Raw genomic sequence first — 57,225 nt, forward strand, 5'->3', positions numbered from 1 at the left:
TGACCAGCGAGGTTCCCTTGAACATGCCGATCACCTGGTTGCCGGTTGCCGGGATGATCGAGGGCATCGCCTGGGGGATGATGACCTTGCGCATCCTCATGCCGGCGCTCATCCCGAGCGAATCCGCTGCCTCGATCTGGCCCTTGCCGACGGCGGAGAACCCGCCCCGGATGATCTCGGCCATATAGGCGGCTTCGTTCAGGGTCAGGCCGACCAGGGCTGCCGTGATGGGCCCCATCAGGGCGTTTGTGTCGATCGCGGTGCCGATATCGGTGAACGGGATGCCGATGGACAGGTTCGGGTAGAGCGCGGAGATGTTGAACCAGAAGATCAACTGCACCAGCACCGGAGTGCCCCGGAAAAGGGTGATGTAGAGCCCTGCAGCGATGGAAATCGGCTTCACGTGAGAGGAGCGCATGATCGCCAGGCCCAGCCCCAGGAGCGTTCCCAGGGTCATGCTGGCCACCGTGAGGAAGATCGTGAGCATCAGCCCCCGGAGGATCGATTCATGCGTGAAGTACTGGGCAACCACGCCCCACTTGAAGTTGGGGTTAGTGAGGACGGAGGTGAGGATCCCGATGCCGAGGAGAATGCTGAGGATCCATCCCGCGTACTCGGAGCGGGTCCGAAGCCGAATCCGCGGCTTCAAGGCTGCATCAATGCTACTCATCGTTGCTTTGCTTCCTTTAGTAGCTGTGACCATGGTGGCCTCCCGCTAGTTCAGCTTGGCGTCGGTGATGGCTCCGGATTCCAGGCCCCAAGTCTCCAGGGACTTCTTGTATTCCGGGGTCTCAAGGACGGACTGGATCGCTGCCTGCATGGCCGGGGTCAGCGGGGAGTCCTTCTTCAGGCCGACGGCGGTCACATCGCTGTTGCCGACGTTGACCCGGCCGATGAGGGTGAAGGAGTCCGGCTGCTGCTTCTGGGCCCATCCGAGCGACGTGGTGTCGTAGAGTACGCCGTCGATCCGCTTGGAGTGCAGCTGGGTCAGTGCCTCCTGGACGTTGGGCAGGGTCACGGCGTTGATCGCCGGCTGGCCCTTGGAGGTGCAGGTCTGCTCGCTCAGGGCCGGAAGGCGCTTGAGCTGGCCGGTGGAGCCCTGGGTGACGGCGATGTTCTTCCCGCACAGGGTTTCAACGGTGAGGTTCAGAGGGTTCCCGGCGGCTGCTGCCACGGAGTTTCCAGCCTGGAAGTAGTCGATCATGTCCAGGACCTTGAGCCGCTCTTCGGTCTTGGACATGGTCGTGGCCGTGAAGTCGAACCGGCCGCCGTCCAGGCCCGGGACGATCGTGTCGAACTTCGTGTCCACGAACTTCAGCTTCAGGTCAAGCTTTTTGGCAATGAGCCGTGCCACGTCCGGGTTCAGGCCGATCGGGGTGGTGTTGTCCTCCGCGAGGAACGTCGTCGGCGGGTAGTGCAGGTCCATCGCGACCGTCAGTTCGCCCTTGTCCTTGTAGGACTGCGGCAAAAGTGCCACAGCAGCAGCATCCGGCTGGACGCCCTCCGAAATATCGGTGGTGTTGTTGGTCTTTGAGTCAGATCCCGGAGCGCTGGTGGCCGCGCCGCCACAGGCACTCAGGGCGAATACAACAGCGAGCCCTGCGGCTGCCGTCTGGATTTTGTTGATGGTCTTCATGGTGCTTCCCTTCGAATGGTTTCAGCTGAAGTCGCTCTGCTGAGATGGGGGGCAGGCTTTGGTGTTGCTCCGAGCGGGTTGTGATCAGGATCTCGTTCCGCATCTACAGCAATGCAACCGGTCAGATCGCAGATTGTCAACAATTGACGATAAATAAATCGAGTATTTTTTACTGGCGCCTTGTTGCGAAGGAATCGCACTAAGAAACTGTTGACAATCTACAATCATCGGATCTACAGTCGAGAAAGAGCGGGAATAGAGCCTTTTGGCGAACCCAGGAACCCGCTGGCGCAGACCACAGGAAGGCGGCAGGCCACACATCCGGGCCTCCCGTTCAAGACGCAACAGAACGGACGAATCATGGCAGCTACGAACAACCGGCCGAAGTACATCTCCTTTGATGTCTACGGCACGCTCATCAACTTCGACATCGATCCCACCACCCGCCGCCTGCTTGATGGCCGCATCTCAGAAGAGCAGTGGCCAACCTTCAAGAAGCAGTTCCGTGGATACCGGTTCGACGAGGTCCTTGGCGATTACAAGCCTTACGAGGCGATCCTTCAGGATTCCTTTGACCGCGTGTGCAAGCGCTGGGGCATTGGCCCGACCCCTGGTGCCGGCGCAGAATTCGCAGAAGCTGTACGCGGCTGGGTTGCGCACGAAGACGTGCCGGCTCCGCTAAAGCTCATGGGCGATAACTACCAGCTGGTGGCGCTGTCCAACGCGGACACCAGCTTCCTGGACATCAGCATCCCCAAGCTCGGGGCCGACTTCCACGCCGTGTTCACCGCCGAGCAGGCCCAGGCCTACAAGCCGCGCTACCAGGCCTTCGAATACATGCTGGACACCCTCAATGCCAAGCCGGAGGACTTCCTGCACGTCTCCTCACACACGCGGTATGACATGCACCCGATGCACGACATGGGCTTCCGGAACCTCTGGATGCTCGACCGTGGCTATGACCCCATTGGCGAGGGCTACGACCTCACCACTGCTAAGTCCCTGGACGAGATCAACAAGCACCTCGGTCTCTAAACCGATTTCGAGGCGAAAGGTCAAACCGTGAAACTCATTCCTTACTGGCTGGACACAGCCCAAGCATCCGGAGACTACCGGCAGACTCCGGTACCGGAAAATGTCGATGTGGCAATCATCGGCGCTGGATTTACGGGGCTGTCCGCGGCCCTGGAATTTGCCAAGCAAGGTGCCACCGTTGCCGTTTTCGAAACCCACACCGTGGGGTGGGGCGCATCCGGCCGCAACGGGGGAATGGCGACAACCGGGTTGGCTATCAGCTTCAGCACCGCGGTCAAGCGCTACGGCGCCACCCGTGCCGTGGAGATGTTCCAGGAATACAACGATGCCATCGACACCATCGAGAAGCTGGTGCATGACAATGGCATCGACTGTGATTACAACCGGTTTGGAAAGCTCTCGCTGGCCTTCCACAAGTCCCACTATGAGGGCTTCCTGAAGTCGCAGGAGAAGCTGGCCAACCTGGCGGACCATCACGTCACCGTGATCCCGAAGTCCGAGATCCACAGCGAAATCGGCACGGACTTCTACCAGGGCGCGATGGTTGACCCGCTGGGAGCGGGTCTGCACGTGGGCAAGTTCGTGCATGGCCTGGCTGGGGTCGCCGTTGCCGCCGGAGCGGATATCTGCGAGAACGCGGCAGTAACCGAGCTGAAAAAGGTCTCGGGCACCGTGCATGACGTGCACACCACCCGGGGCATCACCAGGGCCAAGCAGGTCCTGGTGGCCACCAGCGGTTACACCGGCAACATCACGCCATGGATGCAGCGCCGGGTCATTCCGGTGGGCAGCTTCATCATTGTCACTGACCCGCTGCCCGAAGACGTGGTCAACCGGATCCTGCCCAACCGCCGTCAGGCCTCGGACAGCAAGATGCTGACTTACTACTTCCGGATTACCCCGGACAACAGGCTTCTCTTCGGCGGCCGGGCCCGTTTTGCGCTGTCCAGCCCCGACTCGGACGTCAAGAGCGCCGAAATCCTGCGCAAGGCCATGCTCGAACTCTTCCCCTACCTCTCCAACGCCAAGGTGGACTACATCTGGGGTGGCCTGGTGGACCTTTCCATGGACCAGATGGTCCACGCCGGCGTCCACGACGGACTCTACTACTCCCTCTGCTACAGCGGACACGGTGTGCAGATGGCCGCCCACATGGGCAAGAGGATGGCCCACTACATGGCCGGGGACAAGTCCGCCAACGTTTGGGAAGACCTGAAGAATCCGCCCGTGCCGGGCCACTTCGGTCCACCTTGGTTCCTGCCCTTCATCGGTGCAGCGGCAAAAATCATCGACCGGGTCAAATAGGCAGGGTAAGGGTTCCTATGCTTTCATCAACGACCGCGCCTCAAGCGCGCCCAAAAACAGCTGAGGAAACAGGGTATGGCCGCGTCAACGTGGCCAACCTTCCTGGCGGTGCCTTTTTCGAAGGCCAGTGGCAAACCACTGATATGACCATGGAAACACGGGATCCCGAAGATGGCATCCTGCTTGGCCGGGTCTGCATTTCAACACCGCAGGACGTGCGGCGCGCGATCGCGCACATCTACCGCCACCTCCAGACTGACGAATGGCCGCTCCGTTCACGCCGCGTGGCGCTGGAGAATGCGGTGCAGCTTCTGGGCGAGCAGTCCGAGCGGTTCTCGAAGATCATTGCGGCGGAAAGCAGCAAGACGATCGTCGAGGCGGAGCGTGAGGTGCGGCGTTGCATGGAAACCCTCCGGCTTTCCGCCGCCGCTTCGACCGAGCTCACCGGGGAAACGCTGGGCTTTGATGACAGCTTGGCCGGGGGAAACAAGATCGGCTGGTACAGCCGAAAGCCGGTGGGGATCGTTGCGGCGATCACCCCTTTCAATGATCCGCTGAACCTGGTTGCACACAAACTGGGCCCGGCCCTCATTGGAGGCAACGGCGTCGTGCTTAAGCCATCGGGCCGCACCCCGCTGTCCGGGCTGGCACTGGTCGAGCTGCTGCTTGAAGCGGGTGTTCCGTCGGGCCGTATTGCGGCGATCGTTTCCGGTCCGGGCGTTTCTGAAGCGCTGGTGACGGATCCACAGGTGGATCTGATCTCCTTCACCGGTGGTCCCCGGACTGCGGACCGCATTGCCGCCGCCGCAGGCGCCAAGAAGATCATCTCGGAACTCGGCGGCAACAATGCCACGATTGTCTGCCCGGATGCTGACGCCGCCCACGCAGCCAAGGCGATTGTGGCCGGAGCGTTCGGCGTTGCAGGCCAGAACTGCTTGTCCGTGCAGCGCGTCTACGTACATATCTCGCTGTTCGAGCAGGTCCTCGAACTTGTCATCGACGGTACCAAGGCGCTCAGGACCGGGTCGAAGCTCGACCGGAACACCGACGTCGGTCCTCTTATTTCAGAGGATGAGGCCCGTCGGGTCGAGGAATGGGTGGAGGAGGCAAGGGCTGCCGGGGCCACCGTACAAACCGGAGGCAAACGAAGGAGCGCCTACTACGAACCCACGGTCCTGACCGATGTACCTTCGAAATGCCGGGTGATCCGGGAGGAAGTGTTCGGGCCAGTGGTCAGCATCATGCCGTTCATTGAAGCCCAGGACGCCATTTATGCAGCGAACAATTCCGAATTCGGTCTCCAGGCGGGCGTCTTCACCCAATCCATCGACCTTGCGATGGCCATCGCCGACCGGTTGCACGTCGGCGCCGTGGTCATCAATGAGACCAGCGACGTCCGTATTGATTCAATGCCGTTCGGCGGATTCAAGAAGTCAGGCGTAGGGCGCGAAGGCGTCAAGTACGCCGTCCTGGAGATGACTGAACCCAAGAGCACCATCATCAACCTCGGAGAGCCGGCCCGCCGGCAACAACCGGGCTGGCTGACAGAACGGACGCCATGAGCAGGCACAGCATCGCAGTAATTGCCGGTGATGGCATCGGGAATGAAGTTGTTCCCGCCGCCATCGAATGCCTCGAGCGGATCGCAGCGGTCCATTCCCTGAACCTGGAGTTTACGTACTTCGAGTGGGGATCTGACTACTACGGCCGCCACGGACGGATGATGCCCGTTGACGGACTCGAACAACTCGCCAAACATGACGCCATCTTCCTCGGCGCTGTCGGTTCACCGGACGTCTCCGATGCTGAGTCCCTCTGGGGGTTGCTCATCCCCATCCGCCGTGAATTCCAGCAGTACATCAACCTGCGTCCGGTCAAAACGCTCGACGGCGTCGCATCACCTCTTGCGGCCAAGCATCCGATCGACCTGCTCATCGTCCGGGAAAACAACGAAGGCGAGTATTCGGAGGTCGGCGGCCGGATGTACCGCGGGTTGCCGCACGAGAGCGCGGTGCAGGAGAGTGTGTTTACCCGGCTGGGAGTTTCGCGGGCAGCACATTTCGCATCGGTTTTGGCGGCATCCCGCCGTGGGCACCTGACGTCCGCCACCAAGAGCAACGGCATTGTCCACACCATGCCCTTCTGGGATGAGATCGTCGAGGAGACGGTGCGTGAATATCCCGGCGTGACCCTGACCAGCGAACTGGTGGATGCCCTGGCCGCGCACCTGGTCCTGAAGCCCTGGACCTTCGACGTCATTGTGGCGTCCAACCTCTTCGGCGACATCCTCTCGGACCTGGGCAGCTCGGTGACGGGCTCCATCGGCCTGGCTCCCAGCGCTAACCTGAACCCTGAGGGCAACTTCCCGTCCCTCTTCGAACCGGTCCACGGTTCCGCCCCGGACATCGCCGGCAAGGGCCTGGCAAACCCGGTAGGCCAGATCTGGTCCGGTGCAATGATGCTGGAGCACCTCGGCCACCCAGAAGCGGCAGCCCACCTCCAAGCCGCATTTGAGGCGGCGCTCCGGGACGGCTTCGGCACCCGGGACGTCGGCGGAACGTCGTCGACGTCGGAATTCACAGCCGCCGTCGTCACCTCCATCGATGCTCTGTCCGCCCACTACACGCTCAGCTCCGGCCGAGTGGCGGCGTCATGACAGGTGCTGCAGGAGGCGGGCGGCCTGTGGTCGCAGCGCTTTACCGGGAGGCGCTGCCGCCCCGGCTTTCCGAGATCGAGGAGCTGGCCGAAGTCAGGCTGACTAAGGCAGACGGCCTGGCGACGGCGATGGACGGCGCAGACGTTCTGTACCAGTGGCACTCCTTCTCGCCGGCATTGCGGGAGAACTGGGGTGCGGCCGCGTCGTTGAAGTGGATCCATGTGTCGGCGGCCGGTGTGAGCCAGTTGCTTTTTGACGAGCTGATCAGCAGTGACGTGACCTACACCAACTCACGCGGCGTCCTCAGCACGGCCATCGCTGAGTTTGCCCTCGGTTTCGTGCTGGACATGGCCAAGGACACGCAGCGTTCATATAGGCTGCAGCAGCAACAACGCTGGCAGCATCGCGTTACCCGCAAGATCCAGGGCCAACGCGCTCTGGTGGTGGGCACCGGATCCATCGGACGTGAAATCGGCAGACTCTTCCGCGCCGTCGGAATGAAAACGGACGGTGCCGGCCGGACAGCCCGTCCCGGGGATGCCGATTTTGGCCGGATCCATGCCTCCGGCGAATTGGCTGGGATCGTTCATGACTACGATTACGTCGTCCTCGCGGCCCCGTTGACGGCTGAAACCAAGGGACTGGTTGGCGTCGAAGTCCTTACGGCGATGAAGTCATCTGCCCGGCTGATCAACGTAGGACGCGGTGAACTGGTCGATACAGCCGCGCTCACTGAGGCGCTGACCTCGGGTTCCATTGCAGGTGCGGCCCTGGACGTGGTCCACCCGGAACCCCTGCCCGAAGGACACGCTCTCTGGGACATGGACAACGTCATCATTACCCCTCACATGAGCGGTGACACCGAAGACTACCTCGAGGACCTCGGCAAGCTTTTTGTGGAAAACCTGAAACTGTACTGCAACGGCAAACCGCTGCAAAACGTCGTTGATAAGTCCCTAGGATTCGTTTCGACTCCTGAGCCCTCGCTCACCCGATAAGGAATACCGCTATGACCACGTCAACGACGACGACACTCACCCAGATCAGCCACTTCATCAACGGTGCCGAGACTGTCGGCGAGGGCGGTCGCACGCAGCCGGTTTATAACCCGGCCACGGGTGCGGTGTCCGGGGAGTTGCGGCTGGCGACGGTCTGGTGGTTCCGCCCTAGCCGGGCGGACCTGGACGCCCGAACCCACCCACGCCTCCGGCGCCTCCTACAACTTCCCCTCCAACTAGTCCCCACCGTGGGCCCACGCAAGCCTCCGCGAGATTGAGGAAAGCATTGACCACAATTGCCAAGGCCTATGTGGCAACGTCAGCCACCGAGCCTCTTCAGCCAGGCATCATTGAACGGCGTGATCCCGGCGAGTCCGAAGTGCGGATCGCGATCAAATTCGTAGGGATCTGCCACTCCGATATCCACACGGCGAGGGGCGACTGGGCAGGGGTCAAGTATCCGGTGGTCGTTGGCCATGAGATTTCCGGTGTCGTCGAAGCAGTGGGAGCCAGGGTGAAGCGCTATGCGGTGGGCGACCGCGTAGGCGTGGGCTGTTTCGTGGACTCATGCCGCAAATGCGTCAACTGCCAGGCAGGGGAGGAACAGCATTGCCTCGCGGGATCGATCAGTACCTACAACTCGATCGGCCGGGACGGGCTGCCGACTGCAGGCGGCTACAGCACCAGCATCGTGGTGGATGAGAGCTACGTCCTGGGGATTCCTGTCGGCATTTCGCTTCAGGCGGCTGCGCCGCTGCTGTGCGCGGGCATCACCATGTACTCGCCGCTGCGCAGCTGGGGCGCCGGGCCGGGAAAGCGCGTGGCCATCATCGGCATGGGCGGGCTCGGGCACATGGGCGTCAAGATTGCTGCCGCCCTGGGCGCTGAGGTTACGGTGCTCAGCCAGTCACTGAAGAAGATGGAAGACGCGCTCAGCCTGGGAGCGGAGGGTTACTATGCCACGTCCGACCCCGCAACCTTCGAGGTCTTGAGGGGGCGGTTCGATCTGATCATCAATACGGTTTCGGCAGATATCGACGTCGATGAGTACCTTTCGCTGCTTGCCGTAGGCGGAACGATGGTCATGGTGGGGTTGCCCGCCAAGCCCCTCGGCTTACGTACCTGGTCCCTGGCCGGATTTCGACGCAACCTTGCCGGATCCAAAATGGGCGGCATCCGGCAGACCCAGGAAATGCTCGACTTCTGCGCCGCGCATGGACTGGGAGCGGAGGTCGAGGTCATCCGGGCGAGCGGGATCAACGACGCCTTTGACCGGGTCCTTGCAAGTGATGTCCGATACCGGTTTGTCATCGACGCCGGAACGTTCTGAAGGAAGGAAAACCATGAAAAATCGAACCTTGCTTGAATTGCGTGCCAACGGCAGCCGGGAGGCTTCCGTGACCGGTCATCACTGCCCGCAGACAGGCTGGTGGTCGGCGGACGAAGACTCCGGGCACAGATTCATTGCACGCGGAGACGTGATGCCCGCGCTGAATGGCCTGCCCACACGCTGGAGACTGTCCGACGAGGAAAACACCTCCGCATGACCTGGGACGCCTGACCTTTATGGGCCTCCCCATGCAGTGGTCTTCGATACCCAGCCGGTGGCGTTCTCGGTCCGCGAGCCACTCGCGGGCTTCAGCGCCAAACGCCGAAAGCCCCCGCAGGATCTGCGAGAGCTTTCGGTGAAAAGGTGCAGGACCTGCGCGAGCGTTCCTGGCGGCGGAAGGGCTAGACGCCCAGGGCTTCCTTCAGCGCAGCCACGTGGCCGTCGGCCTTCACCTGGTACTGCGCCAGGGTGACCTTGCCCTCGGGGTCCAGGACCACGGTGGAACGGACGATGCCTTCAGTGATCTCGCCGTTGACCAGCTTCTCGCCCCAGGCGCCGTAAGCCAAGGCAACAGCGTGGTCCTCGTCCGAGAGCAGCGGGAAGGTCAGGGCGAAATCGCCGGTGAAGCCGGCCAAGGCCTCTGGGGCGTCGGGGGAGATCCCGATGACCTCGTAGCCTTTGCCCTGAAGGGAGGCGAGGCTGTCTCGGAAGTCGCAGGCCTCGGTGGTGCAGCCGGGGGTGGCTGCTTTGGGGTAGAAGTAGACGATGACGTTCTTGCCACGGTAATCGGCGAGGGCAGTCTGGCGGCCCTTGGCGTCCTGGAGGGTGAAGTCAGGGGCCTGCGTACCGGGCTGAAGCTTGGTGGTCAGGGTGTGGCTCATGGCATTCCTTTGGCAGACTCTGTCAATTACAGGCAAACAACAAGTGAAGCGGCTTTCCCGCACAAGGAACAACTCCGGCGTCACATGCTGTATTCCGCTGGCCAGATCGATGACCGCCGTGTAGCGCCTAGACCGGCCGGGCCGACGCCGTCGTTGGCCCACCAAAAGCCTGCCCGGCGTGACAAGCGGGAGATGCCAGCGTTGGGCGCTTTCCTTGCAGGAAGTGAGAGAGCGTTGGGCTACAGCCCCAGCTCCTTGCGGAGCGCGGCGACGTGACCCTGCGCGTCCACATGGTAGCGGGCCAGCACCACAGCGCCCGCAGCATCAATAACCACGGTAGAGCGCAGCACACCCTCCGTAATTTCACCGTTGAGGACCTTCTCGCCCCAGGCGCCGTAGGCCAGTGCGACGGCGTGGTCCTGGTCCGAGATCAACGGGAAGTTCAGCGCGAAGTCCCCGGTGAATTTGGCCAGAGCTGCGGGGCCGTCCGGCGAAATGCCGATGACCTCGTAGCCGGAGCCCTGCAGTGAGGCAAGGTTGTCGCGGAAGTCGCAGGCCTCGGTGGTGCAACCTGGGGTCGCAGCCTTGGGGTAGAAGTAGACGATCACGTTTTTTCCGCGGTAGTCCGCAAGAGACACGGCCCGTCCGGCGGCATCTGGCAAGGTGAAGTCCGGGGCCGGGGCACCGGGCTGTAGCCGGCCGGTGAGGGCCGTACCGGGGTGTGCTGGATGGGTGACGGCCGTGGCGGCCTGGTCGATCATGGTCATGGTGCTCCTTGGATTGGTCTCAGATGGAGTATTCGGCCGGGCCCCGGACGGTGGCGCAAGCGCCGGGGACGAACTGGTACCCGCCGCCCCGGACCGTGGCCACTGCGTGCCGGGCGTTGCCCAGCTTCCGGCGCACGCGCCCCACATACACATCGATGGAGCGGGCCGACGCCCCGGGACTTTCAAACGATTCGAGGAAGTGCTGCAACTCCTCACGTCCAATGGCGCGGGAACAGTTCTCCACAAGGTAGCGGAGGACCTTGAATTCCACGCCCGTGAGGTTCACCGGACGGCCGTCCAGCAGTACCTGGTCCGTGGCGAGGTCAACAGCCACGCGGCTGACCGGTCCCACCGCAGGTGGAAGGCCAACCGCAGGAAGGCCAGCAGGGGCAGGGAAGGAGGCGCCGTCGTCGTCCGTGTGCGGGGAGTCCTCCGAGATGGACGACGACGGCGCGGGAGTGCCGCCGTCGGGTCCGGCCGGTGCCCCCTCCCCAGGGAGCGTTCCGGCCGGAGAAGTCCCGACGGCGGACGTGGCAGCCCCGGCGGCAGGCCAGTGGACTTCCGCCTCCGGAGCAAACTTCAGGGCACGCTCCAGCAGCAGCCGGGCGGCGCGGGCAAGGACGTCGGGGTCGATCGTCGTCCCCGGTTCAGGGCTGACCCAGACGGCCAGGCCCCTCGCAGCCAGCGCGGACTGGCCGCGCCCCGAGGGCTGATCGGCCTGGATGGCCGGCCGCCCACATATGCCCCGGGGGGAATGTACCTGGACAGCCATGGATGCGGGCCTCAGACCCCGCCGCGGCGGATCAGCTTGCCCGTGGGCGTCTGGCCGTCCACAACGGTCCCCCGGAGGAAGGTCCTGCGGACCACGCCGGAGAGCGCCTTGCCGTCGTACGGGGTGATGGGGTTCTTGTGCTTGAGCTTGGAGACGTCCACCACGAAGGCCTCGTCCGGGGCGAAGACGGCGAAGTCGGCGTCATACCCGAGGGCGAGCTGGCCCTTGTTGGAGAGGCGGGCCAGGGCGGCCGGCTTCTCGGCCATCCAGGACACCACCTGCTCCAGCGGGATGCCGCGGTGCCGAGCTTCTGTCCAGATCAGGGACAGCCCCAGCTGCAGCGACGAAACGCCGCCCCAGGCCACGGCGAAGTCCCCGTTTTCGAGGTCCTTCAGGTCAAGAGTGGAGGGGGAATGGTCCGAGACGATGCAGTCGATGGTGCCGTCCTGCAGGCCCTTCCAGAGCAGCTCGCGGTTGGACGCCTCGCGGATGGGCGGGCAGCACTTGTACGCGGTGGCTCCGTTGGGGATCTCCTCGGCCATCAGCGTCAGGTAGTGCGGGCAGGTCTCCACGGTGAGGTGGACGCCGTCGCGTTTTGCCGAAGCGATCATGGGCAGCGCGTCCGATGACGAGAGGTGCAGGATATGCGCGCGGGCGCCGGTCCAGCGGGCCCGTTCGATGACCTCGGCGATGGCCTTGTTCTCGGCGCCGCGCGGGCGGGAGGCCAGGAAGGTGGAGTACTGGTCGCCGCCGGGGTGGGGCGCGTGGTCGATCGCGTGGGAGTCTTCGGCGTGCACGATCATCAGCGAGTCGAAGGACTTGAGCTCGGCCATGTCCTCCTCCATCTCGTCGGCATCCAGGTGCGGGAATTCGTCCACGCCGGAGTGAAGCAGGAAGCACTTGAACCCGAACACGCCCTCGTCGTGCAGCGGGCGGAGGTCAGCCTTGTTGCCGGGGATGGCGCCGCCCCAGAACCCGACGTCCACGAACGCCTGGTCCTCCGCCACCTCGCGCTTGAGCTTGAGGCCGTCCACGTTGGTGGTGGGCGGGATGGAGTTCAGCGGCATGTCGATGATGGTGGTGACGCCGCCCGCAGCGGCTGCCCGGGTGGCGGACGCGAAGCCCTCCCACTCGGTGCGGCCGGGCTCGTTGACGTGGACGTGGGTGTCCACCAGGCCGGGGAGCAGGGTCTCGTCGTCGGCCAGTTCCACCACTTCGGCGCCCGCGAGGCCGTTGCCGAGCGGTTCGATCGCAACGATTTTGCCGCCGCGCACGCCCACCTCGCGGGGCGCGATGCCGGCGGTGGTCAGGATGCGCTGCCCACGGATGACCAGGTCAAAGCGTTCTTCAGACATTCAGGGGCTCCTTTGTGCCGATGCCATCCGCAGGGGCCGGGTTGGCCAGCTCCTCGAGGATGTTCTTTCCCAATTGTTCAAGCAGGGACCCTGCTTCAGCTATACATATATCTACCTTGGGTTCCAGGGCGGTCAGTGGGTAGACCTGCCGGAAACCGGAATCCTGCTGCTGGTCCGGAGAAAGCGTGGTGCGCCCGCAGACGGCCACCACCGGAATCCCGGCAGCGGCTGCGGCCCGGGCCACGCCCATGGGCGTCTTGCCCAGCAGGCTTTGTTCGTCCAGGCTGCCTTCGCCGGTGATCACCAGGTCTGCCCCCGCTATGCGGTGGGCCAGCTGGGTGAATTCAAGGACGACGTCGATGCCCGGCCGGCGCGAAGCCGCGAGGACCGCGATAGCCGCGTAGCCCACACCGCCGGCTGCCCCGGCGCCGGGTGCTTCCGCCGCGCGCTCGGCGCGGAATCCGATTTCCCTGGCCAGGACTTCGACAAACCTGGCCAGGGCGGTGTCGAGCAGTTCGACATCCTGGGGTGTGGCGCCCTTTTGCGGGCCGAAAACCGCCGCGGCGCCCTGCGGGCCCAGCAGGGGGTTGTCGACGTCGGACGCCAGCACAAAGCGTGTTTCCACCAGGCGCGGTTCAAACCCGGTGAAGTCGATGCGGTGCAGGTTGGCCAGCGCGGCACCGCCGGCGGGCAGTTCGTTGCCCGCGGCGTCCAGGAACCTGGCGCCGAGTCCCTGCAGGAGCCCGGCACCGCCGTCGGTATTCGCGCTGCCCCCGACGCCCAGCACGATTCTGCGGCAACCGGCGTCCAGCGCTGCGCGGATCAGCTGGCCGGTGCCCAGGCTGGTAGCCGTGGTGGCACTGGCTGAATCCGGCTGCCCGCCGCTTGCCACTTGCGGCACGAGGGCCAGGCCCGACGCCGCTGCCATTTCGATGACGGCCTCGTGGCCGCGGACGGCAAAGTCCGCCTCGACCGGCTGGCCGGTGGGGCCGCTGACCGTGGCACTCTGGCGGGTGAAGCCGGAGCCGACGGCGGCATCGAGAGTGCCTTCGCCGCCGTCGGCCACGGGAATCCGGAGGATATCCAGGTTATTGCCGGCGGCCGCCTGCAGGCCCCTTTCCAGGTACCTGCAGACGTCCGGGGCCGACAACGATCCCTTGAACTTGTCCGGCGCGATCACGATCCGCATGTTAGGCCTGCAGCGCCAGGATGGCGGTGGGGGCGTCCGCAGCGGACTCGGCCAGTTCCTCGAACTCGTTCACGGCGTTGATTTCCACGCCCATGGAGATGTTGGTGATCTTTTCCAGGATCACTTCCACCACCACGGGCACCTGGAACTCGCCCATGAGGGCCTTGGCCTTGTCGAACGCGGCAGCGAGATCGTTGGGGTCCTCCACCCGGACGGCCTTGCAGCCCAGGCCTTCGGCCACCTTGAGGTGGTCCACGCCGTACCCGCGTGCGTTTTCGGACAAGTCCGCGCTGTTGACGTTATCGAACGCCAGGGACACGTTCTGCTCCATGTTGAAACCGCGCTGCGACTGCCGGATCAGGCCCAGGTAGGAGTTGTTCACCACCACGTGGATGTACGGCAGGTTGAACTGCGCGCCTACAGCCAGTTCCTCGATCATGAACTGGAAGTCGTAGTCGCCGGACAGGGCAACCACGGTCTCGTCCGGCTTGCCGCGAACGACGCCGAGGGCAGCGGGGGCGGTCCAGCCCAGTGGACCTGCCTGGCCGGCGTTGATCCACTTGCGGGGTCCGAAAACGTGCAGCATCTGCGCGCCGGCGATCTGGGACAGGCCGATGGTGGACACGTAGATGGTGTCGCGGCCGAAGGACTTGTTCATCTCCTCGTACACCCGCTGCGGCTTGATGGGGATGGTTTCGAAGTGCGTCTTGCGGTGCAGGGACGCCTTGCGCTCGGCGCATTCGGCGACCCAGCTCGAGTAGTCCGGCAGGGAGTTAGCCGCGCGACGCTCGCGGGCGAGGTCGATCAGCCCGGACAGCGCCGCACCGGCGTCGGACGCGATGCCCAGGTCCGGCGAGAACACACGACCGATCTGGGTGGGCTCGATGTCGATGTGTACGAACTTGCGGCCTGCCGTGTAGGTGTCCAGGCCGCCGGTGTGGCGGTTGGCCCAGCGGTTGCCGATTCCGATCACGAAGTCGCTGCGCAGGTAGTTCTCGTTGCCGTAGCGGTGCGAGGTCTGCAGGCCCACCATGCCGGCCATCAGCGGGTGGTCATCGGCGATGGAGCCCCAGCCCATCAGGGTGGGAATCACAGGGACGTTCAGGATCTCGGCCAGTTCCACCAGCTGTGCCGACGCGCCGGCGTTGATGATGCCTCCGCCGGCCACGATCAGCGGGCGCTCGCCGGCTGTCAGCATGTCCAGGGCCTTTTCCAGCTGCTTGCGGCTCGCCTTGGGCTTTTCGATGGGCAGTGGCTCGTAGGTGTCGATGTCGAATTCGATCTCGGCCAGCTGCACGTCGATGGGCAGGTCCAGCAACACAGGGCCCGGACGGCCGGAACGCATCAGCTGGAAAGCCTTCTGGAAGGCACCGGGGACCTGGCCGGGCTCCAGGATGGTCATGGCCATCTTGGTGACGGGCTTGGCGATGGACTCGATGTCCACGGCCTGGAAGTCTTCCTTGTGCAGCTTGGCCACGGGGGCCTGGCCGGTGATGCAAAGCATGGGGATGGAGTCGGCCCAGGCGGCGTAAAGCCCGGTGATCATGTCGGTGCCGGCCGGGCCCGAGGTGCCGATACAGATGCCGATGTTGCCGTCCTTGGCCCGGGAGTACCCGTCGGCCATGTGGCTGGCGCCTTCGACGTGGCGGGCCAGGGTGTGGCGGATGCCGCCGTGGGCGCGCATCGCGGAATAGAAGGGGTTGATTGCCGCGCCTGGCAGGCCGAACGCCTCGATGGCGCCTTCCTTTTCCAGGATGGCAACCGCTGCATCAACGGTACGCATCTTGCTCATGGTGTGCTCCTTGGGAAACTTTGGGGCCTTTTGGGGCTGTTTTGGGGTGTGCTGGGGGAACCGCCGTCGTAATGTACGACGGCGGGTTCCCTGCTTATGTCTCTATTGGCGCCTTAGCGCCGGGGTGCTTACTCGCGGCCGCTGAGTTTGAGGACCTGCTTGAAGAGTCCTGAGTGGTCCAGTCCGCCGTCGCCCTGGTTGACGGTGGCGGCGACGAGTTGTGCGACGACGGCGCCGAGGGGGACGGCGACGTTGGCTTCGCGGGCGGCGGAGGTGACGATGCCGAGGTCCTTGTGGTGGAGGGCGAGGCGGAAGCCGGGGTCGAAGTTGCGGTCCAGCATCTTCTGGCCCTTCTGGTCCAGGACCTTGGAGCCGGCCAGGCCGCCGCCGAGGACCTTGAGGGCGGCGTCGGTGTCCACGCCGTAGGCCTCAAGGAAAGCGATGGCCTCGCCGAGGACTTCGATGTTGACGGCGACGATCAGCTGGTTGGCTGCCTTGACGGTCTGGCCTGAGCCGGAGGGGCCGACATGGACGATGGTTTTGCCGACCGCGTTGAGGACGTCCTGGGCTGCGTCGAAGTCACCCTTTTCCCCGCCGACCATGATGGAGAGTGCGGCGTCGATGGCGCCCTGTTCGCCGCCGGACACCGGGGCGTCCAGGGGGCGGAGGCCGGCTTCCCGGGCTTCGTCAGAGAGGCGCTTGGCGACGTCGGGGCGGATGCTGGACGCGTCAATCCACAACGTGCCCTGCTTCGCGTTGGCGAAGACGCCGTCCGGGCCGCTGACTACACCCTCGACATCCGGGGAGTCCGGCACCATGGTGATGACGACGTCGGCGTCCTTCACTGCGTCCGCGATGCTGGTGGCGCCCTTGCCGCCTTCGGAGACGAGTTTGTCGATCTTGTCCTGGCTGCGGTTGAAGCCCGTGACCGTGTGCCCGGCCTTGGTCAGGTTGATGGCCATGGGAAGGCCCATGATTCCGAGTCCGATGACTGCAACGTTGCTCATGATGGTTCTCTTTTCTGAAGTCTTTTGTGATAGGGGCAGCCGGACCCAACTAGGTCGCAATAGATGTCGTTTTGAGGGCTCAAAAGAGCATCTGCTGCTACTCAGTTGGGAGGGGGCTACTGGCTGACGCGCTGGCGGATGGCCCAGGCGAAGGCAGTTTCCTGCGGTTCCTTGTATTCGAGGCCGATGTAGCCCTCGTAGCCGAGTTCGCGGCTGCGTGCGATCCATTCCCCGAGGGGAAGCTCACCGGTTCCGGGAGCCCCACGGCCAGGGTTGTCGGCGATCTGGATGTGGCCGAAGTCCTTGGCATGGTTTTCGATGACGGCGGCGACGTCGTCCCCGTTGACCGCCAGGTGGTAGAAGTCGGCGAGGAGCTTGACGTTGTCGACGCCGGATTCCGCCTTGACGCGGTCGATGACCTTGAGTGCGTCTGCGGCGGTGAGGAGCGGATACTTGGGTGCGCCGCTGACCGGTTCGAGGAGGACGGTGCCGCCGATGCGCGCGACGCCGGCAGCCGCCGTCGCAAGGTTTTCGGCACCGATGGCGTCCTGCTTCTCAGCCGATTCCCCGTCCACGCGGTTGCCGTAGAGGGCGTTGAAGGCCTTGCAGCCGAGGCGCTCGCCGATGCCCGCAACAACGTCGATGTTGTCCTGGAATTCGGTGGAGCGTGCGGGCCAGGAGACCAGGCCACGGTCACCGCCGGGCATGTTCCCGGCGTTGAAATTCAGGCCGGTGAGCTGAACGCCGGCGTCCTTGATGGCGTTCTCAAATTCGGTGACCTGGGCGTCGGTGGGGACGGAGGTTTCGAAGGGCCACCAGAACTCGACGGCGTCAAAACCGGCTGCCTTCGCGGCTGCGGGGCGCTCGAGCAACGGCAGCTCCGTCAGGAGGATGGAGCAGTTCACTGTGTACGTCATCGTGGGTCCTTCCGGGGAGGGCGTTGATCTATCTTCCCGCCGCTTCACTCTTAGCTTAGTTTCCGCTTTGTGGAATTTAGATTCTGCTTTATGAAAAGTTTAGGGAAGGTCGGGGTGGGAGTCAAGGGGGCCGTTGGTTTATAGGGAAGGTCCGAGGCGGCGTGGACGTTTGCCTCATCTGAAAGCTGGCAATGTTCCCTGTCGTGGGGCATCCCTGCGGGAGGGAACTGACGACGGGCGAGCTGAAGCTGTCACGGTGGTCGCAGGAGGTGGAATCGTCATCGTCAGCGGCGGCAAGTTCGTTCCGTCAGCGGCGCGGCGCGGTGTCCGGGCAAGAGGCGTTCCCCTCGTGCCGGATATGATCACCCTTTTAGCTAACGAGGCAGTCTGAAGGTCTGGAAATCGTCTCGGCGACGATTCAAGACGAATCAGCTGGAGCCCCGCCTTCCAGCTGATCTTTCTGATCCTCATAGCCGCGAGCCATCGTTTTCCCGCGACAGCCCGTTAAACGAAGAGACGCCAGGGTCAGGCAAGAATGCAAAATCTGTTCCTGGCATGAACCACCTAACAGGATGCTGTGGACCACTCATTTTGGCCTCAGGCACCACCTAGCTGGTAGGGATCCGTCTATGCTCGGGGTGGGCTGGATGCGCGGGAGCTGCGTCCGGCGGTCATTAGGAGGGGGATGGGCTGTGGCTACGAATGGTGACGCTTTGGCGTGGTGGTCTCAAGGGCGCGCCGGGAGATCACTGCTTGCGAAGATAGCGGGCCTCGAGCCACACCGGTTTAGGTTTGCGTTGCTGGATGGTACCGCCGGCAGCACGCTCATACGGCATGTCCACGAAGCGGCGGATCGATGGATGAAGGGGGCCAGCTCAGTACGTGACGCAACCATTTTCGCTACTGCCTCGGAGTTCGTTAATAGCTATGCACACGGCTTGGACAGCGAGTGGCGGGTGTTTGACGAAATACTTAGGGCTGCTCAGGACTCCCTGACCGGGATTGCACGTGACATTTCTGAGCGGCCAGGCCTTGTGTGGTGGACGGATTCTGTCTCATTCCATCACCAGTTCGCGTATCTTAGGGACGGTTTTCCAGGGGCGCACACGACAGAGGAGGCTATGGAATTTGCGGCGGGGGCTGATCTTGACGGGTCGACGTGGTGGGTGTCTCCGGCTGGTGCCTTGGTTAGCAGCCGTGGACCAATGTTTGGTGCTCCTTGCGTTATCGCCGCAGCGCCGGACGATCACTGGATGAAGGACGAGCAGGACTCATTGTGGTCTGTTAAGGTCTCGGAAGGGGCAAGGATCTTCGATGTCCATACACGGGAGGATTGGTCAAGGCTCGTGGCCACGTACCCCCGAATAGGCGAAGGATTCTTAACGTTTGACTGGGGGCCTCCGCCCAATCCTGGGGCGCACTTGCTGCTTCCTGACTGGCGTCGAGTTGCTCAAGATTGGGATGCGGTGCATGTGTCTTTTGGTGGTTACCTTTCGGCATCCTATGAGTCCATTCCCATCGATGAGTCGCATTACGCCGTACTGGCAGGATGGCACCCTGATGCTACGTGTTGGCTGACGGCGCAGGCTCGAGCCACCCAGGAAGTTCATTAGTGACCTTCTGGCTGGACCCAAGTAGCGCCGGCCAGAAGGTCTGCGCTAATGACTAGTTCCGCAAGCCAAAGTTGCTTCGTCGTACGCGGAAGCGATATAGGTTCTGCCAGCGTAGATGACCGTTCCGCGTGTCACCATCCGGAATGTCGTGTTGCGGTCATCGGCGCAGGCCACGGCAGCATTTTTCTGTTCGAGTTTGGATTGACCGTAGTTCACGGCATTGAATGGACCTCCAACTCTTTGCGGGCCCCACCAGACATGTTTGTAGATCGTCGTCGAGTGGTTGATGCTGCTCACCCCCATGGTGCAGGTTGTCTTTGGATGGCCACCCACACCGCCCGAGGTCCTCTTGTAAACAGGTCCTGTATCCAGAGTGCATCGGCCTGGGCCCACAGGCGACGTCACGGAACCCATGGTCAATAGGCCACCGCGGGTGTCGAGCAACTCGTAACTTGCCGATCCGCGGTGCTCATGCGTGAGGCTTGCATCCTTATTGCTGATATCGGGGTATTGAGGGACCTGAGCCGCCTGGGCACCAATAGTTGAACTACCAAAGAGCAGCGCACCAATGCATATAAGTGTTGCACTAGCACGAATACAATCTCTCAAACTTGTGAATCGCATGTCATCCCCTTTTGGAATAGTGTCCGCGACAGGACGTTAACCCCAAGGATGTTCAGTTGAGTGTTTGATGGGATGAAATTGGGTGGCCGATTCTCGAAATTAGGTGGCAAATGGGGAGTCTCCCAGAGATGAGCCCGTGGACTGAGGACAGGCCTGTTTAGGCATCCCGCCGCCATAGCCTGCATATCCACGTTTCGCTTCTTCACGTCGAAAGCGAGGGACTGAATTTCGGACTCTCTGTCACGAAGTTGAAGCGCTTGATCGCCATCGTCGAGCGTCAGGAATCCGGCTGGACGGGACCTGCAGGTATTGGCATTCCGCAGGCAAGGCTATTTGCCGCTGGCGAGCGCACTGTGGAACGGAACGGGACTGGTTCGATGCGCATCTGATCAGCGCCGCAGTGGACATTCATGCCGAGGACCCCGGGGTTTCGTCCACCAGTTCCATTGCGACCAACCCAGGGAGCAAATCTCCGGTTACGAAGGAGATCGCGCCAAGGTTCCGCCCAGTGCCTTCAACGGGAAGCCCGGAAGCATCGAGGAAGCGGAAGCCCAGAGCGCTGACTGCCCTTCCGCCGTCAGTGCTGGCGCTCCCGCCGAGCACCAGCACCGTCCGTGCGCGACGCCAACGGAAGTACAAAGTTAACAGCCTCGCAACCCCTTATGGGAGGCTTCGCGCTTCTGTCTGAGGTTGGTCTCGCCAGTAGATGGCTCGTTGGTCACTTAGATTTGCCAAATGTTGTACCTATTTCGCAGAATTCAGCACCTAGGCACCATTTCCCGACCTTAGTCTTCCTGCACGGTTCCCATTTAGCGGAGCCACAGAAGACTGGGGGATTGATGGAAATGCGTGTCTTGATTGCTCGGAAGGGCTTGGCTGCAACATCGGCCCTGGCCATTGCCATCGTGGGCCTAGCGGCGACGTCACCAGCGGCGAATGCGTCGGCCACTCAGGATCAAAACCCTTTGGAGCAAGTACTAGCGTCCAGACCCTTCGAGAGCGCACAGAGCCAATCGTCACCTCAAGCGCTGCCTGAAACCAAAGCGCAAATGATCGAATTCGGGGATGGCGGTTCGATGAGTATCGTCGCAGCCGGCGGTCTGCGACTAACGGTCCAGCCGGCGTCGAACCCAAAACGGAAGGCAGTCAAGCAGTGGAAGGGTAATGTCGAGGCCGCAACGGTGACCGTGGATAGGGGGCACGCCTACGTTTTTGCCCGGCGCGGTGATGAATCAGGAGCCGGTTTCGTCGTGATCAACAATGAAACTGCACCACGATCCTTCGGCTTTGACCTAACACTTAATGGCCAACCTGCGGAAGTCGTCGTTGCAAGCGACGGATCGGCTGTGGTCATGGACGGCAGCGGGCAGGTCGTCAACCATATTGCTGCCCCTTGGGCCCGTGATGCCGCCGGACAGCCGGTTCCTACCAAATACACATCCTCAGGGAACCGCCTCATCCAGCACATTGATGTCGGACCGGCGACCGTGTTTCCCGTGGTTGCCGATCCTCAATTTAGCTGGGTTGGGATATTCCCTGTCGTGGAATTCAATAAGGCCGAGACTGCACATTCACGGGTAGCATCCGGCGTTCTCTATGTGTGCGGATACCTGGCTTCTGGATCGCCGGTTGGCTTGAGTGCCTGCGCAGCGTCTGCTGTGCAAATCGCGATTCAAGCGACAATTGCTCACGGCAGAGGCGAATGCATTCGGCTCGCGCCCGCTCCGATCGGCGCTATGGCCTTCCGCTACACCGGTGGCTATTGCCGGTGACGGCGACCATCAGAGAGGAGTGGCATGCTCTATTACCTAGATGAGCTGATCACGGCAACGAATGCGACCCAGCGCCGACGCTGGTTCAACATCGCCAGTGCATTGCTCGTAGTCGTCTTAATTGGTGCACTCGCCAGAGCGGGTGTGTCGAGCTGGGTTATCGGTGCGGCACTTTGCGTAGATCTCGTCGTACATGTGATTTTCGTCGTTCACTGGGCCCGCAAAGACGCTTTGGCAGCGTACAAGCAAAGCGAACGCGAACCCTAATTATCCCTATCGCCCAAGCGGCAGTTGTTAACTCGCCGGCAACTGCCGCTTGGTTCCGGCCACGAAGGAAGGTCCCGGTCGTGATCTATACACCACCTATCCGCACTACGATCGCAGCGCTTGTGCTCGCTTGTATCGCGGGCAGCATCGTCGTTGGGCTCCTTCACGAACCGAAAACTCCACTGCTTGCGTGGACATCTTTGGCCGTCGGGGCAGTTGTCATGTTCGCAGTGCTCGCCACAAAGCGGAATCCGAAGCGTGACGCAGTTCTTTTCCTGGTCTGCGGGCTCAGTAGCGGCGTGTTCATGGGTGACTCGACCGTTGGCTTCCCCGGCTCGCTTCCGATGTGGCTCTGGACGATCGGGACGATGGGGATCGGCGTGATGGCTCTCATAGTGGACGCCGAGTCGTCTCAAAGCAAATCCGTCAATCGTCTTTAGGCGTCAGAAATGGGAAGTCTCAGAGCGGCTTACAAATTCACGGGGGTTCGCCTGCTGGCAGTCACGGGATGGCCGGTATCCATTCGCACACTCATGGTCCTAGGCGTAAGCACCGGCGTCGTTTTAGTCTTCGCAGTTCTGGCCGGATCGCTGTTTGTGATGCGGCTGCTGCGGGAAGCATTGTCCGTCGACAGTGGCGAGGGAACTTACGCGAGCAGCGGTGCCCGGATTACAGTTGTCGCGCTGGCCCTCGTCGTCTGTCTGTACCTCTCCGTTGGTGCTCTGGCACGTGAAGCACTCAGCAGCCGGAGATTTGCCGTTCGGTTCAATCCAAACGGGGAGCTCTACCGGGCGACGGATGTTGCGATGCACCACGTGTTCCTGGCCGAGGCAGGTCCGCGGGCTGTCCTCTTGTTTGGTTTGTCAGGCGCCGTCTGTACGGCGGCCTGGGTTGTTGTGCACGAGGAGGGTGGAGGCGGCGGGCCACTGGCTCTGGCCCTCTTGGTTGCTCCTTTCGCCTTAGCCGCGGCCTGGCTTGCCTTGAGTTCCAGGCTAGCCGCAACTGACCCGCGCACATCGAGTCAGGCCGCAGGGTCCGCCGTCTTCGTTGGAGCCTGTCTCCTTGCCGCGCTTCTTTGAGTCTTGCTTGCCCGAGGGTTGCTTGCGCTGAAGCGAGCAGGACCCGGGGTTGACCTACGCCCCAATGCAACCGGCGCTGAGGGGTACTGGATCGCGACGGCGATGGGAATCGCCGTCGTCGTGTTCTCCTTCCTCACAATCCGGAACGTTGGATCGATCAGAGGCATTCGTTCCCGGTGGCAGCACGGGTGCCCAGGCCCGTCAAAGAGTACTCGTCGAAGACGGCAACGCCAGTCCCCATGCTCTGGAGAGCCCTGATGGTGAACCTTGTCAGGGATAAGTCATTTGCTCTGTTCCGTGGAATAGGGATCTGCCTCCTTCTGTCTGCTGCCACCGCCATCGGCGTCCGTTTGGGCGGCGTCGGGCCGGATTTCCTTCGGGAGGTCCCCGGAATTCAGAACGCGGGAGCCTGCATAGTTTTCATGGTGAGCGTTGTCGGGTCCGAACTCTTGTCCAAGGCAAACAATCCGGTCGGCCTTCTCCCCCAACTGAGGTATGGATGGGAATCCGGATTCGGAGTCCGATCCCTTGTGTGGGCCGTGATCATGACTCAGTCACTGCTGCTGGTGCTGCTTGGGGCACCGCCAATTGCAGGTATTGTCTGGGCTGCGACTGGCGTCCTGCCGCTTGCGGCGCTCTTGATTCCGTGGGCAATTGCAACCGGGAACATCATTGGAAACGCCTACAGCAAGGTCAAAGTCAGACAGGCCGACGGCTCCATGGAAATGTCCCTGGCGGCAGCGTTCATTTCCCTGATGCTTGCCGTCCCTGTACTCGGACTCTGTCTCCTCGGCGGCGTCCCCGCAGCCATTGCCGCCGTCGTCTATACAGCTCTTCTAACTGGAGGTGCGAAGATTTGCCTGCAACGCAGAATTCTTTCCCAACGATAATCTTTGATCGCGTGATTGCGGGCTATACGGCCGAGCGCCCTGTGTACGAAAACGTCTCCTTCACATTCACTGGGCCTGCCTTGATCCACTTACACGGCAAGAACGGATCCGGAAAATCGACATTCGTAGAACTGGCCAGCGGCTATCTGTCTCCGTGGTTCGGAACAGTCCTGGTCAACGGCACGAGCGCCAATGACCCTGAAGGCAGGAACCGGCGGAGGGTTTGTCGATCTGCAGCAGCACTGTTCGCCCAGATGACTGCTCGGGATCACCTCGTCTTCGCCTGTATTGCCCGAGATATGGATCCTGGCCTCGAGATACTGCGGGCGATCCAACTGGGGATTGAACCGTGGCTCGACGAGAACGCAGGGAACCTGTCCACAGGAAATGCGCGCAAGCTCTGGTACATCATGAACACCGTCGGCCAGTTCGATTGCGTGGTCCTGGACGAACCGTTCAACGGGACTGATGCGGAAGGAGTGGCCTACATGGTTGAGGAGATCAGACGCTGGGCTGAATCCAAGCTGGTGGTCATCGTGACGCATTCACTTCAGGACCAGCTCCCGGAAGCGGTCACAGTCCGGCTGGAAGATCTCAAGTCCCAGGCAGTTAGCGGCATGCGAGGCGGAAGCCTTGACGCGGCCGCCGACAGCGGTGCTGCCGCAAGGAGGGCGGCAGCACCGCCGTCGTAATTTCCCATTGACTTCAGGTGCCGTAGGGATACCTTTAGAGATACACCAGCAGGGTCTGCTGGCTGAGTATGCGTCGGGGCTAGAAAGCGCATGCGATTACTAGGTCTCCGCAACTTCACCGCATGTCGGTATCCGAACCCATCGCCTGGTTCGCCGCCAGGCCTCACCATCTGATCTCTAGGCAGTGTCCTCATGACCGCAAATTTCATCAGAGCTTTGGCAGTAAAGTCCTTTGATATTCCAGACAGGAAGCGGTGCCCGGACAAGGCGGAGTTCGACCTTGTCACCGTTGATGACTACTCCGTGGCCCGGCTGATCCTAGCGCCAGGCTGGCGCTGGTCCGAGTCCGCCAAGCCCGCGGAGATGACTGAATTCTGCGAGCACAACCACCTCGGCTATTGCGTCTCCGGCTCGCTCCAGATTGAAACGGCCGACGGCGTGCGCTCCACAATCCACGCAAACGACACCTATGCGCTCCCTCCCGGGCACGATGAGTGGGTGGTGGGCGATGAGCCGTTCGTTGCCATCGAATTCCTGGGCGCCGCGTCCTTCGGGCGGCCCCGCAGCCACGGGATGCACGCGCTGATCTAAGGCTGCTCCCTAATCCAGGCACCGGGACCTGCAGCATGCCTGCGGGGCGGTTGCGCTGCCAGCGCCATCACACTTAGGCTCATAGGTGCACATACGTGCACCTATGCACAGAAGGTGACGATGCTCTCGGTCCTCAGCAACGCAACCTACCGGAGGCTCTTTCTAGCCCAGGTCGTGGCCCTTGTGGGCACCGGCGTGTTGACGGTGGCGCTCGGCCTGCTCGCGTTTGACCTTGCGGGCAGCAACGCAGGGGCCGTGATGGGCACTGCCCTGCTCATCAAGATGCTGGCCTATGTGGGGCTTGCCCCGGTGATCAATGCCATGGTGGCGCGGCTGCCCAAGAAGCCTGTCTTGGTCGGCGCGGACCTGGTTCGGGCGGCGATGGCCCTGTGTTTGCCATTTATCACCGAGGCCTGGCAGATCTACGTGGTTGTTTTCCTGCTGCAGTCCGCCTCGGCGGCCTTCACGCCGGCCTTCCAGTCGCTGATTCCGAGCGTGCTAAGGGATGAGCGGGACTACACCCGCGCGCTCTCCCTGTCCCGGCTGGCATATGACATGGAAGCCCTGGTCAGTCCTGCCGCAGCCGCGTTGCTGCTGACCCTTATCAGCTACAACAACCTCTTCCTGGGCACAGTGGCCGGGTTCCTGTTCTCCGCCGCAATGGTGATGATCACCACCCTGCCCCGGGCCGACGTCGTCAAGGGGCTCACCATGTCTGTGTGGCACCGGACAACCCTGGGCACCAGGCTGTTTTGGGCCAACCGGCGCCTGCGCTCGCTGTTGGCGCTGAACGTGGTGGTTGCGGCACCTACGGCGTTGGTCCTGGTCAATACCGTGGTCTACGTCCGCGATGTGCTGCACCGGCCCGACGCGGACCTGGCCTTGGCGCTGGCCTGTTTCGGCATCGGCTCCATGGTGGTGGCACTGTCTGCGCCACGCCTGCTTGAGCGGGCGGGGGACCGGCGTGTCATGCTGACCGGTGCAGCCGTCATTCCTATCGCGCTGGCAGGCGCCACCGTGGCCATCTTGCGGGCGTCTCCTGAAGCGGGATGGTGGTGGTTGTTGGGGCTCTGGTTCCTGCTGGGCGCGGGGAACTCCGCCATCCTCACGCCGTCGTCCCGACTGCTTCGCGAGGCGTCGACCGAGGAGACCCGCCCCTATGTCTTCACGGCGCAGTTCTCCCTCTCGCACGCCTGTTACATCGTCGCCTACCCCCTGTCCGGGTGGGTTGGGGCGGCTGCCGGGCTGGGCTGGGCTGCATTCGCACTGACAATCCTTGCGATACTAGGCAGTGCAGGAGCTTTCCTGTCCTGGCCCCGCCACAGCCGTTACGGGAGAGGCCAGCCCGAGACCGAGGAGCAATCCGTTGAGCAGTCAGCCAAGCAGCGCGCTTCGGGCGCCCGCTGAGGAACCCTCGTTTGTCCACGCGGTCGCGCCGGGGATGGACCTGCTGGAAACCGCCGCAGGAACACTGAGGATGCTCGCCGAACCCACCAGGCTGCACCTGCTCTGGCAACTTGCCCAAGGACCGAAGACAGTCACCGAACTGACTGTGGAGGTAAACGCGCCCCGCACCGTAGTCAGCCAGCACTTGGCCAAACTCCGCCTCAGTGGGCTGGTGGACACGCGCAAGGACGGCCGGCACGTCATCTACTCCCTCCACGACGGGCACCTGATCCGGCTGATCCAGGAAACCATCAACCATGCAGACCATCGGGTCACCGGCGAACCCGTCCATGAGTAGCAGGTCTAGCAGCTGAGAGCCGCGGCCTCCTTGCCCACGATCCGGGCCAGGCGGGCCACCACTTCGGCCGGCGGGCAGTTCGCGTCGAGCTGCACGAAGCCCGGATATTCAGGCATGGAACGGTAGGCGGTACGCAAGCCCTCCAGATCCTCCAAGGTCTCCGCGTCGGTGCCGCGGGCCACGATGCGCTGGTGCGCCAACGCCGGCTCCACGTCCAGGTACACCACTGCATCGGGTGCGGGCAGAACGGACAGGAGCCACGGGAGCAGCCGGCCCCGGGGCAAACCCTTGGCAGTACGCAGGGCCAGTTGGCAGTGGAGGTGGCGGTCCATGATCACCAGGCCATCGAACCGGCTTGCCTTGGCGTGGGAGATCAAAACGTTGACCAATCGAAGGGTGGTTTCCGCGGCGTCGGCAAGGCGGTGCGGCCACTGGATGCCCAGCCGCTGGGCCAGTAAGGACATGCTTCGCCGGCCGGCGTGGTTGCTGAGCAGCAAGGCATTCCTGCCTTCGGCCTGGACCGAGGACACCAAGGCGCGGGCGGCCGTGGATTTTCCCGAGCCGTCGATTCCGGTTAAGACAATAAGCACGTGGCCTCCTTTCGCCAATGGTTTAACGGTAGGGACGGTGTGATCATCCCGCCATGCGGCGGAGGTCACAATAAGCTGAAACCCGATGCTTGCCTGCAGGGGCATGCCAGTGACAACAGGAGTGTGCCTCCAGATGCCCATTGTTCAGCTTGCCGCCATCGCCGCGTGCGCAATTCTGGCCGCTCTGGCCATCTTCCAGGCGGCCCTTATTGCCGGAGCGCCGCTGGGGAGGTTTGCCTGGGGCGGCCAGCACAACGTGCTCCCCACCAAGCTCCGGATCGGCAGCGCCACCTCCATTGTCCTCTACGTCCTTATCGCCTACGTGGCTCTGGCCAAGGCCGGCCTGGCCGCACCGCTGGTCAGCGAGGGCTTCACGGATGTCACCTGCTGGGTCCTGACAGGCTACTTCGCACTGGGCATCGTGCTGAACGGGATCTCCCGCAGCAAACCGGAGCGCCTGGTCATGACACCAACCGTCGTGGTCCTCACGGCCCTCTACTTGATCCTGTCCCTGAACTGAGCAAACGGCCAACTTTTCCATTTTGCGGTTAAACATTTCCGTACTACGGATTTATCCTGCGCGAAACACTGTATCCCTAGCGTTGCGTATGACCGAAGCGGCCTCCTGCCGCTCCTACGTTGATAGGCGACGCCATGATTCCTCCCTCCGCCCCTGCGGCCTCAGCATCCGGCGCTCCGGCGCCTGCAGTTCCGGCCCGGACGAAGAAGCCGTTCTACACTTCCCTCTTTTTCCAGATCCTCATCGCCGTGTGCCTGGGAATCGGTATAGGACACTTCTGGCCTGACATAGGGTCAGGCCTGCGTCCGCTGGGCGACGGCTTCATTCAGCTCATCAAAATGATCATCGCCCCCTTGATTTTCCTGGTGATTGTCACCGGCATCTCGGCGGTGGGCGACGTCAAAGCAGTGGGCAGGGTGGGGGTGAAGGCCCTGGTCTACTTCACGGCAGCAACCCTGTTCGCCTTGGTGTTTGGCCTGGTGGTCGGCAACATCGTCCAGCCGGGCGCAGGACTCAACATCGACCCCAGTGCGCTGTCCCAGGATGCCCTTAACGCCAAGACAGGCACCGCGCCGCCCAAGGACGCCGGCCAGTTCCTCCTCGGCGTCATCCCCACCAGCGTCGTGGGAGCCTTCGCCAACAACAGCCTGCTGCAGGTGCTTTGCTTCTCGGTCTTCTTCGGAGCCGCAATCGTGGTGGTTGGCCGTGAGCGGTGCATGCCGGTGATCAGCCTGCTGGAGACGGTCCTGGAACTTTTCTTCAAGATCATGGCCTGGGTCATGCGTGTGGCGCCCATCGGTGCGTTCGGGGCCATGGCCTTCATCATCGGCCAGTACGGCCTGGGTTCGCTGAGCACTTACGCGCTCCTGATCGCCGCTTGCTACGGCGCCGCCATCGTCTTCATCGGACTCCTGTTCGTGGTGGCCTGGGTGTATCCGCGCGTCCCACTCTGGCAGTTCATCAAGTATTCCCGTGAGGAGTTCCTGCTGGCGCTCGGCACCGCGTCCACGGAATCGGTGCTGCCCCGCATCATGACCAAGCTGACCAACGCCGGCTGCTCCCGCGCCACCACGGGCCTGGTGGTTCCCACGGGCTACTCCTTCAACCTCGACGGCGCCGCCCTCTACTTGTCCATCTCCCTGCTCTTCCTTGCCCAGGCTTTCGGGCACAACCTGGACCTTGGCCAGCAGTTGGCCGCACTGGGCATCCTGATGCTCACCTCCAAAGGCATGGCCGGCGTCCCGGGTTCCGCGTTCCTGGCGCTCTCCGCCACCGCCGGTGCCCTGGGCATCTTCCCGGTGGCCGGCGTTGCGCTGCTGCTCGGCGCCGACCGGCTCATGGATTCCATGCGTGTTTCCGTAAATCTCCTGGGCAACTGCGTGGCCACGTTCGTGGTGGCCAAATGGGAGGGCCAGTTCGACCGCGAAGCCATGCTCCGCGCCTTCCGTGGCGAGTTGCCTGATGGGGAGCCTGCCGAAAGTCCAGCACGGGAAAGCACGACGGCGGACGTTCCGACGGCGGGCATGGAAGCTGGCAGCGAAGCGCCGGCCCTTCCCACCACGGCCGCCGGGGTCCGCTAGGAGCCTGCGTTCAACGGACGCTGTTCAGCGAGCTCGTGTTCAGCGGGCGCGCGGAGGAAGAACCCGACGGTTGCCGCTGTTGCGAGGCAGAGGCCGGCGTTGATTCCGATTGCCGGCAGCACCGCAGCCAGCACCTGCTCCGGTCCGGCGTCACCGGACTGGAGCAGGGTCGCCGCGATGATGCTGCTCATGACGGGAATTCCCATGGTGATTCCGATTTGCTGGCTCATGGTGGTCAGTCCGGTAGCGAGGCCCTGTTCGGTGTTGGGGAGCCCCGTGGTGGCAGTGACCATGAATCCGACAATCGCTGCGAGGTTCGCGACGCCGCCGACGAACGTTGCGATCAGCACGATGGTCAGGGAGGCCTGGTCTGTGTTGAGGAAGAGCAGCGATCCAGTGGCGGCGGCCTGCACTGTGAGGCCGCTGATGATGGTCTTCTTGGTGCCGAGTTTGCCGATCAGGTGAGGGGCGATGATCCCGCCTGCCACGGTGCCGGCGCCGAGGACGGCGAAGGCGAGTCCAGCCCCGAGCGGCGTGTAGCCAAGGACCTGCTGGAGGTAGAGGGTCAGCACGAACACCAGGGACGTTTCGGTGGCAAAGGCCAGGATCCCGGCGATGTTGCCCCAGGCAATGTTGTTCCTCCCAAGGATGGTCACAGGCACGAGCGCGTGGGCCGTGTTCTTCTCGATAAGGAAGAACACCACGAAAAGGAGCAGGCCCGCTGCCAGCGGCGCCCAGGCGAGCGGTTCGGCCCAGCCCTTTTCACCGGCAGTGGTCAGCCCGAAGACCAGCAAAAGCAGGGCGAGAGTGACCGTGAAAGCGCCCGGGACATCGAGCCTGGTGTTGTTCCCGCGGGAGGACTCGGTGAGGAACTTCGGAGCGAGGACCAGAACGAAGATGGCGATGGGAATGTTGATGAAGAACGCCCAGCGCCAGGACAACAGATCGGTCAGCAGCCCGCCCAGGACGGCGCCGGCGGTGAACCCCGCGGCCATCAGCGAGCCGTTCAGGCCGAGTGCTTTGTCCCGCAGCGGACCCTCCGGAAAGGAGGTGGTGAGAAGCGACAACGCAGCCGGGGTCACCGCGGCGGTGGCCAGGCCCTGGGCGGCGCGGGCGGCGAGCAGCAGCCCGGGGTCGGTGGCGAGCCCACCTGCCAGTGAACCGATCCCGAGAAGCGCCATGCCGGTGATGAACAGCCGTTTGCGGCCAAACAGGTCAGCGACCCGGCCGAAGAACAAGGTAAACCCAGCCGCGCACAGGGCGAAGGACGTCGCTATCCACTGCAGGTGTTCCAGGGAGAACCCTACGTCCGCGCCGATCCGCGGCAGCGCGACGTTCAGGATGGAGAAGTCCACCGCGAGGGTGAAACTTGCCGTCAACAGCAGCACCATGATCAGCCGCTGCCGTCCGGTCATCCGGAGGGAACTTTGCTGAAGTGCCACGGTTGCCGGCTCTGGGGGTGTGGTTTGCGGCAGGCGTGTTCTCTGGTGTGCTGTCATGGCGGAAGGATCCAATCACTAAACTGCAGGGGCGGGTTTTCCTCTCAACCCTGCCGACGCCGGACAGGAACAGCCACGCCGTGTTGTGGGTAGCACTGCCAGTGCTACCCACGTTCGGGAATGTTCGTGAATACTCACAGGTATGAACCAACCGGCAGCCATGGGCAACTTCCTCCGCAAACGACGCGCTGCCCTGACCCCGGCGGACGTCGGGCTGATGGACTACGGCACCCGCCGCGTACCCGGGCTGCGACGGGAGGAAGTGGCTATGCTCGCCGGCATGAGCGTGACCTACTACGCCAGGCTGGAACAGGGCCAGCATCTCAACGCCTCTGACGCCGTCGTCGATTCCCTCGCCCGGGCCCTGGCCCTGACCGAGGTCGAACGAAAACACCTCGCCGACCTCTCCGGTCACAAACGCCGCACACCGAAAGCCTCCCGGAACCGTCCTGACCAGGTCCGGCCAGGAACGAAGCGCCTGGTCGATTCCATGGGGCCGGTTCCGGCTGTTGTGTTGGGCAAACGCACCGAAGTCCTCGCCTGGAACCAGGCCGGACACAGGCTGGTTGCTTCCCATCTGGACTTCTACGCCCCGGGCATACCGTCCGAACGGCCGAACCTGACGCGGATGCTTTTCCTCGACGAGGCCACCCGCAGCCTCTATCCGCAGTGGCGGGCGGAGGCCAGCCGCGCAGTCGCTTCCTTGCGGCTGCTTTCCGGACGGTTCGCTGACGACGCCGGGCTCGCCGCCCTCGTTGGGGAGCTGACCCTCAAGAGCCCGGATTTCGCGACAATGTGGGCTGAACACCCGGTGGAGAACTGCATGTCAGGGCATAAGACACTCAACCACCCGCAACTCGGCGCCCTGGAGTTGGGATTCGAGGTCCTGACGATGCCGGATGATTCCGGCCACCGCATCCTCACCTACACCGCCGAACCAGGCAGCCAGGCTGCGGCAGCACTCGACAGGCTGCAGCGTCCCTCCCTGACCCTTGCCCGGGAAGGAGGCGAACTTGGCCAGGCAGTCTGAGACAGGCACAAAGGTAAATCGACGCCCAGTCGCCGTCGACACATGAACCCGGGACGGCGAGGTCCAACGAGTGCTCCGGTAACGCCCTTTAGAGGGCTCAAAACGGCGTTATCGGAGCAATCGATGGCTTCGCTAGGCTGGAGTGGCCCACCAGCCCTACCCAGGAGTCCTTCGTGATCACCCGCGCCGATGTGGACCAGGCCGCTGCCCGGATCAAAGGCCTCACCCGACTGACACCCGTCCTCGAAGCGGACCCTGGCACCTTTCCGGGCCCGGTCTGGTTCAAATGCGAGTTCATGCAGCACACCGGCACCTTCAAGGCCCGCGGCGCGCTCAACAGGATCCTCGCCAGCAAGGAGCGAGGGGAACTGCACCCGGACGTGGGGGTGGTGGTGGCCTCCGGCGGGAATGCCGGGCTCGCCAACGCGTATGCCGCAGCCCAACTCGGTGTCCCGGCAACCGTCTTTGTGCCGGAGTCGGCGCCCGCGGTCAAGGTCCGGAAGCTCAAGGCCATCGGCGCCACCGTGATCCAGGGCGGCGCCGAATATGCCGTGGCCTACGAGGCCGCCGTCGCCCATGCCGCACAAACCGCGGCGGTGTACTGCCACGCCTACGACCAGCCTGAGATCGCTGCCGGCGCCGGCACTGTGGGGTCCGAACTGCTGGACCAACTGGGCAGTGTGGATACCGTGCTGGTGGCAGTGGGCGGCGGCGGGCTGATGGCCGGAATCGCGGCAGCCGTTGAAGGCCGCGCCAAGGTGGTGGCCGTCGAGCCGGAAACCGCCCCCACGCTTCATGCGGCGCTCGCAGCCGGGCATCCCGTGGACGTGGCGGTGTCCGGCGTCGCCGCCGACTCCCTGGGAGCCCGCAGCATCGGCGGCATTGGGTTTGCCGTAGCCGTCAGGACCGGCGTCGAAAGCGTCCTGGTGTCCGACGCCGATATAGTCGCCGCCCGCAGCCGGCTCTGGGATGAGTACCGCCTCGTGGTGGAACACGGTGCGGCGGCAGCATTCGCCGCGCTGCACGCCAGTGCCTATGTTCCCGCGGCTGGGGAGCGCGTTGCGGTGATCCTCTGCGGCGCCAACACCGATCCGGCCACCCTGTAGGCGGACCACCCAGGGTGGCCCGGCGCCGGGCCTAGTGACGCGGTTCGAGGACGAGCCTAAGCCCGGGCACCCGCGCCGTCAGGCCACCTGCAGCTCGCTCATTGTCAGCGGACCGGCCAGGACAATCCGCACGGCCTCTAGGCCGGCGCCGTCCAACGCACCGCTGGCCAGCACCAGTGCCAGTTCGCCGTCGAACCCGGGATCAACGGTTGCCTCCGCGGAATCCGTCCACGTGCCGCCGCGCCCAGGCAACTGAACGGCCACCCTTCCGGGACCGGAGGCCGTGAGCCGCAGCGCCACGCACTCAGGCGTGTTGCCTTGCCAGCCGCGGTAGACCGCCGTCGCACTTTCCTGCGGTGAGCAAGGCGCGACGGCGGTGCCAGCCAGCGGCGTCTCCGGCACCAGCGCGAGGTTGGAACATTCGTCAAAAAGCTCGGCGCGGATCCAGGCACCGCGCTGGTGCGGACCGCTTCCCTCACCACTCACGGACAGCTCGACACCCAGAGGCAGGCAGTTGGCCGACGGACCGACCATCAGTTCGTACGTCCCCGGCTCCACCAGCATCCGGCAGGCCGTGACGCTGAACGTGGCCAGCCGCTCCAGTGGCACCGGAATCCGCACGGTCCGGCGCTCGCCGGGTGCCAGCTCGACCCGGCAGTACGCCACCAGGAGTCGCCGCGGGAACTCGAAACGGTGCCCCGGGGAGGCGGCGTAGACCTGCACGAGCTCGTGCGCGGTCCGCGTGCCGGTGTTGCGCACCACCACGTCGATACCGCCGTCCGATAGCAAGCCCGACAGCCCGTCGCCCGCCAGCACAGCGGATTCGTAGCTGACCGGGCTGTAGCTGAGGCCATGGCCCAGCGCGTACAGCGGCTCGGCGGTGCTGTACAGGTACGTGCTGTGGGAGGAGATGAGGTCGTAGTCCAGGATGCCTGGCAGGTCCTCGTCGCGCTGCCACCAGGTCTGGGCCAGCCGTCCGGTGGGCTCAAAGTCACCGCTGAGGATGTCCGCCAGGCCATTGCCCAGTTCCTGGCCGCCGTGCGAGGTCCACACAACGGCAAGAGTGTCAGCCAGCGGTCCCAGCGCGTAGGGGTAGGAGGAGACGATCACCAGGACGGTCCGGGGGTTCGCTTCCCGGACCAGCCGGATGAGTTCCTGCTCGGGCTCTGGCAGTGCCAGCGTGGCCCTGTCGATGGTTTCCCGGCCGCCCAGGTGCGGATCATTCCCTACTACTACGACGGCGACATCGGCCGCGGCGGCAGCCTCCCGGGCGGCCTGTTGGCCGGAGCGGACGGTCCGCAGGGCGAAGCGGTCCGCTGCTTCTTCGGTCCCGGCGGACAGGGCTGCGCTTCCGGTGTGCGCCTCAATCCGGACCCATTTGCCGGTGCCGATGTGCTGGATGGACACCGTCCCGTCCACTCCCGGGTGCAGCCGGAACGTTTCCTGCACCACCCAGCCGCCCACCCTGGCCGCTGATGCGCTCAGGTAGTAGCCGTCGGCGGTTACGAACTTGTCAGTGACGGGGGACTGCAGGGTGCATTCGCCGTCGCCCCAGTCCTTGAGCTGGAACGCTTCGTCCGGCCCTGGCGCGGCAGCACCGGCAGTGAGGGAGGTTTTGGGGTTGCCGGCGCCGAGGTAGGTGCCGGTCCGGACGCACCGGAGGGAGACCAAATCTACGCCCGCTTCCGCCACAACGCCGCCGTACCGCGCGGACAGGCCTTCGAAGATGCTGACCTCATCCTGCAGGGTGCCGCTGTACCAGTCGCTGAGTACCGTGGAACCCAGGGCGCCAATCACGGCAACCTTTCCGGGATTCGGGCCAAGCGGAAGCAGGGGATCCGCCGTGCCGGCAGCGGGTGCGTTCCGGAGCAATACCACCGACTTCCGGGCCGCTTCCCGGGCCAGCGCCACGTGGGCCGGATCACCCACGAGTTCAGGGCCGAGGGCGCCATATGGGCCGCCGTCGGGTTCGAATTCGCCGGTCCGTTCCCGCAGGGTGAGGAGTCGGAGGACGGCGCGGTCGATGTCCGCCTCGGTGATCAGCCCGCGGTCCAGAGCTTGGTGCAGGTGCCTGAGGGAAGGCTCCGGGTTGTCGCTATCCTCGGTGAAGTTGTCCACCCCGGCGCGGAGGGCAGCCGCGTAGGCGGACGGGCCGTCGTCGAAATACTTCTCCGCCGTGTACAGCGAGGACGGGGCACCTGCGTCTGTGACGATGGCGATGTCCTCGCCGTTCCGCCACTGCCGCAGCTCGCCGGCCACCAGGTCCGAGACGTGGGCGGGCCGGCCGTTGACCAGGTTGTACGACAGCATGACGGCGCCGGCCACGCCGTCTTCGATGGGGCCGCGGTAGGCCGGAAGCTCGTATTCGTGCAGCACCCTCGCCCGCAGTTGACTGCTGGAAACGTTCCGGTCTGCCTCGTTGTTGTAGGCCAGGAAATGCTTCAGCGTGGGCACCGTCAGCCAGAAGCGTTCATGATCGCCTTTCAGTCCAGCGCAGTACGCTCCGGCCAGTGCAGCGGTGAGGTGCGGATCCTCGGAGAAGCCTTCCTCGTTGCGGCCCCAGAGCGGGTGGCGCAGCGGGTTCACTACCGGAGCCCAGACGTTGGTGCTCACAGTGGCGTCCACCGCCTTCTTGCCCCGGACCTCGCGCGCGACCGCGGTGCCCACCCGGCGGATCAGGTCCTCATCCCAGCTGGCAGCCAGGCCCACAGGCTGCGGAAACACCGTGGCGGGGCCCAGCCACGCAACTCCGTGTGCCGCCTCGGCTCCGGTGTGGAACCGGGCCAGGCCCAGGGATTCGACGGCGGGCGCGTGCTGGTGGAGCATGGCGATCTTCTGGTCACGGGAGAGCGAGTCCAGAAGACTTTGCGCCTTGGTGATGGCTGCGGTGGAGGCTGAAGCGGCAGGGGGCACGGTGGGTCCAATCGGCGGTGACTGTACGACGGGTTGTTTAAACGCTTCTACAAATGCATCGACATCCAGTGTGGCATCGCGCCCTGTGACATGCAACACGTTTGAGTCTTGCGGGTGAAATCGGGATGCTCTACGCTGATCGTTAATCGAAGCGATTCGACAAACTTCGAAATCATCGATGCAATATCCACCACAAAGGAGTGCTGATTATGCTTGGTCACCATGCGGATCCGACACGAAGCCGCCGTCCCCAGAAAACAGGTTCCACCCTCCTCGCCGAGGCCGGCTCCACCGGCGTCAACCGCCGTTCCTTCCTGGGCATCCTCAGCGGTGCCGTGTTCCTGGCCGCTGCGCCCGCGGCACTGACGGCTTGCGGAACCGGGGCGGCGGCTCCGCAGGCAACCACTTCCGGCGGCCTCGCCGAAACCGTGGCCAAACTGGTCCCGTCCTACATCCCGGTGGACCTGGTCAAGCCGGACATCCCGTCGGTCAACGGTTCGACGCCCGGCTTCACGTCCATTCCGAAGTCCCTGGTCAAATCAGTGGCCAGCACGCCCGGCTCCGGCGGGACCTACACCGCCATGGCCCCGGCATGGTGGGCGGTCCCGCCCGCTTTGCCGGATAACACCTACTACAAGGCCGTCAATGAAAAGCTGGGCGCCACCATCAATTTCCAGGTCAACGACGGCAACGCCTACGCCGACAAGGTCCAGACGGTCCTCGCTTCGCCGAAGGATGTACCGGACTGGATGGTGATCCCCGCATGGAACATGCCGCCACGCTTCGGCCAGGCCGCCACCAGCATTTTCACCGACCTCTCGCCGTTCCTGGCCGGCGACAAGGTCAAGAAGTACCCCAACCTGGCCAACATCCCCACGGCGGCCTGGAAGATGGGCTGCTTCGAAGGCGGACTGTATGGACTGCCCTACCCGGGCGCCCTGATCTCCGACGCCATCTTCTACCGGGCGGACCTCTTCGAGGAACTCGGCGTCGAACCGCCCACGTCCGCTGACGAATACCGCAGCGTCGCGAAGGAACTCACGGACGCTTCCAAGAACCGCTGGGGTTCCGAGGACATCTGGACGGGTGCGCAGATCATGCACGGAGTGGTCCCCAAGTGGAAAAAGGTGGACGGCAAGCTCCAGAACAAGTTCGAAACCGACGAATACCGCGCCGCCCTGGAATGGACCGCCAAGCTGTTCGCCGACGGCTCCGTCCACCCGGACGCAGTTGCCGGAAACTCGCAGCAGGCCAAGCAGCGCTTCGAATCCGGCGCCACCCTGATGACCTCGGACGGCATGGGCGGCTGGCACGAGGCGCTGGCACGCGTCCTGCCGTCCAACCCCAAGTTCAACATGCAGCCCATGGACTACTTCGCCCCGGACGGCGGCAAACCCACCCTGTTCCGGGCCCAGCCCGCGGCGATCTTCAGCTTCATCAAGAAGACGGACCCGGCCAAGGTCGAGGAGATGCTGGCGCTGGCCAACTTCATTGCCGCACCGTTCGGCACCGAGGAGAACGTCCTCATCAATAGCGGAGTCGAAGGCGTGCACTACACCCGCGACTCACAGGGTATTCCGCAGGCCACCGCCAAGGGGACCCAGGAAGTGACCAGCACCTACGCCTTCCTGGTCAACGCTCCGATCGTGAACTCCATGGTCCAGTACCCCGGCCTGGTCCAGTCACAGTCCGAGTGGGAAGCCCGCCAGGCACCGAACGTCCAGGAGGACATCTTCTTCGGTATGCAGATCCAGGAACCGGCCAAGTTCGGCTCCCTCGGCAAGCCGTTCGAGGACCTGGCGAAGGACATCATCCGCGGCCGCAAGGGCATGCCCGACCTGGACAGCGCCATCGCCACCTGGAAGAGCAAGGGCGGCGACGAGCTACGCGACTTCTACGCCGGATTCCTGGCATAGGGGTGGCGGCGAACATGAGCACCGGTACAGAGAGCAGGGCCGCCGCCCTGACGCCTGCAAGGCCCGACGCCGGCACCTCCTCCCGGCTCGCGGCGCCGGCGACGCGTCCGACGTCGACACCCAGCACCCCGCCGGACGGCGGGCAGGGTAGCGGGCCGGGGGACGCGACCCTCCGCCCCCGCGCCAGCCTGAAGGTACGGTTCAACCGGGACCGTTCCCTGGTGTTCATGGCCTTGCCGGCCGTGATCCTGCTGGGCGTCTTCGCCTACCTGCCCATGCTGGGCAACGTGGTGGCTTTCCAGGACTATTCGCCGTTCGTTGGCATCCCGGACAGCCCCTGGGTGGGCATGGAGAACTTCAGCCGGGTGATGGCCGATCCGGAGTTCTGGCTCGCCGTCAAGAACACGCTGGTGATCACCGCATTCCAGCTGGTTTTCTTCTTCCCCATTCCCATCGCCTTGGCCATGCTGCTGAACTCCCTGGTCAACCCCCGGTTGCGGGCGGCCATCCAGGCTGTGGTGTACCTGCCGCACTTCTTTTCCTGGGTGCTGGTGGTCTCCGTCTTCCAGCAGATCTTCGGCGGCGCGGGGCTGCTCAACCAGTCGCTGCGCGCCAACGGCTGGCAGGCCATGGACGTGATGACCAACCCGGACACGTTCCTGTTCCTCATCACCTCCCAGGCGATCTGGAAGGACGCCGGCTGGGGCATCATCGTGTTCCTGGCGGCCCTCAGCGCGATCGATCCCGCCCAGTATGAGGCGGCGGCCGTGGACGGTGCCAACCGCTGGAAGCGTATGTGGCATGTGACCCTCCCGGGGCTGCGGAGCGTCATTGTGCTGCTGCTGATCCTGCGGCTGGGCGACTCACTGACCGTGGGCTTCGAGCAGATGATCCTGCAGCGTGACGCCGTGGGTGCGGACGCCTCCGAGGTCCTGGACACGTTCGTCTACTACACGGGCGTGCAGAACGGTGACTGGAGCTACGCGGCGGCGGCCGGACTGATCAAGGGCCTGGTCAGCCTGGCCCTGATCCTGGCAGCAAACAAGGTGGCCCACATATTCGGCGAAAGCGGTGTGTATTCCAAATGAGCGTAACCACAACCAAACCACTTGCCTCCTCAAAATCGCTGCGGCTCCGGCCGGAACGGCCGGCCTGGGACGAAGAGCCGGGACGCCTGGCGAAAGCCGTCAAGGCCGTGGTGCTCGCCGCCGTCGTCCTTGCTGTCCTGGGGCCGTTGTACACCATCGTGCTGACCAGCATCTCCTCGCAGGCCACCATCACACGCGCCGGCGGCCTGGTCCTGATTCCCGGCGAAATCACCCTCGCCGCCTACCAGCAGATCCTCAGCGGCGGCGTGGTCACCCGGGCCGTGCTGGTGTCCGTGGGCGTGACCGCCACCGGCACCCTGCTGAGCATGGTGGTGTCCGTGCTCTGTGCTTATGGCCTGTCCCGGCCGGGCTCCTTCGCGCACACCCCCATACTCTTCACCCTGCTGGTCACCATGTTCTTCAGCGCCGGCATCATCCCGGCCTACCTGCTGGTGTCCAGCCTGGGCCTGATCAACACCTACTGGGCGCTGATCCTGCCCAGCTGCATCTCCGTATTCAACATCATCATCCTGCGCGGGTTCTTCATGGGGATCGACAGGGGCATCCTGGACAGCGCCCGGATCGACGGGGCCAGTGAATGGCGCACGCTGACCCAGATCGTCCTGCCCATGTCCAAGGCCGTCACCGCCGTCATCGCCCTGTTCTACGGCGTGGGCTATTGGAACGCGTTCTTCAACGCCGTCCTCTACATCAACGACAGCGCCATGAACCCGCTCCAGGTGGTGCTGCGCTCCTACGTGCTGCAGGGCGTCTCGGTGCCAGGCCAGATCGACGTCGGCGACGGCGCCGCGGCTTCCCCCGCCCTGCAGATGGCCGTGATCGTCCTGGCCATGGTCCCCATCCTGCTGGTGTACCCGTTTGTGCAGAAGCACTTCACCAAGGGCGTGATGATCGGCGCGGTGAAGGGATGACCGGCGTGTGGCTACCCGGCCTGAGGGGAGCCGGTTTGCTGTTACACGGCCTTAGCGGTTGTCTCGCCTTCCGTCAGGGTGGGCGCAATGAGCCGCAGCTCGGCCGGTTTGTCCAGGCTAAGCCGGTCCATCACCATCTCCACGGCCGCCCGGCCGATGTCCATCGCGGGAATGGAAACTGCGGTCCAGGGATGGGCCGCGGCCATGGCCACGTCCGCCGGTGCAATCACCGCGACCGAGATGTCCTCCGGGATGGACAGGCCGCGGACGCCAAGGTTCTCCCGCAGCATGGGGAGCAGGCCCTCGTTATGGACCAGGAGCGCGGTGATGCTTTCAGGCCCGGAGAACACCCGGTCCAACGCCTTCGCAAGGTCACGCGAGTTGGCTTCGCAGGCCTCGGACACGTGGGCGATTTCCGCGGCACGGCACGCATCCTGGAACCCCTGCAGGGCCCGGTCAGCGTAGGTGGCATGCCGGCGCAAGGATGCTGGCGGGGAACCAATGAACGCGATGCCGCGGTGGCCCAGGTCCGCCAGGTGACGGACAGCGGTGCGGGACGCGGCGGCGAAGTCGAAGTCCACGCAGCTCAGGCCGCGCGGATCATCCGGCATCCCGATCAGCACGGCTGGTTTCTGCAGCTTGGCAAGCACCGGGATGCGCGGATCACGGGCCTCGATGTCCATCATGAGCAGCCCGTCCACCATGGACTGCGACGTCACGCGCTGGATGCTTCCGGCGTCGTCCTGGGTCAGCAGCAGCACATCCTGGTTGAACGTCCGGGCCGTGGTGACCACGGCGGTGACGAACTGCATGACGACGCCGACATTGACGTCCGCACGCAGGGGCACCACCAGGCCCAGCACGTTGGAACGGCTCGAGGCCAGCGCACGGGCGCTGGACCGAGGGCTGTAACGCAGCTTCCGCATGGCCGCTTCGACAGTTTCCCGGGTTTCCTTCGATATGGTCCGCTTCCCGCTCATCACATAGGACACGGTGCTCGTGGAAACACCGGCCTCGCGGGCCACATCATTGATCGTGGCCGCTGTTGAAGCCCTTCGATTGTCCATCCCCCTATTTAACCAAGGATTTCCATGTCTCCCAGCAGCCACAGCCTGAACAGCCTGACGGATCGAACCGGCTTGTTGTTCGGTGCTGACTACAACCCCGAGCAGTGGCCGGCCGACACCTGGCAGGAGGACATCCGGCTGATGCAGGAGGCTGGTATCAACCTGGTCACCGTGGGAGTGTTCAGCTGGGCCCTGCTGGAGCCCCGCGAAGGTGCCCGGAACTTCGGCTGGCTGGACCGGCTCCTGGATCTGCTGCACGAGGGCGGCATCCGCGTGTGCCTGGCAACGCCCACGGCATCGCCGCCGGCCTGGCTGGGCCGCGAGTATCCGGAAACCTTGCCCATGGACGCGGCCGGCAGCACGCTTTGGTACGGCTCGCGCAACCAGTTCAACCCGTCATCCGCCAAGTACCGGCAGGCCGCCGCTGCCATCACGGAGTCCCTGGCCCGGCGCTACGCGGGGCATCCCGCCCTCGCGATGTGGCACGTGGGAAACGAGCTCGGACAGGTGAGCTACGACGACGAAACCGCGCGCGCCTTTCGTGCCTGGCTCACCCGGCGCTACATCACGCTGGACGGACTCAACCGTGCCTGGGGTACTTCCTTTTGGAGCCAGAACTACGGCAGCTGGGACGAGATCCTGCCTCCGCGCAAAGCGCCGTACCTGATCAACCCCAGCCAAGCCCTGGACTTCCAACGGTTCACCTCGGACCAGTTGCTGTCCCTGTTCTGTGCGGAGCGGGACATCATCCGCCGCTACGATACCGCCAGCCCGGTGACCACCAACCTGATGGGCTTCTTCCGCGGGGCGGACTACTTCGCCTTCGCGAACGAGACGGACGTCGTGGCCAATGACTGGTACACCGATCCGGCGGATCCGGAGTCGCACCGGTTTGGATCGCTGACCCACGACCTCTGCCGGGGACTCTCAGGCGGCACCCCGTGGCTCCTCATCGAGTCCGCCACCTCCGGGGTGAACTGGCGGGAGCACAACGTGCCGAAGCAGCCCGGCGAACTCCGGGTTGATGCCCTCTCTGCCGTCGCCCGGGGCGCCGATGGCGTCTGTTTCTTCCAGTTCCGCCAGTCCCGCTTCGGCGCCGAACGCTTCCACTCCGCCGTGGTGCCGCTCGCGGGCGAGCACACGCGGGTGTTCGGCGAGGCCGCGGCCCTGGGCAAGGACCTCCAAGCGTTGCGCCAGCTTGCCGGGACACCCTGCACGGCCAAGATCGCGGTCCTGTTCGACTGGGACAGCTGGTGGGCCGCCGAATCACCGGACACTCCCACCAACCGGCTCCAGGTGCTCGAGCAGCTCCAGGCGTATTACGCGCCCCTGCACCGGAACGGCCTGGCCGTCGAAGTGGTCCATCCCTCGGCGGACCTGGGCCGGTTTGGGCTGGTCCTGGCTCCCAGCCTGTTCCTGCTCAGCCAGGAGCACGCGGACGGGGTGGGCGCGTACGTCCAGGGCGGCGGCCACCTGGTGGTTGGGCCCTTCAGCGCAGTGGCGGACCGCAACGGCCACCTCGCTTCCGGCCGCTTCCCGGCGATACTCGCAGAGCTGCTAGGCGTGGACGGCGAGGAATGGATCCCGCTTGGATCACCGGTGGGGATCCGGTTTGGGGAGGCACCCGCCGGGCAGGCCCGGACCTGGGCGGAAGACCTGGCACTGAACAGCAGCACCGCCGACGTGGTGGCGCACTTTGCCGAGGGCCGGCTGGAAGGCCGTCCCGTCGTCGTACATCACCAAACCGGTGCCGGGCACTCCTGGTATGTGGGGGCCGACCTTCCCCCAGAGGCACTGGAGCAGGTCGTGGCGGATGCGCTGGAGTCGGCGGGAATCCGGTATCCCCTGGCCGCGCCGTTGCCGGACCAGGTGGAGGCGGCAAGCCGCGGTGGGCACCTGTTCCTGCTGAACCATTCCGGTGAGCCGCAGGACGTCCGGCTCCGGTGGGCGTCCGTGGACCTGCTTACCGGCGCAGCCCACGGCGATCAGCTCATCCTGCCGCCCTTCGGCGCGCTGGTGCTCAAGGAACCCGCATCCAACGAACTTCCCAACTTGAAGAACCCCCGAAACAGAGGAACAGCATGAAATTCACGGACGGCTACTGGCTCCACAAAAAGGGCCTCTCCGCACTCCACCCGCGGGACGTGTCCGATGTGAAGACCACAGGCGACAAACTCACCGTCTACGCACCCACGCAGAAGATCAGGTCCCGCGGCGACGCCCTGAACTGCCCGCAGCTGACCATCAGCTTCGAGTCGCCGTTACCGGACGTCATTGGTGTAACCATCGAACACTTCCAGGGCGGTGTGCAGAAGGGGCCGCACTTCGGGCTCAAGGAAGGCGGCGCGGACGTCAGCATCACCAACGACGGCGGCACCGCCACGTTCACCTCCGGCGGCCTCACCGCACACATCAGCACCTCGGGCGACTGGAACGTGGATTTCGTGGGGGATGGCCGGCTGCTGACAAGTTCGGTGCCCCGCAGCATCGGCGTCATCACCGACGACGACGGCCGGCACTTTGTGCACGAACAGCTGACACTCGGCGTGGGAACCAATGTCTACGGGCTGGGGGAGCGGTTTGGGCCGCTGGTGAAGAACGGGCAGTCGATTGACATCTGGAACGAGGACGGCGGCACCTCGAGCGACCTCGCCTATAAGAACGTGCCGTTCTTCATCACCAACGCGGGCTACGGCGTGTTCGTGAACCACCCGGAGCGGGTGTCGTACGAGATCGGGTCCGAGGTGGTGTCCCGCACGCAGTTCAGCGTTGAGGGCCAGCGGCTGCATTACTTCGTGATCCACGGGCCCACTCCCAAGGACATCCTGCGCCGCTACACGGAGCTGACCGGCCGGCCGGCCCGGGTACCGGCCTGGTCCTACGGGCTGTGGCTGTCCACGTCCTTCACCACGGACTACGACGAGAAAACCGTGATGTCGTTCATCGACGGCATGGCTGAACGCAAGCTTCCGCTCTCTGTATTCCACTTTGACTGCCACTGGATGAGGGCGTTCCATTGGAGCGACTTCGTCTGGGACCCGGCCACCTTCCCGGACCCTGAAGGCATGCTGCGGCGCCTGCACGAGCGGGGCCTGAAGGTGTGTGTCTGGATCAACCCGTACATCGCCCAGCGCTCGCACTTGTTCCGGGAGGGTGAAGAGCGGGGCTACCTGGTCAAGCGGGCGGACGGCTCGGTGTGGCAGTGGGACATGTGGCAGGCGGGCATGGGCCTGGTGGATTTCACCAACCCGGACGCCGTGACCTGGTACCAGGACAAGCTGCGCACCCTGCTGAACCAGGGCGTGGATTCCTTCAAGACCGATTTCGGCGAGCGGATCCCCACGGACGTGGCCTGGCACGACGGCTCCGATCCGCAGAAAATGCACAACTATTACGCGCAGCTCTACAACCGAACGGTGTTCGACCTGCTCTCCAAGGAGCTCGGCGAAGGCCAGGCCGTGCTCTTTGCCCGCTCCGCTACCGCCGGAGGTCAGCAGCTTCCGGTGCACTGGGGTGGCGACTGCGAATCCACGTTCTCCGCCATGTCCGAATCCCTCCGCGGCGGCCTGTCCCTGGCATCCTCAGGATTCGCGTTCTGGAGCCACGACATCGGCGGGTTCGAGGGGACTCCGGATCCCGAACTGTTCAAGCGGTGGATCGCGTTTGGGCTGCTGTCCTCCCATTCCCGGCTGCATGGCTCCAACTCCTACCGCGTGCCTTGGCTGGTGGACGATGAATCCAGCGACGTGCTCCGTCACTTCACCGGGCTGAAGATGCGGCTCATGCCATACCTTCTGGCATCGGCCGAGGACGCGCACCAGACAGGATCACCCCTGATGCGGCCCATGTTCCTCGAATTCCCGCAGGACCCCGCCTGTGCCTACCTCGACCGGCAATACATGCTCGGATCGGACCTTCTGGTTGCACCGGTGATGGGCAAGGGCGGGTCCGTGGACTTCTACCTCCCTGCGGGAACCTGGACCCATCTGGAAAGCGGCGAGCAGCTGGCCGGCCCGCAGTGGCACCGCAAGGAATTCTCGGTGCTGGAGGCCGCGGTGTACGTCCGCGAGGGGGCGGTCTTGCCGCTCGGAACCGTGACGGACCGGCCGGAGTACGACTGGGCCACTGACGTGGAGTTCCACGCCTTCGCCGCTGTTGAGGGCCAGCGCAGGACTGTGGTGGTTCCCAGGGCCGACGGCGGTTTTGCCCGGTTTGAGGTGACGGTGGAAGGCGGCCGGCCGGTCGCCGTCGCGCTCTGACATCCGGTGCCCGGGCGTCCATGTGTGGGCGGCCCGGGCACTCTTTTGCCCGGGTTCCGCGTCCCTTCCGTATCCAGTGCACAGCCTCTGGTCAGGGGCATCGGCGGTGCCTAAACTGGCAGGACCATCGTGCGGAGCCTGCCGCCTGTTGATGCCGTCTGTTGCCCCGCGCGGATCAGTCCAACCGAGGAAGCATCATGCGCCGAACAGTACAACGCCGTACCGCCATCGCGTTCATCGCCTTAATAGCACTGCTCACGCCGTCCCTGCCCGCCACCGCGGCGCCGCCTTCCGGCGTCATCGTGCTCGACGGTGCCAACTCCGCCGAGGGGATCGCCGCCGGCCGGGGAACCACCTTCTACGCCGGGGAACTGGCCACCGGCGACATCTTCCAGGGCGACATCCGCACCGGAATCGCCACGAAGATCATTGACGGTCCGGATGACCGAATGGCTGTAGGAATGAAGTTTGATGCCGGCAGCAATCTGCTGTTCGTAGCTGGTGGGGCTGGCGGCAATGCCTACGTTTACAACACGGCGACGCTGGAACTCGTAGCGGAGATCCCGCTCGCACCAGGCTTCATCAACGACGTCGCGCTCACCCCGGACGGGGCATGGTTCACGAATTCCGCCGCTGCCGAGCTGTACTTCGTTCCGGTCAGCCACCGCGGTGAACTGGGTGATGTTGTGACGCTTCCGCTGAGCGGTCCCGCGGCCGACGCAGGGGACCAGTTCAACCTCAACGGCATTGCCTCGGCCAAGGGCGGCCGGGTGCTGTTTGTGTCCCATTCGGGTAATGGGGAGATCTACACGGTCAACCCGGACACCGGCGCCAGCGCACTCGTTGAAGGGGTAAGCGTTCCAAACGTGGACGGCATCCTGGTCCAGGGCCAGCGTCTCTGGGCTGTCCAGAACTTCTCGGACCAGATCAGCCGGATCGACCTCGCCAATAATTTCTCGTCCGGCGTTGTCGAGGATGTCATCACCAGCACCAGTTTCAATACTCCAGCGACGGCTGCCCTGTTCGGCAACACGCTTGCGGCAGTGAACGCCCAGTTCCTGCTTCCGGACACCGAATATGAGGTGGTCCTGGTCCCGGCACGCCTGTAGGACTGATTAGCCCCAACCGGCTGGCAGCAGGCGTCGTCAAGAATGGATTTCGTGACGTCTGCTGCCAGCCAGTTTTTGGGTGTCCTGCCTGGATTGACCGGGGGCGCTAGATGGTTCGCGGGGCGTTAGCCAGGTTTTCCTTCAGCTCAGCCTCGGTCTGCCGGATCACGTAGGCCGGGCGGTCCCGCTCCACGCGCCAGCTCTCGGACAGCAGCCCGATGTTAACGGTGTCGAAGCCGAACTCGTCATATAGCCGGGTCACCAGTTCGGCGGCCTCGGGGTAGTCGCTGGCCGTGGCAAGGGCGCGGCGGTTTTCGGTTCCGGTGGGCGTGCCGTCCGTGGTGATATCCTTGGCCATGATGTGGTTGAAGCCCTTGGCCACCTTGGATTCGGACAAGTGCTCCTGAAGCAGTCCGGAGGTGGTGGCCTCGCCGTTGTCCAGTGCGGGAATGTGCCCGTCCCGCTCCCAGTAGTAGTTGTTGGTGTCGATCACGATCTTGCCGGCCAGCGGCGCCACGGGAATGTCCCGGTAGTTCCTGAGCGGAACGGTGACGACGGCGAAATCACCTGCCGCCGCTGCCTCCGCCGGGGTCGCGGCCCGGGCTTTAGGGCCTAGTTCCGTTACCAGTTCCGTGAGGGTCTCCGGCCCGCGCGAGTTGCTGATGACCACGTCATAGCCGAGCGCCACCGCCTTCCGGGCAACCTGGCTTCCGATGTGTCCTGCTCCGATGATTCCGATTGTTGTCATGTCCGGGCCAACAGCGGTGCCCACGGAGATATTTCAGGGCTTTCGCGGGAATAATCCGGTGATGCCGTGAAACCTCAGACGAGGTCCGGGGCGCTGGCGACGATGTAGTCCGCGGCAGCGGGCCCGGTCATGTTCAGGTTGTTGTGTTCGGCAGTGATCCCATGGTCTTTGAGGGCCTTCCACAGGGAAGGCGGATCCTGGGGTTCAACGTGGTTGATCAGGCACCAGCTCGTATAAAGGCCATAGAGCTCATCGCGGCCCAATCCCGTTCCAGAGTCCCGCTGCGGCGTCACGGATTCAGCCAGGAAACGTTCAAAATGGGTGGCAGGCACAGTTGCTCACTTTCGGCGTTACGCGGGCGCCGTACTGCTTCAGCGCTGGAGCCCGCCGGGCAGGCGGGTCATGCTTCGACGCTAAGACAGTACCGGCCGCCGTGTCCAGTCATGGCGGCCGGGACTGTGGCAGGACTGCGGAATGAATGTGGTCCGCAGTCAGCCGGCCGCGGGCTGCAGCACCCCTGCGGCGGCCAGCCTGGCCGCGAATGCCGGCGCGGCGGCGTCGAGCTTTGACACCGCGAGCAGGCGTGCCTGCTCAGGATCGGAGCCCAGCACCGTGGGGGCGAAGCGGACATGGGTGGCATCCTGAATGCCCACGAAGTCCAGCCAGTCGGCGAAGAAGGTGCTGCTGAAGTCCCGGCCGAACGCCGGAGGAACGCCGGGCGCGTAGACCCCGCTGGTGTGGATGGCCACGGCCTGCCTGCCCGTCATGAGCCCGGTGTAGCCGGCCTGGGGATCGAAGCCGAAGCTCCAGCCTGGCTGGGTAACCACGTCGATCCACTGCTTGAGAACGTAGGGGATGCCGGAATTCCACATGGGGATGTTGAAGACATACGCGTCCGCGGCTGCGAACTGGTCGAACACCGCCCGGGCCGCGTCCCAGGCGCGCGTCTGCTCGCTGGTTTGCTGCTGCCCGCTGAAGATGGCCATCTTGGCGCCGGCGGCCGTGGTGCCAAACTCCGGGAGCGCACCGGAATCGAACAGATTCAGGGTCTCTACGTCGACGTCGCTGCCGGAGGACTCCCGGACGGAGTCGATGAACGTGCGGGCGAGCTTCAGCGAGCTGCTGTGGGAACCGCGGGGAGACGCATTGATATGGAGGAGGGTGGGCATGGGTGTCCTTTCGAAAGTGCCGGGATTGCTTAACTGATCTTCGCGGGCAGGCGGTGCCTTCGTAAGAAGGCACTTTGAAGTGCCTCTGGCACCTGAACGTGCCTTGCAGCGGGTCCGCAGCTAATCTGGTGCTTCATGCCGGAACACGATGGGGGACGTAGAGATGAGCCTCACGGCCGAACAGAAGCACCTGCAGCATCGGGCCACGTATAACGCCGCGCTGGAGCATTGCCCCGCCCGGCAACTCCTGGAGACCATCAGCAGCAAGTGGGTCACCCTGGTCCTGTTGGAACTCGCCGAAGGCCCGCGCCGGCATAGCGAACTGCGGCGCAGGGTTGCGGGGGCCAGCCAGAAGATGCTGACCTCCACGCTTCGTTCGCTGGAACGGGACGGCCTGGTGCTGCGCCACGTAACAGCCTCGGTCCCGGTCCGCACCGACTATGAACTGAGCCCGCTGGGCCGCTCGCTCCTTGGCGTGGTGTATGGGCTCAAGGACTGGGCCGAAGCTTCCATGCCCGCGGTGGAACTAGCCCGCCTCGAGCACGACCACGTGGCTGGCGAAACCCCCGGGCTACCTGAGGCCGCCCCCGGCAAGATCGAAACGAAACGGAACAATTTCTCCCACATTTGATCGTGAAGGCCTTGACCGACCTTCTCATGCCCTGATAAACCTTAGGGGCGGAAAGCGCTTTCTTTCCACTCCGAAACCTCCAGGGAAATCCGGGATTACTCGTTCGGCGTCGGAATGAAACGTTACAAAAACGACCGTGCGGCAGACTCAGCTGCCGCCAGCATCAAAGGAGATGTTCTTTGGCATACCCCGCGAAATATTCCCTACCCACGAGACCCAAAAAGATACGGAAAACGGCGCCCTTGGCTGCCGCAGCAACCCTGGCCGCAGCTGCCCTGGCCCTCACCGGTGTACCGCTGGCTCAGGCGGCCCCCACCCTCCCGCCCCTGCCTGAACAGTCCGGGCTGAACGTGCAGAAGCGTCAGGTCGAAAGCCTGGACCGCGCCCCCGTAGCGGTCCTCACGGACCAAGGCGTCACCCTCAGCTGGCGGATGCTGGGCCTGGATCCTGACAGCATCGGCTTCCATGTAATCCGCGACGGCGTCCAGCTCACCGCGGACCCGGTCCGCAACAGCACCACCTACGTCGACCCCGCCGGAACGGCAACCTCGAAGTACGTCATCCGGGCGGTGGGAAACGGAGACGGACTGGATCAGGTCGTGACGGGGGAGTTCAGCCCGCTCGCCCAGAACTACCTCGCTATCAAGCTGGACAAGCCGGCGGACGGCGTCACGCCCGCCGGGGCGGCCTACACCTACACCGCCAACGATGCCACCGTGGCTGACCTGGACGGCGACGGCGCCTATGAGATCGTCCAGCTCTGGAACCCATCCAACGCCAAGGACAACTCGCAGTCCGGCTACACCGGCAACGTTTACGTGGATGCCTACAAGATGGACGGCACCAAGCTCTGGCGCATCGATCTCGGCCGAAACATCCGTGCCGGGGCGCACTACACGCAGTTGCTGGCCTACGACTTTGACGGCGACGGCAAAGCTGAAGTCTCCCTGAAGACCGCCGACGGCACTCGCGACGGCGCCGGAACGGTCATCGGCGATCCGGCCGCGGATTACCGCAACAGCGCCGGTTACGTGCTCTCCGGCCCCGAGTTCCTGACCGTTTTCAAGGGCGAAACCGGCACCATCATGGACACCGTCGCCTACGATCCGCCGCGCGGCAACGTATCGGCTTGGGGGGACGGCTACGGCAACCGGGTGGACCGGTTCCTTGCAGGCGTGGCTTACCTCGACGGCGAACACCCCTCCATGATGTTCAGCCGTGGCTACTACACGCGCACGGTCCTGGTTACCTACGACCTGGTGGACGGCAAGCTGAAGCAGCGCTGGAAGTTCGATTCCGACGTCGCCGGCGCCGAGTACAAGGGTCAGGGCAACCACAACCTGTCCGTGGCCGACGTTGACCAGGATGGGAAGGACGAATTCGTCTTCGGTTCCATGACCATCGACGACAACGGCGCGCCCCTCTACAACACCAAGCTGGGCCACGGCGACGCCATCCACACGTCAGATCTGGACCCGTCGCGGCCCGGACTGGAAACCTTCGCAGTGCACGAGAGCATGAGCCAGAGCGGCAACCGCGGAGCCACCTTCCGCGACGCCGCCACCGGCGAAGTCCTCTGGAGTATCCCGGCCATCAGGGACACGGGGCGTGGAGCCGCCGGCGACATTGATCCGCGGTACGCCGGGGCCGAAGGCTGGGCCGTGGGCGGCGACGCCTCCTGGAACTCCCCGCGGGGGCAGCTGATGTCCGCCAAGGGCGTGCTGATCGCGGAGAAAATCCCGGCCGCGAACTTCCTGGCCTGGTGGGACGGTGACCTACTGCGCGAGATCGTGGACCATGACTTCGATGCCACTGCCGGCGTCGGCGTGCCCACCATCTCCAAGTGGAACTGGGAAACCGAATCCAGCGACCGGCTGTTGACGGCCACCGGCGCCCGCAGCAACAACCACACCAAGGGCAACCCGTCGCTGCAGGCAGACCTGCTGGGTGACTGGCGCGAGGAACTGGCCTTCCCGTCGTCGGACAGCACTGAACTGCGGATCTACACCACTACGGCTCCCACCGAAGTCCGTCTCCGCACGCTGATGCACGACCCGGTGTACCGTACGGCAGTGGCCCGTGAGAACGTGGCCTACAACCAGCCGCCGCCCCCGGGTTTCTTCATCGGCGAAGGCATGAAAACCCCGGCGATGCCCGCCGTCACCTATGTAGGGGGCAGCGAGTAGCAGCCGTCAGCCCAAAAGCACCGCCCGCCTTCCTTGGGAAACGGGCGGTGCTTTTGCGCTTGGAACGCCCGACGGCGTGTGGCGGCTCGGGCAGGCAGGTTCAGAGCGATCCAAGGTTGGGATTGGGCGGGAGGAAGCGGTCGTCGCGGTCATGCCGGTGCTTCCGTTCCGAGGAGCTGTAGTTCTCGCCCTCGGCCGTTTCGTCCGACTCGCCCTCAAGATCCACCAGTCCGTTGGTCTGGTCGAACGGGTGCGCGAACCTGTTGAATTCGGGCCCTGCCGGACGCGTCCCGCCTTCCACGGTTCCTGTCGCGGGGATGGATTTCCGCCACGCACCGGTGGCATGGCCCTCGTGTTCGATGAACTCCTTGAACTTTTTCAGGTCATGCTCCGCCTGCCGGGCCACCACGTGAAGCAGGTCGCCCACCTTTTCCACCATGCCCTCGGGCTGGTATTCCAAAGTGAGTGTCAGCTGGGTCTTGTTCCCGCCGGCATCCTGGAACTCCACGGAGCCTGAGTTGGTGGCACCTTCCGTGGACGCCCAGGCCACCCTGTGGTCCGGGATCTGTTCGATGATCCTGGCTTCCCACTGCCTGCGGACTCCGGCGATGTGCGCAACCCATCTCAGCCTGTCATCGCTGAGTTGGGTCACACTTTCCACACCGCCCATAAAATGGGGGAAGTCCTCAAACTGGGTCCACTGCTTGTATGCAGTGCCCACCGGTACCTCGACAACAATCCGTTTCTCCACTTTCGTGCCCACAACGTCTCCTTCGACTGGAACCGAATCTGATGAAGGTCCCGGGGGTCATCAGTAGGCTTAACATAGCGCCGTTGGAAGCCGTGAACCAGAGCCACGGATTGCCCCGCGGAGGCGCCCGTCAGTGCTGTCCGAGGCCTCCTCCTACGGGCGGAAGTCCGCCCGGGCGGTTGTCCTCTTCGCGACGTTCGCCTTCGCTGTACCGCTCACCTTCGGCTGTTTCGTCGGACTCGCCCTCGGTGTCCACCAGGCCGTTGGTTTGGTCGAACGCATGCCCGCTCCTGTCGTCCCCGAGATCGGCGAGCGAACCCGAGGAGGCGTCTGCCGCCGTCGTGCCCGCCGCGGGTGAGACGGGTGGCATCGGTTCTGCCGGGATGGGTGTCACGGTGACTGGCTCTGCCGGAACGGCGTCTGGTGCGGTGACGTCGCGGGCCTCGTGAGCGTCCTTGTTCGTGCCCGCGCTCATGGCTGCAGCTGCGCCTGCGGCCGCCGCAACCCCTGCCGCTGCTGCCATTTTGCCGGAGAATCCTGCCTTGCCTGAATCGCCGCGGGAGGCCGCTGCGTCCTCCACGCCCGGGGTGCCCACAGCAGCGCCTTCGCCCACCGACCCCCGCCAGGCGCCGGATGCGTAGCCCTCGTCCTCGATGAATTCCTTGAACCTCTTCAGGTCGGCTTCGGCCTGGCGGTCAACCACGTGGAGCTTGTCGCCCACTTTTTCAACGAAACCTTCGGGGTCGTATTCCAGGGTCAGCCGCAGGGATGTTTGGCCGCCGCCGACGTCTTCGAATTCCACGGCGCCGGCGTTTGTGGCTCCTTCGGTGGCTGCCCAGGCAACCCTGCGGTCAGGGATCTGCTCCAGGATCTTTGCGGTCCACTGGCGCCGGACGCCCGCGATCTCGGCCACCCACTCCAGCCGGTCATCACTGAGCTGCTTAACGCTCTTGACGCCGCCCATGAAGTGGGGAAATTCCTCGAACTGCGTCCACTGGTTGTAGGCCGTGCTGACCGGTACATTCACCAGAATGCGCTTTTCCACTTTCGTGCTCACAACGTCTCCTTCGATTGGAACCGGAGCTGATGAAAGAACAAAAAATTCATCAGCATGCTTACCATACCTTCCGGCGGAGCTCACGGCCAGACCCCAACTAGGTAGCAGCAGATGTCGTTATGAGGCGCCAAAACGACATCTGCTGCCACCTAGTTGGGTTGGGACGACGGCGGGGGGCTGGGTTGGGGACGGCGGGAAGTTGGGCGGAAGTACGACGGCGGGAGGCTGGGTTTGGTGCGCGGCCGGGTTGCTCAGCGGGGCAGGTGGTCCCCGATCAGTGCCAGGTTCTGGATCACTGCCAGGCCGAACTGGGAGGCGTCGTTGGTGGAGACCGTCGGTGCTTCGTCCACCGGGAGCAGCACATACGGCGGCGCGATGGTCCGAAGGGTAAAGGCGTTCTCGTGGTTGAGATGCTCGCCGCCTTCGGCGAAGCTCGCCCACGCCCGGGCCGCCAGATCCGGATCACGGAGCCGGGCGGCTGCGTAGGCGCTGAGCCTGCTGTGGGCCTGCGTCAGGTAGATTCCGGGCAAAGGCTGCCCCACGGCGTCGATCTGTTCCTCCTCGGTGGCCAGGAACAGCCGGCAGTACTGCAGCCATGCCCGCTCGAAGGCCTCGTCCGGGACCAGGTCCACCAGTTCGCTGCAGATTTCCACCAGCCCGAACACCGCTGAAAGGTGGGAGACCTGGATCCTTTCCCGGCCGGCGTCGAACCTTCCCTGATCCAGGTCGTAGAGGGCCTCGCCCGTGAGGAATCCGTACTTCAGGGCGCCGATATCCGCCATGGTGCCCAGCAGCCGGTCGCGGGAGCGGGGGTTCCCGGTGCGCTCCCAGTCGGTGAGCCACGTGGCCGCCAGGGAACCCCAATCCGTGCCCAACCCCACGCCCAGGGCATTCCGGTCCGGCCGGTAGGTGTCGGCGTCGGGCCTGACTTTGCGGACCGGGTCCAACCCCAGGAAGTTCTGGTCGCTGTCCACCAGTTCGGATAACAGGTCCCCGGTCCGTTCGTCCGCCGTCAGGTAGTAGTAGAACCGGCGGTAGGCGGGCGTGCTGATGCGCAGCTGCTTGGCGCTGCAGCCCCAGTGCTGGACATTGTGGCGGGAGCCAAGGCCCTTCCACGGGCCGAGGTGGTAGACGTCCACCTCGCCGGTGTGCCGGGTCATGGCCTCGGCGAAGCGGAAGACCTCTGCCCGGCCAGAACGCAGGTACGAATACCAGAGCCACAGGTCCGGGGAGAGCTCCGAGTTGTCCCAGGCATAGCCGCCGACGTCGTACCGCCACACGTGCCGGTCGAAGTCGTAGGTGTGCATGACGTCCCCGTAGTTCCAGAAGCCGTACCAGCGGCGCTGCTCCACCTGGCCGGCGTAGAAGTCGAAGAGGAAGTCCAGCCTGTCCTCAAGCTCGGCCCGCGCCGGAGTGCTGCGGTCCACCGGGGCCCAATCACCGAAGACCCGCGCTGAGTGGAGGTATTCCGGGGTGGCCTGGAGCAGCGCAGGCACGGAGGCGGCCCGTGCATCGGCGGCGAGGCTTTCCGTGGCTGGCGTGGAGCCGTAGGCGAACAGAGTTAACTCATGTGTGCGGGCAATGCCGTTGGGGTTGCCGAAGCCGGGTTCATAGTCCTCGTACGTAATTTCCAGGCCTTCGAGCTGTTCCTCGAAGGTGTCCTGGCCCAGGCCGTCGTGATAGAAACGCAGGTCCATCGGCTGGGCCTCCGGGGAGTACAGCCAGGCCGTCAGCGACGCGCCGGCCGTGGCGGCGTTCCGGATGTCCAGCTGTCCCGGGTGCGACTGCCAGAAGTCACGGATCCCCACGCCCAGTCCGCCTCGCGTATCGCTCAGGGAGCAGAAGCCCGCCGCCCTGGTTCCGCCGGAAATGCCTACCCAAGCATGGCCCGCAGCGGTGCGTTTGCGCAGCTCGAAGCCGTCGGCACTTAGCTGGCTGAGCGTGAAGTCGTTCCAGGCGGGAATGAGGTGCAGCCTGCCCGAGACCTCCTCGTTCCATTCGGCCAGGGGAGGGGTGGGGCGGCCCGCCAGCTGCGCCCGGCGTACGTCCTCGCCGGGATCGCGACGGAGGCCGGTCAGCCCGCGCACGGCTTCGGACAGGAAGCCGCCGTCCGCGCCGGCGATCCGGATGTGCCGGTCATGGAGTTCGCTCTGGAGCGGCACGGTAAAGCGCACGCCGAGCCCGGCGAGGAAGTCCTGCTCGGCGTCGCCGTCCCAGATGAACGAGTGGACCATCCGAACGCTCCGCGCCCCCGCGTAAAAGTAGAACCGAACCACGAACGGCAGCCAGTCCCGTTTGTCGCTCGTGGGCGAGTCCGGCCGGTGCATACCTTCAAGCCGCACCACTGCGCGGACGGGGCCGCTTTGTTCAAGCACGACGGCGGTGACCTCGCCGGTGAATCCCTCCCGGCTGAATGAGCCGGCGCCGTCCGCGATGCCGTCCTGGAGCAGGCTGACCAGGCGTCCGTCGGAAGCCACTGTGGTTCCGCCGCGGGAGAGTGAGCTGAACAGGGTGGAACCGCTGCGATTGATGACCATTTCCAGTGTGCCTGTGGACACCGTGATGCTGTCATTGCGCTCCGCGATGGTGACCCCCGGTGAGGTGCCCGCGGCCGGTGCGGTGCCGACGTCGTGCGTCACTTCGTACTCCCGGGACGGGGAATCCGTGGCCGGCAGGGCAATGCCCGCCCACTTGAGTGAGCCATCAGGCCACGTGGCCAGCGGCCAGGCCTGACTGGCTACCGGCTGCCCGAAGGAGTCCCGGACCGCCACAGCATCGGCGCTGGCCACCGTTCCGCGGGCGAACGGCATGCCCCACGTGGTTCCGCCGCTGAGTTCCAGGGGTGCTTCGCCGTCGATCCACCCGACAGTGGTGTTTACAGTCATCATGTCCAATTCCGCTGGGAAGCCGCTCCTGGCACGCGCCTCGATGCGACGCGGGAAAGCGGTTTCTTGTATCGATTCAACCTAACTGGAATGAACGCGGTACCGCAAGACCCACTCAGGAGTTGGTCGGGTGATTAAGGCTTGGCCTCAGGTTCGATGTCCGCGCCCTCGGCGGGTTCCTGGGAATGCATCCGGAGGTCGGTGGGATCCGCCAGTTCGTCCCCTTCGGCCGGTGCTTCGCTGTGGATGCGCTGTGCCGATCCCAATTTATCGTTCATGACCGCTGCTCCTGTGCTCCCGGTTGCTGCTGTGGATCCCCTCTTAAAGATCATTCAGCGCCTGCCCGGACGGGGTGTCAAGGACCTTCCCGAGGCTCTGGCCGCCGGGGGTCTTCTGTGCTGGACTGGGGGACGCATTGTGCTTTAAGTCCATGCTTGACCAACCACAGCACCGTCGGCCAGCCGGTCCCCGCCGGCTGTTAGGAAGGATGTTTGTTATGGCAACTCACAAGATCGGCTACTTCGTCGGCAGCCTGGCACGCGGCTCCATCAACCGCACCCTCGCCAAGGCCTTGATCAGCCTGGCCCCGGCCGACCTCGAGTTCACTGAAATCCCGATTAAGGACCTGCCGCTCTACAGCTACGATTACGACGCCGATTTCCCGCCGGCCGGCCGGGCCCTGAAGGAAGCGGTGGAGGCCTCTGACGGCATCCTGTTTGTGTCCCCCGAGTACAACCGTTCCATCCCCGGTGCCCTGAAGAACGCCATCGACTGGGGATCCCGACCGTGGGGGACCAACTCGTTCGCACGCAAGCCCACCGGGATCATCGGCGCCTCGCCCGGGAGCATCGGAACGGCGGTCATGCAGTCCTCCATGCGCAGCGTACTGAGCTTCCTTGACGCTCCCCAGCTCAACGCCCCGGAGGCCTACGTCAAGTTCAACCCGGCGGCATTCGGGGAGGAGGGCGAAGTCAAGGATGAAGCCACGGCCAAGTTCCTGCGCCACTACATGGAGGAGTACTGCGCGTTCGTCCAGCGGGTCACGGCGGCCAACGCGCCAGGCCACATCGGCGATCTCGAACCCGACGCCGAGAAGCTGTCGCGCTAGAGGTACGGAGGCCCGCCGCCCCCAAAGTGCGGCGGGCTTCCGTCCTAGTCCAGTGGAAGGGTAACGGTCACGCAGGTGCCGCGGCCGGGGCTGGAGTAGATGTCCACGGAGCCGCCGGCCTCATGGACGGCCACGGACATCAGCCTGAGGCCGTAGCCGTGGTGCCGGC

53 protein-coding genes (1 of these 53 only partly in view) are annotated in these 57,225 nt (G+C 64.3%); 30 read left to right on the top strand and 23 right to left on the bottom strand.

Translation table 11 applies throughout. The annotated features are described in order from the left end of the window. The coding region (locus tag ACFC25_RS18490; RefSeq protein ID WP_376047859.1) for an amino acid ABC transporter permease at positions 1-670 on the bottom strand (670 nt) is incomplete at its 3' end. Positions 671-715: 45 nt separating this feature from the next. Beyond that, complete coding sequence (locus ACFC25_RS18495; protein ID WP_337349037.1) at positions 716-1,636, bottom strand: ABC transporter substrate-binding protein; 921 nt, start codon at positions 1,634-1,636, stop codon at positions 716-718. Positions 1,637-1,996: 360 nt separating this feature from the next. Here ACFC25_RS18495 and ACFC25_RS18500 point away from each other — a divergent pair, with 360 nt between their 5' ends. The 8 genes from ACFC25_RS18500 to ACFC25_RS18535 all read left to right on the top strand — a co-directional run bounded on the left by ACFC25_RS18500 (position 1,997) and on the right by ACFC25_RS18535 (position 9,177). Further along, positions 1,997-2,671, top strand: coding sequence for a haloacid dehalogenase type II (locus ACFC25_RS18500; protein WP_337349038.1), 675 nt, complete (start codon positions 1,997-1,999; stop codon positions 2,669-2,671). A gap of 27 nt (positions 2,672-2,698) precedes the next feature. After that, positions 2,699-3,976, top strand: coding sequence for an FAD-binding oxidoreductase (locus tag ACFC25_RS18505; protein ID WP_337349039.1), 1,278 nt, complete (start codon positions 2,699-2,701; stop codon positions 3,974-3,976). Between the two features lie 143 nt (positions 3,977-4,119). Further along, entirely contained in the window at positions 4,120-5,538 is a 1,419-nt protein-coding gene (locus ACFC25_RS18510; protein ID WP_337352532.1) for an aldehyde dehydrogenase family protein, read from the top strand. Continuing rightward, positions 5,535-6,632: a tartrate dehydrogenase gene (locus ACFC25_RS18515; protein WP_337349041.1), complete on the top strand. Its 1,098-nt coding sequence runs from the start codon at positions 5,535-5,537 to the stop codon at positions 6,630-6,632. Before ACFC25_RS18510 ends, ACFC25_RS18515 begins: the two co-directional genes overlap by 4 nt. Then, positions 6,629-7,630: a D-2-hydroxyacid dehydrogenase gene (locus ACFC25_RS18520; RefSeq protein WP_337349042.1), complete on the top strand. Its 1,002-nt coding sequence runs from the start codon at positions 6,629-6,631 to the stop codon at positions 7,628-7,630. Before ACFC25_RS18515 ends, ACFC25_RS18520 begins: the two co-directional genes overlap by 4 nt. Positions 7,631-7,641: 11 nt before the next feature. Then, the gene (locus tag ACFC25_RS18525) at positions 7,642-7,908 is read left to right on the top strand and encodes a hypothetical protein (RefSeq protein WP_337352580.1); all 267 of its coding nucleotides are present in this window, start codon (positions 7,642-7,644) and stop codon (positions 7,906-7,908) included. Positions 7,909-7,916: 8 nt separating this feature from the next. Further along, the gene (locus tag ACFC25_RS18530; protein WP_376047865.1) at positions 7,917-8,960 is read left to right on the top strand and encodes an NAD(P)-dependent alcohol dehydrogenase; all 1,044 of its coding nucleotides are present in this window, start codon (positions 7,917-7,919) and stop codon (positions 8,958-8,960) included. Positions 8,961-8,973: 13 nt separating this feature from the next. After that, positions 8,974-9,177 (top strand): hypothetical protein, encoded by a 204-nt coding sequence (locus ACFC25_RS18535; protein WP_376047868.1) that lies wholly within the window; start codon positions 8,974-8,976, stop codon positions 9,175-9,177. Positions 9,178-9,361: 184 nt separating this feature from the next. Here the strand turns inward: ACFC25_RS18535 and bcp (ACFC25_RS18540) are convergent, their stop codons facing one another. The 9 genes from bcp (ACFC25_RS18540) to ACFC25_RS18580 form a co-directional block, all read right to left on the bottom strand. Beyond that, positions 9,362-9,841, bottom strand: a complete 480-nt coding sequence (gene bcp, locus ACFC25_RS18540) for a thioredoxin-dependent thiol peroxidase (RefSeq protein WP_337349043.1) — start codon at positions 9,839-9,841, stop codon at positions 9,362-9,364. A 239-nt stretch (positions 9,842-10,080) separates the two neighbouring features. Continuing rightward, positions 10,081-10,608 (bottom strand): thioredoxin-dependent thiol peroxidase, encoded by a 528-nt coding sequence (gene bcp, locus ACFC25_RS18545; protein WP_376047871.1) that lies wholly within the window; start codon positions 10,606-10,608, stop codon positions 10,081-10,083. A gap of 19 nt (positions 10,609-10,627) precedes the next feature. Next, positions 10,628-11,380 carry a winged helix-turn-helix domain-containing protein gene (locus ACFC25_RS18550; protein ID WP_376047874.1) on the bottom strand — a complete coding sequence of 251 codons (753 nt, stop codon included), beginning with the start codon at positions 11,378-11,380 and terminating at the stop codon, positions 10,628-10,630. 11 nt (positions 11,381-11,391) lie between these two features. Continuing rightward, positions 11,392-12,735, bottom strand: a complete 1,344-nt coding sequence (gene allB / locus ACFC25_RS18555) for an allantoinase AllB (RefSeq protein WP_337352537.1) — start codon at positions 12,733-12,735, stop codon at positions 11,392-11,394. Further along, positions 12,728-13,924 carry a glycerate kinase gene (locus ACFC25_RS18560; RefSeq protein WP_376047877.1) on the bottom strand — a complete coding sequence of 399 codons (1,197 nt, stop codon included), beginning with the start codon at positions 13,922-13,924 and terminating at the stop codon, positions 12,728-12,730. Before ACFC25_RS18560 ends, allB begins: the two co-directional genes overlap by 8 nt. A gap of 1 nt (position 13,925) precedes the next feature. Beyond that, positions 13,926-15,716 (bottom strand): glyoxylate carboligase, encoded by a 1,791-nt coding sequence (gene gcl / locus ACFC25_RS18565; RefSeq protein WP_376047880.1) that lies wholly within the window; start codon positions 15,714-15,716, stop codon positions 13,926-13,928. A gap of 128 nt (positions 15,717-15,844) precedes the next feature. Continuing rightward, positions 15,845-16,762, bottom strand: a complete 918-nt coding sequence (locus tag ACFC25_RS18570; RefSeq protein WP_376048030.1) for a 2-hydroxy-3-oxopropionate reductase — start codon at positions 16,760-16,762, stop codon at positions 15,845-15,847. 77 nt (positions 16,763-16,839) lie between these two features. Beyond that, positions 16,840-17,640 carry a hydroxypyruvate isomerase family protein gene (locus ACFC25_RS18575; RefSeq protein ID WP_376047883.1) on the bottom strand — a complete coding sequence of 267 codons (801 nt, stop codon included), beginning with the start codon at positions 17,638-17,640 and terminating at the stop codon, positions 16,840-16,842. A 2,645-nt stretch (positions 17,641-20,285) separates the two neighbouring features. Further along, positions 20,286-20,516, bottom strand: a complete 231-nt coding sequence (locus ACFC25_RS18580) for a glycerate kinase (protein WP_376047886.1) — start codon at positions 20,514-20,516, stop codon at positions 20,286-20,288. A 197-nt stretch (positions 20,517-20,713) separates the two neighbouring features. Here ACFC25_RS18580 and ACFC25_RS18585 point away from each other — a divergent pair, with 197 nt between their 5' ends. From ACFC25_RS18585 to ACFC25_RS18625, 9 genes are all read left to right on the top strand, one after another. Continuing rightward, positions 20,714-21,649 (top strand): hypothetical protein, encoded by a 936-nt coding sequence (locus ACFC25_RS18585; protein WP_376047889.1) that lies wholly within the window; start codon positions 20,714-20,716, stop codon positions 21,647-21,649. A gap of 24 nt (positions 21,650-21,673) precedes the next feature. Beyond that, on the top strand, positions 21,674-21,916 hold the full coding sequence (locus ACFC25_RS18590) for a hypothetical protein (protein ID WP_337349052.1): 243 nt from the start codon (positions 21,674-21,676) through the stop codon (positions 21,914-21,916). A gap of 80 nt (positions 21,917-21,996) precedes the next feature. Then, entirely contained in the window at positions 21,997-22,356 is a 360-nt protein-coding gene (locus ACFC25_RS18595; RefSeq protein ID WP_376047892.1) for a hypothetical protein, read from the top strand. Between the two features lie 9 nt (positions 22,357-22,365). Then, positions 22,366-22,995 carry a hypothetical protein gene (locus ACFC25_RS18600; protein WP_376047895.1) on the top strand — a complete coding sequence of 210 codons (630 nt, stop codon included), beginning with the start codon at positions 22,366-22,368 and terminating at the stop codon, positions 22,993-22,995. 257 nt (positions 22,996-23,252) lie between these two features. Beyond that, positions 23,253-23,885: a hypothetical protein gene (locus ACFC25_RS18605; protein ID WP_376047897.1), complete on the top strand. Its 633-nt coding sequence runs from the start codon at positions 23,253-23,255 to the stop codon at positions 23,883-23,885. 41 nt (positions 23,886-23,926) lie between these two features. Continuing rightward, positions 23,927-24,577 carry an ATP-binding cassette domain-containing protein gene (locus ACFC25_RS18610; protein ID WP_376048033.1) on the top strand — a complete coding sequence of 217 codons (651 nt, stop codon included), beginning with the start codon at positions 23,927-23,929 and terminating at the stop codon, positions 24,575-24,577. 192 nt (positions 24,578-24,769) lie between these two features. Continuing rightward, entirely contained in the window at positions 24,770-25,168 is a 399-nt protein-coding gene (locus tag ACFC25_RS18615; protein WP_337349055.1) for a cupin domain-containing protein, read from the top strand. Positions 25,169-25,288: 120 nt separating this feature from the next. After that, on the top strand, positions 25,289-26,575 hold the full coding sequence (locus tag ACFC25_RS18620) for an MFS transporter (RefSeq protein WP_376048035.1): 1,287 nt from the start codon (positions 25,289-25,291) through the stop codon (positions 26,573-26,575). Continuing rightward, the gene (locus ACFC25_RS18625; protein WP_376047900.1) at positions 26,535-26,912 is read left to right on the top strand and encodes an ArsR/SmtB family transcription factor; all 378 of its coding nucleotides are present in this window, start codon (positions 26,535-26,537) and stop codon (positions 26,910-26,912) included. The genes ACFC25_RS18620 and ACFC25_RS18625 overlap by 41 nt, the downstream gene beginning before the upstream one ends. A 5-nt stretch (positions 26,913-26,917) precedes the next feature. On the opposite strand, the gene ACFC25_RS18630 is transcribed toward ACFC25_RS18625, so the two are convergent. After that, a complete protein-coding gene (locus ACFC25_RS18630) occupies positions 26,918-27,502 on the bottom strand; it encodes a thymidylate kinase (protein WP_337349057.1) in 585 nt (194 codons plus the stop codon). 133 nt (positions 27,503-27,635) lie between these two features. On the opposite strand from ACFC25_RS18630, the gene ACFC25_RS18635 reads away from it, so the two are divergent. Continuing rightward, a complete protein-coding gene (locus ACFC25_RS18635) occupies positions 27,636-28,022 on the top strand; it encodes a hypothetical protein (protein ID WP_376047903.1) in 387 nt (128 codons plus the stop codon). A 134-nt stretch (positions 28,023-28,156) separates the two neighbouring features. Beyond that, complete coding sequence (locus ACFC25_RS18640) at positions 28,157-29,602, top strand: cation:dicarboxylate symporter family transporter (protein WP_376047906.1); 1,446 nt, start codon at positions 28,157-28,159, stop codon at positions 29,600-29,602. Here ACFC25_RS18640 and ACFC25_RS18645 read toward each other — a convergent pair. Next, complete coding sequence (locus ACFC25_RS18645) at positions 29,599-31,101, bottom strand: MFS transporter (protein ID WP_376047909.1); 1,503 nt, start codon at positions 31,099-31,101, stop codon at positions 29,599-29,601. The two genes, ACFC25_RS18640 and ACFC25_RS18645, sit on opposite strands and share 4 nt — an antisense overlap. Before the next feature lie 142 nt (positions 31,102-31,243). Between ACFC25_RS18645 and ACFC25_RS18650 the strand changes: the two genes are divergently transcribed. Then, entirely contained in the window at positions 31,244-32,131 is an 888-nt protein-coding gene (locus tag ACFC25_RS18650; protein ID WP_376047912.1) for a helix-turn-helix transcriptional regulator, read from the top strand. Positions 32,132-32,304: 173 nt separating this feature from the next. Further along, entirely contained in the window at positions 32,305-33,237 is a 933-nt protein-coding gene (locus tag ACFC25_RS18655) for a threonine/serine dehydratase (RefSeq protein ID WP_376047915.1), read from the top strand. Positions 33,238-33,315: 78 nt separating this feature from the next. Here the strand turns inward: ACFC25_RS18655 and ACFC25_RS18660 are convergent, their stop codons facing one another. Next, positions 33,316-36,150 (bottom strand): glycoside hydrolase family 3 C-terminal domain-containing protein, encoded by a 2,835-nt coding sequence (locus ACFC25_RS18660; protein WP_376047918.1) that lies wholly within the window; start codon positions 36,148-36,150, stop codon positions 33,316-33,318. Positions 36,151-36,359: 209 nt separating this feature from the next. On the opposite strand from ACFC25_RS18660, the gene ACFC25_RS18665 reads away from it, so the two are divergent. Genes ACFC25_RS18665 through ACFC25_RS18675 form a run of 3 tightly spaced genes read left to right on the top strand, consistent with a single transcriptional unit; the run spans position 36,360 to position 40,086 of the window. After that, complete coding sequence (locus ACFC25_RS18665; protein ID WP_376047920.1) at positions 36,360-38,066, top strand: extracellular solute-binding protein; 1,707 nt, start codon at positions 36,360-36,362, stop codon at positions 38,064-38,066. Between the two features lie 14 nt (positions 38,067-38,080). After that, on the top strand, positions 38,081-39,154 hold the full coding sequence (locus ACFC25_RS18670) for an ABC transporter permease (RefSeq protein WP_376047923.1): 1,074 nt from the start codon (positions 38,081-38,083) through the stop codon (positions 39,152-39,154). Continuing rightward, complete coding sequence (locus ACFC25_RS18675) at positions 39,151-40,086, top strand: carbohydrate ABC transporter permease (RefSeq protein WP_337352554.1); 936 nt, start codon at positions 39,151-39,153, stop codon at positions 40,084-40,086. Before ACFC25_RS18670 ends, ACFC25_RS18675 begins: the two co-directional genes overlap by 4 nt. 41 nt (positions 40,087-40,127) lie before the next feature. On the opposite strand, the gene ACFC25_RS18680 is transcribed toward ACFC25_RS18675, so the two are convergent. Continuing rightward, positions 40,128-41,153, bottom strand: a complete 1,026-nt coding sequence (locus tag ACFC25_RS18680; RefSeq protein ID WP_376047926.1) for a LacI family DNA-binding transcriptional regulator — start codon at positions 41,151-41,153, stop codon at positions 40,128-40,130. Positions 41,154-41,177: 24 nt separating this feature from the next. On the opposite strand from ACFC25_RS18680, the gene ACFC25_RS18685 reads away from it, so the two are divergent. From ACFC25_RS18685 to ACFC25_RS18695, 3 genes are all read left to right on the top strand, one after another. Further along, positions 41,178-43,238 carry a beta-galactosidase gene (locus ACFC25_RS18685; protein WP_376047929.1) on the top strand — a complete coding sequence of 687 codons (2,061 nt, stop codon included), beginning with the start codon at positions 41,178-41,180 and terminating at the stop codon, positions 43,236-43,238. Further along, the gene (yicI, locus tag ACFC25_RS18690) at positions 43,235-45,412 is read left to right on the top strand and encodes an alpha-xylosidase (RefSeq protein ID WP_376047932.1); all 2,178 of its coding nucleotides are present in this window, start codon (positions 43,235-43,237) and stop codon (positions 45,410-45,412) included. The genes ACFC25_RS18685 and yicI overlap by 4 nt, the downstream gene beginning before the upstream one ends. Before the next feature lie 197 nt (positions 45,413-45,609). Further along, entirely contained in the window at positions 45,610-46,521 is a 912-nt protein-coding gene (locus ACFC25_RS18695) for a hypothetical protein (protein ID WP_337348946.1), read from the top strand. 106 nt (positions 46,522-46,627) lie between these two features. Here ACFC25_RS18695 and ACFC25_RS18700 read toward each other — a convergent pair whose 3' ends face one another. The 3 genes from ACFC25_RS18700 to ACFC25_RS18710 form a co-directional block, all read right to left on the bottom strand. Continuing rightward, positions 46,628-47,269 (bottom strand): NAD(P)-binding domain-containing protein, encoded by a 642-nt coding sequence (locus ACFC25_RS18700; protein ID WP_337348969.1) that lies wholly within the window; start codon positions 47,267-47,269, stop codon positions 46,628-46,630. A 74-nt stretch (positions 47,270-47,343) separates the two neighbouring features. Continuing rightward, a complete protein-coding gene (locus ACFC25_RS18705) occupies positions 47,344-47,601 on the bottom strand; it encodes a hypothetical protein (protein WP_337348947.1) in 258 nt (85 codons plus the stop codon). 159 nt (positions 47,602-47,760) lie between these two features. Then, the gene (locus ACFC25_RS18710) at positions 47,761-48,438 is read right to left on the bottom strand and encodes an FMN-dependent NADH-azoreductase (protein ID WP_376047935.1); all 678 of its coding nucleotides are present in this window, start codon (positions 48,436-48,438) and stop codon (positions 47,761-47,763) included. 163 nt (positions 48,439-48,601) lie between these two features. Between ACFC25_RS18710 and ACFC25_RS18715 the strand changes: the two genes are divergently transcribed. Both ACFC25_RS18715 and ACFC25_RS18720 read left to right on the top strand, forming a co-directional pair. Continuing rightward, positions 48,602-49,069 (top strand): winged helix-turn-helix transcriptional regulator, encoded by a 468-nt coding sequence (locus ACFC25_RS18715; protein ID WP_376047937.1) that lies wholly within the window; start codon positions 48,602-48,604, stop codon positions 49,067-49,069. 179 nt (positions 49,070-49,248) lie between these two features. Continuing rightward, positions 49,249-51,255, top strand: coding sequence for a rhamnogalacturonan lyase (locus ACFC25_RS18720; RefSeq protein ID WP_376047940.1), 2,007 nt, complete (start codon positions 49,249-49,251; stop codon positions 51,253-51,255). 100 nt (positions 51,256-51,355) lie between these two features. Here the strand turns inward: ACFC25_RS18720 and ACFC25_RS18725 are convergent, their stop codons facing one another. The 4 genes from ACFC25_RS18725 to ACFC25_RS18740 all read right to left on the bottom strand — a co-directional run bounded on the left by ACFC25_RS18725 (position 51,356) and on the right by ACFC25_RS18740 (position 56,226). Further along, the gene (locus ACFC25_RS18725; protein ID WP_376047943.1) at positions 51,356-52,018 is read right to left on the bottom strand and encodes an SRPBCC family protein; all 663 of its coding nucleotides are present in this window, start codon (positions 52,016-52,018) and stop codon (positions 51,356-51,358) included. A 118-nt stretch (positions 52,019-52,136) separates the two neighbouring features. Continuing rightward, the gene (locus ACFC25_RS18730; protein WP_376047946.1) at positions 52,137-53,063 is read right to left on the bottom strand and encodes an SRPBCC family protein; all 927 of its coding nucleotides are present in this window, start codon (positions 53,061-53,063) and stop codon (positions 52,137-52,139) included. A gap of 251 nt (positions 53,064-53,314) precedes the next feature. Beyond that, complete coding sequence (locus ACFC25_RS18735) at positions 53,315-55,951, bottom strand: Tat pathway signal sequence domain protein (protein WP_376047949.1); 2,637 nt, start codon at positions 55,949-55,951, stop codon at positions 53,315-53,317. Between the two features lie 131 nt (positions 55,952-56,082). Further along, positions 56,083-56,226 (bottom strand): hypothetical protein, encoded by a 144-nt coding sequence (locus ACFC25_RS18740; protein ID WP_337348954.1) that lies wholly within the window; start codon positions 56,224-56,226, stop codon positions 56,083-56,085. Between the two features lie 218 nt (positions 56,227-56,444). Here ACFC25_RS18740 and ACFC25_RS18745 point away from each other — a divergent pair, with 218 nt between their 5' ends. After that, the gene (locus ACFC25_RS18745; protein WP_337348955.1) at positions 56,445-57,056 is read left to right on the top strand and encodes an NADPH-dependent FMN reductase; all 612 of its coding nucleotides are present in this window, start codon (positions 56,445-56,447) and stop codon (positions 57,054-57,056) included. A gap of 44 nt (positions 57,057-57,100) precedes the next feature. On the opposite strand, the gene ACFC25_RS18750 is transcribed toward ACFC25_RS18745, so the two are convergent. Beyond that, positions 57,101-57,225: the end of an ATP-binding protein gene (locus ACFC25_RS18750; RefSeq protein WP_337352565.1), read on the bottom strand. The gene runs 349 nt beyond the window's last position; 125 of the gene's 474 nt are visible here — the last part of the coding sequence; its start codon lies off the right edge, out of view; its stop codon occupies positions 57,101-57,103.

It is taken from the genome of Pseudarthrobacter sp. NPDC055928, from assembly GCF_042270935.1.
Classification (GTDB): Bacteria; Actinomycetota; Actinomycetes; order Actinomycetales; family Micrococcaceae; genus Arthrobacter.

Coding starts and splice junctions, on each gene's coding strand:
- ACFC25_RS18495 (WP_337349037.1), bottom strand. CDS start 1,636: ATGAAGACCATCAACAAAATCCAGACGGCAGCCGCAGGGCTCGCTGTT.
- ACFC25_RS18605 (WP_376047897.1), top strand. CDS start 23,253: ATGGTGAACCTTGTCAGGGATAAGTCATTTGCTCTGTTCCGTGGAATA.
- ACFC25_RS18680 (WP_376047926.1), bottom strand. CDS start 41,153: ATGGACAATCGAAGGGCTTCAACAGCGGCCACGATCAATGATGTGGCC.
- ACFC25_RS18500 (WP_337349038.1), top strand. CDS start 1,997: ATGGCAGCTACGAACAACCGGCCGAAGTACATCTCCTTTGATGTCTAC.
- ACFC25_RS18650 (WP_376047912.1), top strand. CDS start 31,244: ATGAACCAACCGGCAGCCATGGGCAACTTCCTCCGCAAACGACGCGCT.
- ACFC25_RS18600 (WP_376047895.1), top strand. CDS start 22,366: ATGGGAAGTCTCAGAGCGGCTTACAAATTCACGGGGGTTCGCCTGCTG.
- ACFC25_RS18615 (WP_337349055.1), top strand. CDS start 24,770: ATGACCGCAAATTTCATCAGAGCTTTGGCAGTAAAGTCCTTTGATATT.
- ACFC25_RS18620 (WP_376048035.1), top strand. CDS start 25,289: ATGCTCTCGGTCCTCAGCAACGCAACCTACCGGAGGCTCTTTCTAGCC.
- ACFC25_RS18695 (WP_337348946.1), top strand. CDS start 45,610: ATGCGCCGAACAGTACAACGCCGTACCGCCATCGCGTTCATCGCCTTA.
- bcp (WP_376047871.1), bottom strand. CDS start 10,608: ATGACCATGATCGACCAGGCCGCCACGGCCGTCACCCATCCAGCACAC.
- ACFC25_RS18665 (WP_376047920.1), top strand. CDS start 36,360: ATGCTTGGTCACCATGCGGATCCGACACGAAGCCGCCGTCCCCAGAAA.
- ACFC25_RS18740 (WP_337348954.1), bottom strand. CDS start 56,226: ATGAACGATAAATTGGGATCGGCACAGCGCATCCACAGCGAAGCACCG.
- bcp (WP_337349043.1), bottom strand. CDS start 9,841: ATGAGCCACACCCTGACCACCAAGCTTCAGCCCGGTACGCAGGCCCCT.
- ACFC25_RS18515 (WP_337349041.1), top strand. CDS start 5,535: ATGAGCAGGCACAGCATCGCAGTAATTGCCGGTGATGGCATCGGGAAT.
- ACFC25_RS18645 (WP_376047909.1), bottom strand. CDS start 31,101: ATGACAGCACACCAGAGAACACGCCTGCCGCAAACCACACCCCCAGAG.
- ACFC25_RS18700 (WP_337348969.1), bottom strand. CDS start 47,269: ATGACAACAATCGGAATCATCGGAGCAGGACACATCGGAAGCCAGGTT.
- ACFC25_RS18525 (WP_337352580.1), top strand. CDS start 7,642: ATGACCACGTCAACGACGACGACACTCACCCAGATCAGCCACTTCATC.
- ACFC25_RS18715 (WP_376047937.1), top strand. CDS start 48,602: ATGAGCCTCACGGCCGAACAGAAGCACCTGCAGCATCGGGCCACGTAT.
- ACFC25_RS18670 (WP_376047923.1), top strand. CDS start 38,081: ATGAGCACCGGTACAGAGAGCAGGGCCGCCGCCCTGACGCCTGCAAGG.
- ACFC25_RS18510 (WP_337352532.1), top strand. CDS start 4,120: ATGACCATGGAAACACGGGATCCCGAAGATGGCATCCTGCTTGGCCGG.
- ACFC25_RS18535 (WP_376047868.1), top strand. CDS start 8,974: ATGAAAAATCGAACCTTGCTTGAATTGCGTGCCAACGGCAGCCGGGAG.
- ACFC25_RS18590 (WP_337349052.1), top strand. CDS start 21,674: ATGCTCTATTACCTAGATGAGCTGATCACGGCAACGAATGCGACCCAG.
- ACFC25_RS18735 (WP_376047949.1), bottom strand. CDS start 55,951: ATGATGACTGTAAACACCACTGTCGGGTGGATCGACGGCGAAGCACCC.
- ACFC25_RS18685 (WP_376047929.1), top strand. CDS start 41,178: ATGTCTCCCAGCAGCCACAGCCTGAACAGCCTGACGGATCGAACCGGC.
- allB (WP_337352537.1), bottom strand. CDS start 12,735: ATGTCTGAAGAACGCTTTGACCTGGTCATCCGTGGGCAGCGCATCCTG.
- ACFC25_RS18640 (WP_376047906.1), top strand. CDS start 28,157: ATGATTCCTCCCTCCGCCCCTGCGGCCTCAGCATCCGGCGCTCCGGCG.
- ACFC25_RS18575 (WP_376047883.1), bottom strand. CDS start 17,640: ATGACGTACACAGTGAACTGCTCCATCCTCCTGACGGAGCTGCCGTTG.
- ACFC25_RS18745 (WP_337348955.1), top strand. CDS start 56,445: ATGGCAACTCACAAGATCGGCTACTTCGTCGGCAGCCTGGCACGCGGC.
- yicI (WP_376047932.1), top strand. CDS start 43,235: ATGAAATTCACGGACGGCTACTGGCTCCACAAAAAGGGCCTCTCCGCA.
- ACFC25_RS18635 (WP_376047903.1), top strand. CDS start 27,636: ATGCCCATTGTTCAGCTTGCCGCCATCGCCGCGTGCGCAATTCTGGCC.
- ACFC25_RS18550 (WP_376047874.1), bottom strand. CDS start 11,380: ATGGCTGTCCAGGTACATTCCCCCCGGGGCATATGTGGGCGGCCGGCC.
- ACFC25_RS18675 (WP_337352554.1), top strand. CDS start 39,151: ATGAGCGTAACCACAACCAAACCACTTGCCTCCTCAAAATCGCTGCGG.
- ACFC25_RS18560 (WP_376047877.1), bottom strand. CDS start 13,924: ATGCGGATCGTGATCGCGCCGGACAAGTTCAAGGGATCGTTGTCGGCC.
- ACFC25_RS18520 (WP_337349042.1), top strand. CDS start 6,629: ATGACAGGTGCTGCAGGAGGCGGGCGGCCTGTGGTCGCAGCGCTTTAC.
- gcl (WP_376047880.1), bottom strand. CDS start 15,716: ATGAGCAAGATGCGTACCGTTGATGCAGCGGTTGCCATCCTGGAAAAG.
- ACFC25_RS18710 (WP_376047935.1), bottom strand. CDS start 48,438: ATGCCCACCCTCCTCCATATCAATGCGTCTCCCCGCGGTTCCCACAGC.